The 57,671-nt window shown below is 71.8% G+C and carries 42 protein-coding genes (1 of these 42 running past the window's edge); 27 read left to right on the top strand and 15 right to left on the bottom strand.

Features of this window, described 5'->3' with window-relative positions; translation table 11 throughout:
- Together ACGFYY_RS00690 and ACGFYY_RS00685 are read left to right on the top strand one after the other, a co-directional pair.
- A protein-coding gene (locus ACGFYY_RS00690) for a DUF6114 domain-containing protein (RefSeq protein ID WP_365266090.1) crosses the window boundary here: on the top strand, window positions 1-99 show its end. It extends 504 nt beyond the left edge of the window; only the last 99 of its 603 coding nucleotides appear in the window; its start codon lies beyond the left edge, outside the window; its stop codon occupies window positions 97-99.
- Window positions 89-1,420, top strand: a complete 1,332-nt coding sequence (locus tag ACGFYY_RS00685; protein WP_365266092.1) for a hypothetical protein — start codon at window positions 89-91, stop codon at window positions 1,418-1,420. The genes ACGFYY_RS00690 and ACGFYY_RS00685 overlap by 11 nt, the downstream gene beginning before the upstream one ends.
- A gap of 137 nt (window positions 1,421-1,557) precedes the next feature.
- Here the strand turns inward: ACGFYY_RS00685 and pyk are convergent, their stop codons facing one another.
- The 3 genes from pyk to pta all read right to left on the bottom strand — a co-directional run bounded on the left by pyk (window position 1,558) and on the right by pta (window position 6,422).
- Window positions 1,558-2,985, bottom strand: a complete 1,428-nt coding sequence (gene pyk / locus ACGFYY_RS00680; RefSeq protein WP_030720761.1) for a pyruvate kinase — start codon at window positions 2,983-2,985, stop codon at window positions 1,558-1,560.
- A 61-nt stretch (window positions 2,986-3,046) separates the two neighbouring features.
- Window positions 3,047-4,261, bottom strand: coding sequence for an acetate/propionate family kinase (locus ACGFYY_RS00675; protein WP_393706448.1), 1,215 nt, complete (start codon window positions 4,259-4,261; stop codon window positions 3,047-3,049).
- Window positions 4,262-4,325: 64 nt separating this feature from the next.
- Window positions 4,326-6,422, bottom strand: a complete 2,097-nt coding sequence (gene pta / locus ACGFYY_RS00670; protein WP_393706447.1) for a phosphate acetyltransferase — start codon at window positions 6,420-6,422, stop codon at window positions 4,326-4,328.
- Window positions 6,423-6,661: 239 nt separating this feature from the next.
- On the opposite strand from pta, the gene ACGFYY_RS00665 reads away from it, so the two are divergent.
- Entirely contained in the window at window positions 6,662-7,687 is a 1,026-nt protein-coding gene (locus ACGFYY_RS00665) for an ATP-dependent 6-phosphofructokinase (protein ID WP_365266098.1), read from the top strand.
- 25 nt (window positions 7,688-7,712) lie between these two features.
- On the opposite strand, the gene ACGFYY_RS00660 is transcribed toward ACGFYY_RS00665, so the two are convergent.
- Window positions 7,713-8,336, bottom strand: coding sequence for a helix-turn-helix domain-containing protein (locus ACGFYY_RS00660; RefSeq protein ID WP_393706817.1), 624 nt, complete (start codon window positions 8,334-8,336; stop codon window positions 7,713-7,715).
- A 396-nt stretch (window positions 8,337-8,732) separates the two neighbouring features.
- On the opposite strand from ACGFYY_RS00660, the gene ACGFYY_RS00655 reads away from it, so the two are divergent.
- Both ACGFYY_RS00655 and ACGFYY_RS00650 read left to right on the top strand, forming a co-directional pair.
- Window positions 8,733-9,125, top strand: coding sequence for a MerR family transcriptional regulator (locus tag ACGFYY_RS00655; RefSeq protein ID WP_365266102.1), 393 nt, complete (start codon window positions 8,733-8,735; stop codon window positions 9,123-9,125).
- 26 nt (window positions 9,126-9,151) lie between these two features.
- Entirely contained in the window at window positions 9,152-9,493 is a 342-nt protein-coding gene (locus ACGFYY_RS00650) for a thioredoxin family protein (protein WP_393706446.1), read from the top strand.
- A 30-nt stretch (window positions 9,494-9,523) separates the two neighbouring features.
- On the opposite strand, the gene glgB is transcribed toward ACGFYY_RS00650, so the two are convergent.
- The 4 genes from glgB to ACGFYY_RS00630 all read right to left on the bottom strand — a co-directional run bounded on the left by glgB (window position 9,524) and on the right by ACGFYY_RS00630 (window position 17,125).
- Complete coding sequence (glgB, locus tag ACGFYY_RS00645) at window positions 9,524-11,818, bottom strand: 1,4-alpha-glucan branching enzyme (RefSeq protein WP_365266105.1); 2,295 nt, start codon at window positions 11,816-11,818, stop codon at window positions 9,524-9,526.
- Window positions 11,815-13,260: a phosphotransferase gene (locus ACGFYY_RS00640; protein WP_393706445.1), complete on the bottom strand. Its 1,446-nt coding sequence runs from the start codon at window positions 13,258-13,260 to the stop codon at window positions 11,815-11,817. Before ACGFYY_RS00640 ends, glgB begins: the two co-directional genes overlap by 4 nt.
- A gap of 155 nt (window positions 13,261-13,415) precedes the next feature.
- Entirely contained in the window at window positions 13,416-15,134 is a 1,719-nt protein-coding gene (treS, locus tag ACGFYY_RS00635) for a maltose alpha-D-glucosyltransferase (protein WP_365266109.1), read from the bottom strand.
- Window positions 15,131-17,125: a maltotransferase domain-containing protein gene (locus tag ACGFYY_RS00630; protein WP_393706444.1), complete on the bottom strand. Its 1,995-nt coding sequence runs from the start codon at window positions 17,123-17,125 to the stop codon at window positions 15,131-15,133. The genes treS and ACGFYY_RS00630 overlap by 4 nt, the downstream gene beginning before the upstream one ends.
- A gap of 770 nt (window positions 17,126-17,895) precedes the next feature.
- On the opposite strand from ACGFYY_RS00630, the gene glgP reads away from it, so the two are divergent.
- Window positions 17,896-20,532, top strand: a complete 2,637-nt coding sequence (gene glgP, locus ACGFYY_RS00625) for an alpha-glucan family phosphorylase (RefSeq protein ID WP_393706443.1) — start codon at window positions 17,896-17,898, stop codon at window positions 20,530-20,532.
- A gap of 175 nt (window positions 20,533-20,707) precedes the next feature.
- Window positions 20,708-21,370, top strand: a complete 663-nt coding sequence (locus ACGFYY_RS00620) for a hypothetical protein (protein ID WP_393706442.1) — start codon at window positions 20,708-20,710, stop codon at window positions 21,368-21,370.
- A gap of 105 nt (window positions 21,371-21,475) precedes the next feature.
- Here the strand turns inward: ACGFYY_RS00620 and ACGFYY_RS00615 are convergent, their stop codons facing one another.
- Window positions 21,476-23,746: a M4 family metallopeptidase gene (locus tag ACGFYY_RS00615; RefSeq protein WP_365266117.1), complete on the bottom strand. Its 2,271-nt coding sequence runs from the start codon at window positions 23,744-23,746 to the stop codon at window positions 21,476-21,478.
- Window positions 23,747-24,128: 382 nt separating this feature from the next.
- Here ACGFYY_RS00615 and ACGFYY_RS00610 point away from each other — a divergent pair, with 382 nt between their 5' ends.
- Window positions 24,129-25,604, top strand: coding sequence for a sugar transferase (locus tag ACGFYY_RS00610; RefSeq protein ID WP_393706441.1), 1,476 nt, complete (start codon window positions 24,129-24,131; stop codon window positions 25,602-25,604).
- A gap of 22 nt (window positions 25,605-25,626) precedes the next feature.
- Here ACGFYY_RS00610 and ACGFYY_RS00605 read toward each other — a convergent pair whose 3' ends face one another.
- The gene (locus ACGFYY_RS00605) at window positions 25,627-26,571 is read right to left on the bottom strand and encodes a GDP-L-fucose synthase (protein WP_365266121.1); all 945 of its coding nucleotides are present in this window, start codon (window positions 26,569-26,571) and stop codon (window positions 25,627-25,629) included.
- A 310-nt stretch (window positions 26,572-26,881) separates the two neighbouring features.
- Here ACGFYY_RS00605 and gmd point away from each other — a divergent pair, with 310 nt between their 5' ends.
- The 4 genes from gmd (at window position 26,882) to ACGFYY_RS00585 (ending at window position 32,017) form a co-directional block, all read left to right on the top strand.
- Window positions 26,882-27,895 (top strand): GDP-mannose 4,6-dehydratase, encoded by a 1,014-nt coding sequence (gene gmd, locus ACGFYY_RS00600; protein WP_365266123.1) that lies wholly within the window; start codon window positions 26,882-26,884, stop codon window positions 27,893-27,895.
- Window positions 27,896-28,141: 246 nt separating this feature from the next.
- Window positions 28,142-30,925 (top strand): LamG-like jellyroll fold domain-containing protein, encoded by a 2,784-nt coding sequence (locus ACGFYY_RS00595; protein WP_393706440.1) that lies wholly within the window; start codon window positions 28,142-28,144, stop codon window positions 30,923-30,925.
- 96 nt (window positions 30,926-31,021) lie between these two features.
- On the top strand, window positions 31,022-31,693 hold the full coding sequence (locus tag ACGFYY_RS00590) for a hypothetical protein (protein ID WP_365266127.1): 672 nt from the start codon (window positions 31,022-31,024) through the stop codon (window positions 31,691-31,693).
- Window positions 31,694-31,801: 108 nt separating this feature from the next.
- Window positions 31,802-32,017: a hypothetical protein gene (locus tag ACGFYY_RS00585; protein WP_030720705.1), complete on the top strand. Its 216-nt coding sequence runs from the start codon at window positions 31,802-31,804 to the stop codon at window positions 32,015-32,017.
- Window positions 32,018-32,033: 16 nt separating this feature from the next.
- Here ACGFYY_RS00585 and ACGFYY_RS00580 read toward each other — a convergent pair whose 3' ends face one another.
- Both ACGFYY_RS00580 and ACGFYY_RS00575 read right to left on the bottom strand, forming a co-directional pair.
- Window positions 32,034-33,152: a glycosyltransferase gene (locus ACGFYY_RS00580; protein ID WP_393706439.1), complete on the bottom strand. Its 1,119-nt coding sequence runs from the start codon at window positions 33,150-33,152 to the stop codon at window positions 32,034-32,036.
- On the bottom strand, window positions 33,149-33,688 hold the full coding sequence (locus ACGFYY_RS00575; protein WP_393706438.1) for a WcaF family extracellular polysaccharide biosynthesis acetyltransferase: 540 nt from the start codon (window positions 33,686-33,688) through the stop codon (window positions 33,149-33,151). The genes ACGFYY_RS00580 and ACGFYY_RS00575 overlap by 4 nt, the downstream gene beginning before the upstream one ends.
- 96 nt (window positions 33,689-33,784) lie before the next feature.
- Between ACGFYY_RS00575 and ACGFYY_RS00570 the strand changes: the two genes are divergently transcribed.
- Complete coding sequence (locus ACGFYY_RS00570) at window positions 33,785-35,308, top strand: hypothetical protein (RefSeq protein WP_393706437.1); 1,524 nt, start codon at window positions 33,785-33,787, stop codon at window positions 35,306-35,308.
- A 351-nt stretch (window positions 35,309-35,659) separates the two neighbouring features.
- Window positions 35,660-36,811 carry a transposase gene (locus tag ACGFYY_RS00565; RefSeq protein WP_365266133.1) on the top strand — a complete coding sequence of 384 codons (1,152 nt, stop codon included), beginning with the start codon at window positions 35,660-35,662 and terminating at the stop codon, window positions 36,809-36,811.
- On the opposite strand, the gene ACGFYY_RS00560 is transcribed toward ACGFYY_RS00565, so the two are convergent.
- The gene (locus tag ACGFYY_RS00560; RefSeq protein ID WP_393706816.1) at window positions 36,768-38,699 is read right to left on the bottom strand and encodes a helix-turn-helix domain-containing protein; all 1,932 of its coding nucleotides are present in this window, start codon (window positions 38,697-38,699) and stop codon (window positions 36,768-36,770) included. The two genes, ACGFYY_RS00565 and ACGFYY_RS00560, sit on opposite strands and share 44 nt — an antisense overlap.
- Window positions 38,700-38,947: 248 nt before the next feature.
- Here ACGFYY_RS00560 and ACGFYY_RS00555 point away from each other — a divergent pair, with 248 nt between their 5' ends.
- Together ACGFYY_RS00555 and pabB are read left to right on the top strand one after the other, a co-directional pair.
- Window positions 38,948-39,685 carry a methyltransferase domain-containing protein gene (locus ACGFYY_RS00555; protein ID WP_393706436.1) on the top strand — a complete coding sequence of 246 codons (738 nt, stop codon included), beginning with the start codon at window positions 38,948-38,950 and terminating at the stop codon, window positions 39,683-39,685.
- Between the two features lie 18 nt (window positions 39,686-39,703).
- Window positions 39,704-41,860 (top strand): aminodeoxychorismate synthase component I, encoded by a 2,157-nt coding sequence (pabB, locus tag ACGFYY_RS00550; protein ID WP_393706435.1) that lies wholly within the window; start codon window positions 39,704-39,706, stop codon window positions 41,858-41,860.
- Here pabB and ACGFYY_RS00545 read toward each other — a convergent pair.
- Window positions 41,850-42,821, bottom strand: a complete 972-nt coding sequence (locus ACGFYY_RS00545; protein ID WP_393706434.1) for a transaldolase family protein — start codon at window positions 42,819-42,821, stop codon at window positions 41,850-41,852. The genes pabB and ACGFYY_RS00545 overlap by 11 nt on opposite strands.
- 270 nt (window positions 42,822-43,091) lie before the next feature.
- On the opposite strand from ACGFYY_RS00545, the gene ACGFYY_RS00540 reads away from it, so the two are divergent.
- The 10 genes from ACGFYY_RS00540 (at window position 43,092) to ACGFYY_RS00495 (ending at window position 54,629) form a co-directional block, all read left to right on the top strand.
- Window positions 43,092-44,261, top strand: coding sequence for a 3-deoxy-7-phosphoheptulonate synthase (locus ACGFYY_RS00540; protein WP_393706433.1), 1,170 nt, complete (start codon window positions 43,092-43,094; stop codon window positions 44,259-44,261).
- A gap of 19 nt (window positions 44,262-44,280) precedes the next feature.
- Window positions 44,281-45,051: a 2,3-dihydro-2,3-dihydroxybenzoate dehydrogenase gene (locus ACGFYY_RS00535; protein WP_365279169.1), complete on the top strand. Its 771-nt coding sequence runs from the start codon at window positions 44,281-44,283 to the stop codon at window positions 45,049-45,051.
- A gap of 46 nt (window positions 45,052-45,097) precedes the next feature.
- Complete coding sequence (locus ACGFYY_RS00530) at window positions 45,098-45,739, top strand: isochorismatase family protein (RefSeq protein WP_393706814.1); 642 nt, start codon at window positions 45,098-45,100, stop codon at window positions 45,737-45,739.
- Complete coding sequence (locus ACGFYY_RS00525) at window positions 45,736-47,616, top strand: anthranilate synthase family protein (RefSeq protein ID WP_393706432.1); 1,881 nt, start codon at window positions 45,736-45,738, stop codon at window positions 47,614-47,616. Before ACGFYY_RS00530 ends, ACGFYY_RS00525 begins: the two co-directional genes overlap by 4 nt.
- Window positions 47,613-47,954: a hypothetical protein gene (locus tag ACGFYY_RS00520; protein WP_365279175.1), complete on the top strand. Its 342-nt coding sequence runs from the start codon at window positions 47,613-47,615 to the stop codon at window positions 47,952-47,954. The genes ACGFYY_RS00525 and ACGFYY_RS00520 overlap by 4 nt, the downstream gene beginning before the upstream one ends.
- 123 nt (window positions 47,955-48,077) lie before the next feature.
- Window positions 48,078-50,195: a transketolase gene (gene tkt, locus ACGFYY_RS00515; RefSeq protein ID WP_393706431.1), complete on the top strand. Its 2,118-nt coding sequence runs from the start codon at window positions 48,078-48,080 to the stop codon at window positions 50,193-50,195.
- Window positions 50,192-51,469 (top strand): 3-phosphoshikimate 1-carboxyvinyltransferase, encoded by a 1,278-nt coding sequence (gene aroA, locus ACGFYY_RS00510; protein WP_393706430.1) that lies wholly within the window; start codon window positions 50,192-50,194, stop codon window positions 51,467-51,469. The genes tkt and aroA overlap by 4 nt, the downstream gene beginning before the upstream one ends.
- A 7-nt stretch (window positions 51,470-51,476) precedes the next feature.
- Window positions 51,477-52,661 carry a 3-hydroxybenzoate 6-monooxygenase gene (locus ACGFYY_RS00505; protein ID WP_393706429.1) on the top strand — a complete coding sequence of 395 codons (1,185 nt, stop codon included), beginning with the start codon at window positions 51,477-51,479 and terminating at the stop codon, window positions 52,659-52,661.
- 138 nt (window positions 52,662-52,799) lie between these two features.
- On the top strand, window positions 52,800-53,420 hold the full coding sequence (gene wrbA / locus ACGFYY_RS00500; RefSeq protein WP_365279186.1) for an NAD(P)H:quinone oxidoreductase: 621 nt from the start codon (window positions 52,800-52,802) through the stop codon (window positions 53,418-53,420).
- Window positions 53,421-53,567: 147 nt separating this feature from the next.
- Window positions 53,568-54,629 (top strand): DUF6081 family protein, encoded by a 1,062-nt coding sequence (locus tag ACGFYY_RS00495; protein ID WP_393706428.1) that lies wholly within the window; start codon window positions 53,568-53,570, stop codon window positions 54,627-54,629.
- A gap of 101 nt (window positions 54,630-54,730) precedes the next feature.
- Here the strand turns inward: ACGFYY_RS00495 and ACGFYY_RS00490 are convergent, their stop codons facing one another.
- Window positions 54,731-55,504, bottom strand: a complete 774-nt coding sequence (locus tag ACGFYY_RS00490) for an aquaporin (RefSeq protein ID WP_393706427.1) — start codon at window positions 55,502-55,504, stop codon at window positions 54,731-54,733.
- A 204-nt stretch (window positions 55,505-55,708) separates the two neighbouring features.
- On the opposite strand from ACGFYY_RS00490, the gene asnB reads away from it, so the two are divergent.
- On the top strand, window positions 55,709-57,562 hold the full coding sequence (asnB, locus tag ACGFYY_RS00485; RefSeq protein ID WP_393706426.1) for an asparagine synthase (glutamine-hydrolyzing): 1,854 nt from the start codon (window positions 55,709-55,711) through the stop codon (window positions 57,560-57,562).
- The last annotated feature ends 109 nt before the right edge of the window (window positions 57,563-57,671 follow it).

Here is a 57,671-nt window from a genome sequence, read left to right as displayed (position 1 = left end):
ATGGGCACCCAGGGCATTCCGGGTCCCCGTGGGACGGAAACGGCACACGCGAGCGAGACGACTGCCCACGCCGATGGCGGGAGGAACAGTGCGGGGTGACGAGACGCAGCGGGCAGTGGCCCCAGGCGCAGAGTCCCGTGTAGTGAAGGGGCCGCGCCACGCGGCGCCCAGGAAGTCGCTGCTGAACAAGATCCAGATACCCGTCGGCAAGACGATGGCGCTCGCGGCGATGCCGACGGCCGTGTTCGTCGGGATGGGTATGGCGCCGAAGCTTGCGGTGGCCGACGACAAGGAGATCCCCTTCGCGCCCGGCCCGTGTGTGACGCGGTCCGACGAACCCGCGGAGACCGAGTCGAAGTCCCCGTCCCCCACGCCCTCGACGACGCCTTCGCCGAGTACGTCGCCCAGCGCGACGCCCTCTCCGTCCGCGTCGGCGTCGGGGTCCGCGAAGGTGAAGCCGAGCACCTCGCCGTCGGCGGCCAAGCCCCCGGTGACGAACGAGAAGGCCGCGCCCGCGGCCCCGGCCCCGGCCACGACGCCGGCTCCGGAGCCGACCAAGTCCACGAACCCGCTGGACCCGCTGGGCGTCGGCGACGCGCTCAAGAACCTCGTCGACGAGCTCGGCAGGCCCCTCAAGGACGCGACGGCGAAGGCGACCCCGACGCCCGCGCCCACCCCGTCGGGCGCTGCCACGCCGACCCCGGACCCGGCCGCGGACGCGATCCGCGACGCGGCGAAGAAGGCCGGTGTCGACGTCAAGGAGCTGTCCGAGGAGGTCAAGAAGACCGAGAAGGACCCCAAGAACGAGACGGGCGAGGCCAAGGACAAGGCCGAGGACGAAGCCGCGGACGACAAGTCCGAGGCGGACGACAAGGCCAAGGACGAGGACAAGGCCAAGGACGAGGAGACGAAGGACCCGGACGGGAAGCAGCCCTTCCCGTGCCCGACCTACGACGCCAAGGCCCTGGCCGACGCCGAGCTGGAGCAGGGTGTCCCGCTCCTGCCGGACGAGCCCTGGTACCTCGACAGCTCGCTGCTGACCCTCTACGGCCTGGACTACCACGGCATCGTCGAGGTGAAGACGGCCGGCGGCAAGACCAAGAAGGTCCTGAAGTTCACCGCGGACTCGCTGGACATCAAGGACCTGTACCAGACGGTCGGGAAGTCGGGGAGCGTCGCCCACCTGAAGTCGCGCCCGGGCTCCACGTCCAAGATCCGCGGCGGCACGGTGACGATGTACACCGAGAGCCTCAAGGGGAACCTGTTCGGTCTGATCCCGATCGAGTTCACCCCGAACAGCCCGCCGCCCCTGAACGTCCCGTTCGCGTTCTTCACGAACGTCAAGGTCGTCCAGGCCGGCCAGTTCGGCGGCACGCTCACCGTTCCGGGCCTGAAGAACTACATGGGCCCGCCGGAGTAGCGGTCCCGCACCGACGAGAGGCCCGCTCCCCACAGGGAGCGGGCCTTCCGCGCTCCAGGACGCCCGAGGGCGGCACCCCGGGTCCCTGAAAGGCTCCGGAGTGCCGCCCTCGGTCTCTGTGCGGCAGAGGTGGTGCGTCAGGCCTGGGTGTCGCCCAGGTGGTGGACGCGGACCATGTTGGTGGTGCCGGGGACGCCGGGGGGCGAGCCGGCGGTGATGACCATGGTGTCGCCCTGGTTGTAGCGGTTCAGCTTGAGCAGCTCCCCGTCCACCAGGTCGACCATCGCGTCGGTGGTGTCCACGTGCGGGACGATGTAGGACTCGACGCCCCAGCTCAGCGTGAGCTGGTTGCGGGTGTTCACGTCCGTGGTGAAGGCCAGGATCGGCTGGGTCACGCGGTAGCGGGACAGGCGGCGGGCGGTGTCGCCCGACTGGGTGAAGGCGATGAGCGACTGGGCGTCGAGGAAGTCCGCGATCTCGCACGCCGCGCGGGCGACGGAGCCGCCCTGGGTACGGGGCTTCTTGCCCTGCACCAGCGGCTGGAGGCCCTTGGAGAGGAGCTCCTCCTCGGCCGCCGTGACGATCTTCGACATCGTCTTGACGGTCTCGATCGGGTAGGCACCGACCGAGGACTCGGCCGACAGCATGACCGCGTCCGCGCCGTCGAGGATCGCGTTGGCGACGTCGGACGCCTCCGCGCGCGTCGGGCGGGAGTTGGTGATCATCGACTCCATCATCTGGGTCGCGACGATCACCGGCTTGGCGTTGCGGCGGCACATCTCGATGAGCCGCTTCTGGACCATCGGGACCTTTTCGAGCGGATACTCGACGGCCAGGTCACCACGGGCCACCATGACCGCGTCGAAGGCGTCCACCACGGCCGCCATGTTCTCGACGGCCTGCGGCTTCTCCACCTTGGCGATGACGGGGACCCGGCGGCCCTCCTCGTCCATCACCTTGTGGACGTCCTTGACGTCGTTGGCGTCGCGGACGAAGGACAGGGCGACCATGTCGCAGCCCATCCGCAGGGCGAAGCGGAGGTCGTCGACGTCCTTCTCCGACAGGGCGGGGACGTTCACGGCGGCACCCGGCAGGTTGATGCCCTTGTGGTCCGAGATGACACCGCCCTCGATGACGATGGTCCGCACCCGGGGGCCCTCGACCTCGGTCACCCGGAGCTCGACGTTCCCGTCGTTGATCAGGATCTGGTCACCCTTGGCGACGTCGCCCGGGAGACCCTTGTAGGTGGTGCCGCAGATGGACTTGTCACCCGGGACGTCCTCGGTGGTGATGGTGAACTCGTCACCGCGCACCAACTCGACGGGACCCTCGGCGAAGGTCTCCAGACGGATCTTCGGGCCCTGGAGGTCGGCGAGGACGCCGACCGCGCGCCCGGTGTCCTCGGAGACCTGCCGGACGCGGTCGTACCGCTCCTGGTGTTCTGCCTGGGACCCGTGGCTGAAGTTGAATCGGGCCACGTTCATACCTGCCTCGATGAGCGCTTTCAGCTGCTCATACGAGTCGACGGCGGGGCCCAGCGTGCAGACAATTTTGGAACGGCGCATGACTGGATCCTATCCGTTTGTTTCGTAGCGGAATATTCCGTCTGGCGGAAACTCCAAGTGACTACCGAGTAACCAGCTCGTACGCCTGGGTGGCGATCTCCAGTTCCTCATCCGTGGGGACCACCGCCACCGCCACCCGGGCACCCTCCGCCGAGATCAGCCGGGCCTCGGCTGAGCGCACGGCGTTGGCCGCCGGATCCAGCTCCAGGCCCAGCGCGGCCAGCCCGTCGATCGCGGCCTCGCGGACCTGGTGGGCGTTCTCGCCGACCCCGGCCGTGAAGGTCACCGCGTCCACCCGCCCGAGCACCGCCGCGTAGGCCCCGATGTACTTCTTCAGCCGGTGCACGTACGTGGCGAAGGCGAGGCTCGCCGCCTCGTCGCCCTCGCCCGCGCGCCGCAGCACCTCGCGCATGTCGTTGTCGCCGCACATGCCCAGCAGACCGCTCTTCTTGTTCAGGAGCGAATCGATCTCATCCACCGAGAAGCCGCCCACCCGCGCCAGGTGGAAGACGACCGCCGGATCGACATCGCCCGAACGGGTTCCCATGACCAGCCCCTCCAGCGGGGTCAGGCCCATGGACGTCTCCACGCACACCCCGCCCCGCACGGCCGAGGCGGAGGCGCCGTTGCCCAGGTGCAGCACGATCACGTTCACGTCCTCCACCGGCCTGCCGAGCAGCCGGGCCGTCGCCCGCGAGACGTAGGCGTGGGAGGTGCCGTGGAAGCCGTACCGCCGGACGGAGTACGCGTCGGCGACCTGGGCGTCGATCGCGTACCGCGCCACGTGCTCCGGCATCGTCGAGTGGAAGGCCGTGTCGAAGACGGCGACCTGCGGGACGTCCGCGCGCAGCGAGCGCGCCACCTCGATGCCCGTCACGTTCGCCGGGTTGTGCAGCGGGGCCAGCGGGATCAGGCTCCGGATCTCCGCCAGCACCTCGTCGTCGATCACGGTCGGCCGGGTGAAGCGCGTCCCGCCGTGCACCACCCGGTGCCCCACCGCCGCCAGCTCGGGTGAGTCCAGCCCCATCCCGTCCGCGGCGAGTTCCGCGGCCACGGCCTTCAGCGCGGCCCCGTGGTCCGTGATCGGGGCCACCTGCTCGCGCTTGCCGCCGGCCGCGCCCGGACCCGCGAGCGGCTCGTGCACCAGCCGGGAGGTCTCCTCGCCGATGCGCTCCACCAGGCCGGCGGCGAGCCGGGACCGGTCCGCCATGTCGAGGAGCTGGTACTTGACCGACGAGGAGCCGGAGTTGAGGACGAGTACGCGCGATGCGGTCACGATGAGGGTCTTTCCTGGTCGCGGGCGGTGGGCAAGAGGGGGCGGGGCGGGCGGATCGGGCGGATCAGGCGGTGGGCGTGGGTACGGCCGTCGGCGCGCCCTGCGCCTGGATCGCGGTGATGGCCACGGTGGTCACGATGTCCTGGACGAGCGCACCGCGCGAGAGGTCGTTGACCGGCTTGCGCAGACCCTGCAGGACCGGGCCGACCGCCACCGCACCCGCCGAACGCTGCACGGCCTTGTACGTGTTGTTGCCCGTGTTCAGGTCCGGGAAGATCAGCACCGTCGCCCGCCCGGCCACCTGGGACCCGGGCAGCTTGGTCGCCGCTACCGAGGGCTCCACGGCCGCGTCGTACTGGATCGGCCCCTCGATCTGCAGGTCCGGGCGGTGCGCGCGGACGAGCTCGGTGGCCTTGCGGACCTTGTCGACGTCCGCGCCGCTGCCGGAGGTGCCGGTCGAGTACGAGAGCATCGCGATCCGCGGCTCGACACCGAAGGCGGCCGCGGTGGTGGCCGACTGGACGGCGATGTCGGCGAGCTGCTCGGCGTTCGGGTCCGGGTTGACCGCGCAGTCGCCGTAGACGAGGACCCGGTCGGCCAGGCACATGAAGAAGACCGAGGAGACGATGGACGCCTCCGCCTTCGTCTTGATGATCTCGAAGGCCGGGCGGATGGTCGCCGCGGTCGAGTGCACGGAACCCGAGACCATGCCGTCGGCCAGGCCCCGCTGGACCATCAGGGTGCCGAAGTAGTTCACGTCCGTGACCACGTCGGCCGCCAGCTCGACGGTCATCCCCTTGTGGGCGCGGACCTGCGCGTAGTACTCGGAAAAACCTTCCCGCAGCGGGGAGGTCGCCGGGTCGATCAACTGCGCGCCCGAGATGTCGACGCCGAGGTCGGCGGCCTTCTTCAGGATCGCCTGCTCGTCACCCAGCAGGGTCAGGTCGCAGACTCCCCGGCGCAGCACCACGTCCGCGGCCCGCAGCACCCGCTCCTCGGTGCCCTCGGGCAGGACCACGCGGCGGCGGTCCGAGCGGGCCCGCTCCAGCAGCTCGTGCTCGAACATCATCGGGGTGACGCGCTCCGAGCGGGCCACCGACAGCAGACCACGCAGCTCACCGGTGTCCACGTGCCGCTCGAACAGGCCGAGCGCGGTCTCCAGCTTGCGCGGGGTCGCGGAGTTCAACCGGCTCTGCAGGGAGAAGAGTTCGGCGGCGGTCGGGAAGCTGTTGCCGGCCACCGACACCACGGGCGTGCCCGGTGCCAGCTTCGAGGCCAGGGTCAGGACCGCTTCGGTCGGGCGCTCGTTCAGGGTCAGCAGTACGCCCGCGATCGGCGGGGTCCCGGAGGTGTGCGCGGCCAGCGCCCCCACGAGCAGGTCGGAGCGGTCCCCGGGGGTGACGACCAGGCAGCCGGGGGTCAGCGCGTTGAGGAAGTTCGGCAGCATGGCGCCGCCGAAGACGAAGTCCAGCGCGTCGCGGGCCAGCCCGGCCTCGTCGCCGAGGAGCACCTCGCCGCCGAGCGCCCGGGTGATCTGGGCGACGGTCGGGGCGGAGAGCGACTTGTCGTCCGGCAGCACGTAGCAGGGCACGGGCAGCCGGGCGGCCAGCCGCTCGGCTATGACGTCGCGGTCCTCCGCGGCCACCCGGTTCACGACCATCGCGACGACGTGGCAGCCCAGGGTCTCGTAGGCGCGGTAGGCATTGCGGGCCTCGGCGCGCACCGCCTCGGCCTGGTGCTTGGTGCCGCCCACCACGGGGACGACGACCGCGCCCAGCTCGTTGGCGAGGCGGGCGTTGAGCGCCAGCTCGTCGGGGAGGTTGGTCTCCGCGTAGTCGGTGCCGAGGACGAGCATGACCTCGTAGTCGCGGGCCACCCGGTGGTAGCGGTCGACCAGCCGCGAGACCAGCTCGTCGGTGCCCTTCTCGGCCAGGATCGCCGAGGCCTCCTGGTAGGACATGCCGTAGGCCACGGCGGCGTCCTGATCGATCCGGTAGCGGGCCTTGAGGAGGTCGAAGAGCCGGTCCGGCGCGTCGTGCAGCAGCGGACGGTAGACCCCGACCCGGCCCGTCTGCCGGGTCAGCAGCTCCATGATGCCCAGCTCGACGACCTGCCGGCCGTCCCCCCGCTCGATACCGGTCACGTACACGCTGCGCGTCACGCCCGCTCTCCGTCCCATGCTGTGAAGGTCATGCTTCTGGATGTCACTTTGCTCTGGCTCGACCCCTTGACAATACCTCTGCCAATGGATAGGGCGCCCTCTGGAAAAGGGCCTGGCCGCGACGGCCGAAAGACCCCCGGGGCCGGGCCGCCGAACACGCGCGGCCCCCCGGGCCCGTGGAACAATCGGACAGGCTTCACCATGACGCCCTTCATAGGTACGGCAGGAGACACAGCACGATGCGTATCGGAGTTCTCACCGCAGGCGGCGACTGTCCGGGCCTCAACGCTGTCATCCGGTCGGTCGTACACCGTGCCCTGGTCGGGCACGGAGATGAGGTCATCGGTTTCGAGGACGGTTTCAAGGGCCTCCTCGACGGCCACTTCCGCCCCCTCGACATCAATGCCGTCAGTGGCATCCTCGCCCGCGGCGGCACGATCCTGGGTTCGGCGCGCATGGAACGCGCCCGTCTCCACGAAGCCGCCGAGAACGCCCAGGAGCTGGCGACGCGCTACGGCATCGACGCCCTCATCCCGATCGGCGGCGAGGGCACCCTGACCGCCTCCCGGATGCTGTCGGACGCCGGGATGCCGGTCGTCGGCGTACCGAAGACCATCGACAACGACATCTCCTCCACCGACCGCACCTTCGGCTTCGACACGGCCGTCATGGTCGCCACCGAGGCCATCGACCGTCTCAAGACCACCGCCGAATCGCATCAGCGCGTGATGGTCGTCGAGGTCATGGGTCGCCACGCGGGCTGGATCGCCCTGGAGTCCGGCATGGCCGGCGGCGCGCACGGGATCTGTCTGCCGGAGCGCCCCTTCGAGGTGGAGGCCTTGGTGAAGATGGTGGAGGAACGCTTCTCCCGCGGCAAGAAGTTCGCCGTGATCTGCGTCGCCGAGGGCGCGCATCCGGCGGAGGGCTCCATGCCGTACGAGAAGGGCGCGATCGACGCCTACGGCCACGAGCGCTTCGCCGGCATCGGCAACCGTCTCGCGATCGAACTGGAGCACCGCCTCGGCAAGGAGGCCCGCCCGGTCATCCTCGGCCACGTCCAGCGCGGCGGCACCCCCACCGCCTACGACCGCGTCCTCGCGACCCGCTTCGGCTGGCACGCCGTGGAGGCGGTCCACCGCGGTGAATTCGGCAACATGACCGCCCTGCGCGGCACCGACATCGTGATGGCCCCGCTCGCCGACGCGGTCACCGCGCTGAAGACCGTGCCCGAGGAGCGCATGTACGAGGCCGAGTCGGTCTTCTGATCCCGGCCCCGCCGGCGCCGTCGCCCTAAGCCGCACCGCCCGCGAGCTGCCAGAACCGGTCCACGATCTCGGCGAGGAACTCCCGCCCCGAGTCCCCGCTGCCCGCCTCGCCCTGGCCGCCGCCCCAGCTGAGCGTCGCCACCATCCGCGACTGGTAGTCGCCGTGCAGCCGCTCCAGCACCGTCTCCAGGTGGTGCTTGGGGATCGGCAGCAGCTTGCCCAGCGGCTTCACGTACGCCTGCCAGCGCGTGGTCACCGCACTGCGCAGCAGCTCGGCGAGTTCCTCGTGCTTGCCGGTCGCCGTCACGAACTGGGCCAGCGTCAGACTCAGCACGGTGGCCAGGGCGGCGGACTGCCGTTCGTTGCCCCGCCAGCGCCCGGTGTCCTCCATCTTCTGGTACGAGCTCGTGTCCAGGCCGATCCGCCGGGCCAGTTCGTCCGCCGCCAGCCCCCGCGCGATCCGGTGCTCCCGCAGGGTGACCGCTTCGGCGAGCAGTTCCGCGGGAGAGCACCACAGGACGCCCGCGAGTGCCGTGAGCTCGGCGGAGGAGGGTGATATCTCGCCACGCTCCCAGGCCATCACGGTCTCGGGCGCGACGACGAGTCCGTACTGGGCGCGCAGGCCGTAGGCGACATGTCCGGGAGCCATGCCCAGGGCCGCGCGCAGACGACGCGCGGCGGGGGCATTGAAAGGTGGGCTGGAGTGCACACCGCACACGGTAGAAGTGGCCAGGCTGCGGCGCCTACAGACCAAACAAACAAGCCCATACCTCGTAGGAACGTCCTATGAAGTCATGGGCTTTTGCCGGTTTTCCGGGCGACTGTCCGGTAATCGGTGAGCCGGAAGATCCTTTCACCCGTACGGTTCCAGCCAACGTCCGCCGACGCAATAGCCCTCACACTCTTCGCACAATGTGAACCGAACGGCCGTTTTCTGCGTGATCCTTTCCGGGCCCTCGCCGACGGGGGTGGCGAGGGCCCCGCTCCGCTCTCCCGCGCCTTCCTCCCTTGCCTTGACGTCGGCGTCAAGGAATACGGTCGTCCCATGCGCATCGGCGAACTGGCGGAGCGGGCCGGGACCAGCACCCGGACGCTCAGGTACTACGAGTCGCGCGGGCTGCTCCCCGCGCGGCGGTCCGACAACGGCTACCGGACCTACGACGAGGACGACCTGCGGCTGCTGCGTCAGATCCGCATCCTCCAGGACTTCGGCTTCGAGCTGGAGGAGACCCGGCCCTTCGTCGACTGCCTGCGGGCCGGCCACCCGGCCGGGGACTCCTGCCCCGCCTCGCTCGCCGTCTACCGCCGCAAGCTCGCCGAGCTGGACGGCCTGATCGGCCGGCTGGCCGACGTACGCGAGCAGCTCGGGCGGCAGTTGGCCGACGCGGAACAGGCGGCCGGCGAAGCGGCCGTGCCGAAGTGCGAGATGACCGGATGACCGGACGGACGAGAGGGGATGGCGACATGAGGGCCCATGGTGTGGCGCAGGTGACCGACGCCGATTTCGAGACCGAGGTGCTCGGGGAGCGGGGACGGCCCGTCCTCGTGGAGTTCACGGCGGACTGGTGCGGCCCCTGCCGCCAACTCGCCCCCGTCCTCTCCTCGATCGCCGCCGAGGAGGCCGACCGGCTCAAGGTCGTGCAGATCGACGCGGACAGCAACCCCGGGGCCGTCACCCGGTACGGGGTGCTCTCCATGCCGACCCTGCTCGTCTTCCGGGACGGCGAACCCGTCCGACAGCTGGTCGGGGCCCGGGCCAAGCGCAAGCTGCTCCAGGAACTGGAGGAGCAGCTCGCGATGGCCTGAGCCCCGGCGCCGGGGCCCCGGGCCCCGACGTCAGCTCTGCGGCCGGAACCAGACCGTCGCCAACGGCGGCAGCGTCATCCGCAGGCTCGCCGGGCGGCCCTGCGCCGGCACCGGCTCCGGCCGCAGCGGCTGCGTGTGGTGGATGCCGCTGCCGCCGTAGACCTCCAGGTCGGTGTTGAGCACCTCCCGCCACAGCGGCACCTCCTCGGGCACCCCGATCCGGTAGCCGTGCCGGACCACGGGCGAGAAGTTCGACACCGCCAGCAGCTGCGAGCCGTCCTGCGCGTACCGCAGGAACGCGAAGACGTTGTCGTCCGCGGCGTCCGCCTCCACCCAGGCGAAGCCCTCCGGCACCGTGTCCCGCTCCCACAGGGCGGGCGCCGCCGTGTACGTGCGGTTCAGGTCGCGCACGAGGTCCCGTACGCCGCGGTGGTCACCGGCCGCCGAGTAGGAGGAGTCCAGCAGCCACCAGTCCGGCCCGTACACCTCCGACCACTCCGACCCCTGGGCGAACTCCTGTCCCATGAAGAGCAGTTGCTTGCCCGGGTGGGCCCACATGAAGCCCAGGTACGCCCGGTGCGCGGCCCGCCGCTGCCACCAGTCCTCCCCGGGCATCCGCGACACCAGCGAACCCTTGCCGTGCACCACCTCGTCGTGCGAGATCGGCAGCACGTAGTTCTCGCTGAAGGCGTAGATCATCCCGAAGGTCATGTCGTGGTGGTGGTACTTGCGGTGCACCGGCTCCTTCGACATGTAGCGCAGGGTGTCGTGCATCCAGCCCATGTTCCACTTCAGGCCGAAGCCGAGCCCGCCCGAGTCCGTCGGCCGGGTCACGCCCGTCCACGCCGTGGACTCCTCCGCGATGGTCACCACCCCCGGGCAGCGCCGGTACACGGTCGCGTTCATCTCCTGGAGGAACGCCACCGCGTCCAGGTTCTCCCGCCCACCGTGCTCGTTGGGCGACCACTCGCCCTCCTTGCGCGAGTAGTCGAGGTAGAGCATCGAGGCCACCGCGTCCACGCGCAGGCCGTCCACGTGGAATTCCTCGCACCAGTACACGGCGTTCGCGACGAGGAAGTTACGGACCTCCTTGCGGCCGTAGTCGAACTCCAGGGTCCCCCAGTCCGGGTGCGAGGCCCGCCGCGGGTCCTGGTGCTCGTACAGCGGCCGCCCGTCGAACTCCGCGAGGGCCCAGTCGTCACGCGGGAAGTGCGCGGGCACCCAGTCGACGATCACCCCGATCCCGGCCCGATGCAGCGCGTCCACGAGGAAGCGGAAGTCGTCCGGGGTGCCCATCCGCGAGGTCGGCGCGTAGAAACCGGTGACCTGGTAGCCCCACGAACCGCCGAACGGGTGCTCGGCGACCGGCATCAGCTCCACGTGCGTGAAGCCCAGCTCCTTGACGTACGCGGGGAGCTGCTCGGCGAGCTGCCGGTAGGAGAGCCCGGGCCGCCAGGACGCCAGGTGCAGCTCGTACACCGAGAAGGGCGCCTGGTGCGGGGGCCGGGTGCCGCGCTCGGCCATCCACGCCGCGTCCTGCCACTCGTACCGCGAGGCTGTGACCACCGAGGCGTTCGCCGGAGGGACCTCCGCGGAGCGGGCCATCGGGTCGGCGCGCAGGGTGTGGCTGCCGTCCGGGCGGGTGATGTCGTACTTGTAGAGCGTGCCGGCGCCCACCCCGGGCAGGAACAGCTCCCACACGCCCGTGGAGCCGAGCGAACGCATCGGGTAGGCGACGGAGTCCCAGTACGAGAAGTCCCCGGTGACCCGGACCCCCTGGGCGTTCGGCGCCCACACCGTGAAGCGGGTCCCGGCCACGCCCTGGTGCTCCATCGGCTGGGCGCCCAGCGCCGTCCACAGCTCCTCGTGGCGGCCCTCGCCGATCAGGTGCAGGTCCAGCTCGCCGAGGGCGGGCAGGAACCGGTACGGGTCGTGGATCTCGATCTCGTCGCTGTCGTAGGTGACCAGCAGCCGGTACTCCGGCACCTCGGCCAGCGGCAGCAGTCCCGAGAACAGACCGTCCCCGTCGTCGAGGAGCTCGGCCCGCAGCCCCTTGGCGACGACCGTGACCGCCGTGGCGTACGGGCGCAGCACCCGGAAGGCCACCCCGCCCCGCTGGGCCCGCGCCCCCAGCACCGCGTGCGGATCGTGGTGGCGGCCCTCCAGCAGCCGGGCCCGTTCGTCGGCCCCGAGTACGGGAGCCGGCCGGACGCCGCGCGGCGGGGTGGCGCGGCGGGCCCGGGGAGCGCGGGCCTTCTTCACCGGCGCCGGGGCGGGTGCGGCTTCGTCGCTGACGGTCGGTGACGGCTGTCGTGCGGCGCTCACGCGAGCGGCCTCCTCGGGGGCTTCGGGTGGGGGTGCGGAGAGATGGATCCGGGGGCGGACGGGGTCGGCGGCACGCGGTGGGCGGGCCGTACGGGCTCCGACAGCCGCCGGATCGCGGCCATCGGGACGTGCAGCCAGTCGGGACGGTGCCGGGACTCGTAACGGGCCTCGTACACCGCCTTGTCGGTCTCGTACGCCCGCAGCAGCACGGGGTCCTCGCGGGGGTCCCGGCCGGTGGTGCGGGCGTAGCCCTCGCAGAACGCGGCCCGGCAGTCGTCCGCCCAGGCGGGGGCGAACGGCCGGTGCGAGCGGGCGGCGTAGTCGAAGGAACGCAGTATCCCGGCGATGTCGCGCACCGCCGGTTCGGGACGGCGCCGGTCGGCCAGGGGCCGGGCCGGCTCGCCCTCGAAATCGATCAACGACCAGCTGCCGTCGAGGGTGCGCAGGGTCTGACCCAGATGGAGGTCCCCGTGGATCCGCTGGGCGGGCACCCCCGCCCCCCGGGAGGCGGCCAGCGCGTCGAAGGCGCCCCGCAGCCCCGCCTCGTACGGCCGCAGCGCCGCGACCTCCCGGGCGGTGGCGGCCAGCCGGGCCGTCATCCCCGCCGCGAGCCGGGCCGTCTGCTCCGGACCGAGCGCGACCGTGGGAAGCGCCGAGGCCAGCGCGCTGTGCACCTCGGCGGTGGCCCGGCCGAGCGCGTGCGCCTCGGCGGTGAAATCGGCCCCGGCGCCGAGCCGGCGCAGCGCGAGCTGCCAGCCGTCGTCGGAGCCGCGCAGGTACGGCTGGAGCACGCCCAGGGTCAGCGGTTCGCTGCCGGGCAGCTCGGCCTCGTACCAGGCGACGGGGGCCGGGACCCGGGTGCAGCCGGCGGCGGCCAGCGCCCTGGGCAGTTCCAGGTCCGGGTTGACGCCGGGGCCGACCCGGCGGAAGACCTTCAGGATGAACGAATCTCCGTAGATGAGGGAGGAGTTCGTCTGCTCCCCGGAGATCGGCCGCGGGGTGAGCCCGGCCGGGATCGGTGTGGCCGGATCCCGGTCGAAGCGCAGCGGGCCGAGCGTCCCGGGGGAGCGCAGCCGTTCGAGCAGCATGGCCGCGAGCCGGGGATCGCCCAGCGCCTCGTAGACCGCCCGGCCCGCGTACGGCCCGTCCTCGGCATGGCCGATCAGGGTGGGCGCGAGGGCGGGCGGCAGGGACGGGCGGATGCCCAGCAGCAGCTGGTAGCAGTCCCCGTCGACGTCGAGGAGCAGGTGCAGCAGTCCGGGGGTGGATCCCGGCGGCAGCAACTCGGCCGCCGAGACGGTCCTGAGCCTGCTGATGGTGCGGCCCTTGCCCGCGAACCAGCGCTGTGCGGGCAGCCAGGCCTTCAGCATCGGCTCCAGTGGAGCGATCCCGGCGGCCCGGTCGGCCGTCAGCCGGCTCCGGGCGGATGCAGCCTCCGACATGGCGTCGCGTCCTTTCCCCGGGCGGTCACAGAATGCGCAGAGTGTCCCGGATGCGCGGCAGTTGCTTCTCCGGCATGTGCGAGTGTCGGGTCAGGATGGTCCGTACAGGGGCGGGCGATTGACCCGTTCGAGCTGCCCGCCCCGTCCTCGGCCCGCTACTTCGCGCGTTTGTCGACGCGCTGTTCGGCCCGCAGCCGGAACCAGTAGAAGCCGTGGCCCGCCAGGGTCAGCAGGTACGGCCACTCGCCGATCGGCGGGAAGCGCACATCACCCGTGAGCTCCAGCGGGACCCGTCCGTTGAACGACCGCAGATCGAGCTCGGTGGGCTGCGCGAAGCGCGAGAAGTTGTGCACGCACAGCACCAGGTCGTCCCCGTGCTCGCGCAGGAACGCGAGCACCGCCGGGTTCGACGACGGCAGTTCGGTGTACGAGCCGAGTCCGAAGGCCGGGTTCGCCTTGCGGACCTCGATCAGTCTGCGGGTCCAGTGCAACAGCGAGGAGGGCGAGGACATCGCGGCCTCGACGTTGGTGACGCGGTACCCGTAGACGGGATCCATGATGACCGGCAGGTTGAGCCTGCCCGGATCGCACGAGGAGAAACCGGCGTTGCGGTCCGGGGTCCACTGCATCGGCGTGCGGACGCCGTCGCGGTCGCCCAGCCAGATGTTGTCGCCCATGCCGATCTCGTCGCCGTAGTAGAGCACCGGCGAGCCGGGCAGCGACAGCAGCAGGGCCGTGAACAGCTCCATCTGCTTGCGGTCGTTGTCCAGGAGCGGGGCGAGCCGGCGCCGGATGCCGATGTTGGCCCGCATCCGCGGGTCCTTGGCGTACTCGGCGTACATGTAGTCACGCTCTTCGTCCGTGACCATCTCGAGGGTGAGCTCGTCGTGGTTGCGCAGGAAGATGCCCCACTGGCAGCGGTCCGGGATCGCCGGGGTCTTGGCCAGGATCTCGGAGACCGGGTACCGGGACTCTCTTCGCACGGCCATGAAGATGCGCGGCATGACGGGGAAGTGGAACGCCATGTGGCACTCGTCCCCGCCCTTCGCGTAGTCGCCGAAGTAGTCGACGACGTCCTCGGGCCACTGGTTGGCCTCCGCGAGCAGCACGGTGTCCGGGTAGTGCGCGTCGATCTCGGCCCGGACCCGCTTGAGCAGCTGGTGGGTGCGGGGCAGGTTCTCGCAGTTGGTGCCCTCCTCGGCGTACAGGTAGGGCACGGCGTCGAGGCGGAAGCCGTCGATGCCGAGATCGAGCCAGAAGCGCAGCGCGGAGACGATCTCCTCCACCACGGCCGGGTTCTCGTAGTTGAGGTCCGGCTGGTGGGAGAAGAATCTGTGCCAGTAGTACTGCTTGCGTACCGGGTCGTACGTCCAGTTGGAGGTCTCGGTGTCGACGAAGATGATGCGGGCGTCCTGGTACTGCTTGTCGTTGTCGGCCCACATGTAGTAGTCGCCGTACGGACCGTCCGGGTCCTTGCGCGACTGCTGGAACCACTCGTGCTGATCGCTGGTGTGGTTCATGACGAAGTCGATGATCACCCGCATGCCGCGGGTGTGCGCGGCGTCCACGAACTCCACGAAGTCGGCGAGGTCGCCGAACTCGGGGAGCACGGAGGTGTAGTCGGCGACGTCGTATCCCCCGTCGCGCAGGGGTGAGGCGAAGAACGGCGGCAGCCAGAGGCAGTCGACACCGAGCCACTGGAGGTAGTCCAGTTTGCCGGTGAGCCCCTTGAGGTCTCCGACGCCGTCGCCGTTGCTGTCGTGGAAGGAGCGGACGAGGACCTCGTAGAAGACCGCCCGCTTGAACCAGTCGGGATCGCGGTCCTTGGCGGGGGTGTCCTCGAAGGTGTCGTGGACGGGATCGTTGATCATCATGTGGTGGGTGACCCTCCGGTGGGCGGGGACGGTCGCAGGGCGGCCAGTACGTGCGCGGGCGTGCGGCCCGGTTCCAGGCGCACGTAGTTCGCCCTGCCCCAGTGATAGGTCTCGCCGGTGAGCTCGTCGCGCACCGCGAGGGACCCGTGCCAGTCGAGGCCGAGTACCGGCATGTCCAACGACACCGTCGCCTCCTGGGTGTGGTGCGGATCGAGGTTGACGACCACCAGTACGGAATTGGCTCCGGCGTGCTTCGAATAGGCGATCACCTGTTCGTTGTCGGTCGAGTGGAAGTGGATGTCGCGCAGCTGCTGGAGCGCCGGGTTGCGGCGGCGCAGCCGGTTCAGCGAGGTGATCAGCGGGGCGATGGTCTCGCCGGAGCGGTCGGCGGCGGCCCAGTCGCGCGGCCGGAACTCGTACTTCTCGGAGTTCAGGTACTCCTCGCTGCCCTCGCGCACGGGGGTGTTCTCGCAGAGCTCGTAGCCCGCGTAGACCCCCCAGGCGGGGGAGAGGGTGGCGGCCAGGACGGCCCGGACCTCGAAGGCGGGACGGCCGCCGTGCTGGAGGTACTCGTGCAGGATGTCCGGGGTGTTGACGAAGAAGTTCGGCCGCATGACCGAGGCGGACGGGGTGTCCGCCAGCTCGGTCAGGTACTCGGTCAGCTCCGCCTTGGTGTTGCGCCAGGTGAAGTAGGTGTACGACTGCTGGAAGCCGACGGCGGCCAGCGCCCGCATCATCGCGGGCCGGGTGAACGCCTCCGCCAGGAAGATCACGTCCGGGTCCGACTTGTTGATGTCCGCGATCACCTTCTGCCAGAAGACGACCGGCTTGGTGTGCGGATTGTCGACCCGGAAGATCCGGACGCCGTGCTCCATCCAGTGCCGCAGGATCCGGCAGGTCTCCTTGACGATGCCGGCCATGTCGGTGTCGAAGTGGATCGGGTAGATGTCCTGGTACTTCTTCGGCGGGTTCTCGGCGTACGCGATCGTCCCGTCGGCCCGGTGGCGGAACCACTCCGGGTGCTTCTCCACCCACGGGTGGTCGGGGGAGCACTGCAGGGCGAAGTCCAGGGCGATCTCCATGCCCAGCTCGCGGGCGCGCCCGACGAAGGCGTCGAAGTCCTCGATGGTGCCGAGCTCCGGGTGGACCGCGTCGTGCCCGCCCTCGGTGGAACCGATGGCCCACGGCACACCCGGGTCCCAACTACCGGCGGAAAGAGTGTTGTTCGGACCCTTGCGGTAGGTGGACCCGATCGGGTGGACGGGCGGCAGGTAGACCACGTCGAAACCCATCGCGGCGATCGCGGGCAGCCGCTCGGCGGCCGTCCGGAAGGTCCCGCTGATCGGGGCCTCGTCGGGCTCCAGCACCGCTCCCTCGGAGCGCGGGAACATCTCGTACCAGGAGCCGAAGAGGGCCCGCTTGCGCTCCACCAGGAGCGGCAGGGGCTTGGAGGCGGTGACCAGCTCCCGGTACGGGCGCCGGGCGAACGCGGCGTCCACGGCAGGATCGAGGGCGGCCACGTACCGTTCGGAGGCGGGCCGGTCCTCGTCGCGCATGGTGGCGGCGGCCGTCAGGACGGCCTCGCGCCCGTCGCGCTTGGGGATCCGGGCCCCGGCCCGCTCGTAGAGCTCCGCGCCCTCCAGCAGCATGAGGCCGGTGTCGATCCCGGCGGGAATCTTGATCGCGGCATGGGCCCGCCAGGTGGCCACCGGATCGCTCCACGCCTCGACGGTGTACGTCCACCTCCCCTCGACCTCGACGGAGACCTTCGTCCCCCACCGGTCGGTGCCGGGGGCGAGTTCGCTCAGCGGCACGGGGGCCCGCAGCCGCCCGCCCGGATCACGCAGGACGAGGTGGGCGGCGACGGCGTCGTGTCCTTCGCGGAACACGGTGGCGGAGATCTCGAAGACCTCGTCCACGACCGCCTTTGCGGGTCTGGCGCCGCAGTCGACGGCGGGGCGGACGTCCAGCACGGGAATGCGACCGATCATGATGGGATCACCTGGGGGCAGTTCGCAGGGCTCGGTGACAACAGGCCAGCCGGAATCACGACTGGTAGTGCACGCTCTGTTCGCTCTGTTTCTAGCCGCTCAGTGGACGGCTGGGCTGCGGGCATGGCCGCTCCTGTCCGCGTTCACTCGGGTGGCGGGGAGAGGGTTTGTGGGCGGAGGCGCCGTGCGTGTACGCGTGTACCCGGGGAGCCCTTCCCACTATCACCCCGCCCAACCCGGGTGCTGGGTTAACTACTCGTACGTAGTGGCACGGTCGATACCAAGCACCGGCTCGACATCCGCCGGGGCTCCGTCAAGTCGGCCGGGACTAGGTGACGTACGGGCACACGCGCCGTGCGGCCCGGGCGTGGACGGGGCGGGAACCACCCGTCCCACGGGCCCCGCGCGCCCCTTTTCGAGGCCCGGTCACCGCCTGCCCGGCCGGGCGGCACGACGCGCCGGGCTGCGGCGCCGCGGCCACGTCCGCCGGATCCCTACGGATCGGCGCCGGCCGAAAGGCATCCCCGCGCGCCGGCGCCTGCGGGCCGGCCTCGGGTCGGGGCCACCGACTCGTTCATACGGACGATCGGACGACAGATGTTCCCGAACGGCGAACGGATCGATCGACGGCCGGCCGCGCGGGAGGTGGCGGCCGAACCGGGGTGACCTGTCGGAGGAGGACCGTCCTCGCTAGCCTTCCGGGGGTGATGCGCGGGTGCACAGCGTGGTGAGCCCGCTCCGATCCGCAATCCCCTGCGAAGGTGGAACGTGTGAAGGCTATCCGTCGATTCACCGTGCGCCCCGTCCTCCCGGAACCCCTGCTGCCGCTCACCGACCTCGCGCGTAATCTGCGCTGGTCGTGGCATTCCGAGACCCGTGAACTCTTCCAATCCGTCGACCCCGAGGGCTGGCAGGCCGCCGGCGGCGATCCCGTCCGGCTGCTCGGCGCCGTCTCCGCGGCCCGGCTCGCCGAACTTGCCGCCGACCGCCGGTTCCTGCGCCGGCTCGCCGTCGTCGCCGCCGACCTCGATGACTACGTGAACGGCGGGAGGTGGTACCAGAGCCAGGAGAACGGCGCGGAACTACCTGCCGCCATCGCCTATTTCTCCCCCGAGTTCGGCATCACCGCCGCCCTGCCGCAATACTCCGGCGGCCTCGGCATCCTCGCCGGCGACCACCTCAAGGCCGCCAGCGACCTCGGCGTCCCGCTCATCGGAGTGGGCCTGCTCTACCGCCACGGCTACTTCCGCCAGTCGCTCTCCCGCGACGGCTGGCAGCAGGAGCACTATCCCGTCCTCGACCCCAACGAACTCCCGCTCGGCCTGCTCCGCCAGGACGACGGCGCCCCCGCCCGCGTCTCGCTGACCATGCCCGGCGGACGCACCCTGCACGCCCACATCTGGCAGGCCCGCGTCGGCCGGGTGCCGCTGCTCCTCCTGGACTCCGACGTCGAGGACAACGACGCCGCGGCCCGCGAGGTGACCGACCGGCTCTACGGCGGCGGCAGCGACCACCGCCTGCTCCAGGAGATGCTGCTCGGCATCGGCGGGGTGCGCGCGGTGCGCGCGTACTGCCGGATCACCGGCCACCCCGACCCCGAGGTCTTCCACACCAACGAGGGACATGCCGGCTTCCTCGGGCTCGAACGCATAAGGGAACTGGAGCGGGAGCAGGGCCTCGGCTTCGACGCCGCCGTCGAGGCGGTGCGCGCCGGGACCGTGTTCACCACGCACACCCCCGTGCCGGCCGGGATCGACCGCTTCGAGCGGGCCCTGGTCGCCCGGCACTTCGGGGAGGGCGGGGAACTGGCCGGCGTGCCGGTCGAGCGGATCCTGGAGCTCGGCGCGGAGACCTACCCCGGCGGCGACCCCGGCGTGTTCAACATGGCCGTGATGGGCCTGCGCCTGGCCCAGCGGGCCAACGGGGTGTCCACCCTGCACGGCGCGGTCAGCCGGGAGATGTTCGCCGGGCTGTGGCCCGGCTTCGACCCGACCGACGTGCCCATCACCTCCGTGACCAACGGGGTGCACGCCCCCACCTGGGTGGCCCCCGAGGTGGTCCGGCTCGGCGCCCGCCAGATCGGCGCGGGCCGCACCGAGGACGCCCTGTCGGTCGGCGGCTCCCCGCGCTGGGACGCGGTCGCCGAGATCCCGGACCAGGACGTGTGGGACCTGCGGCGGGTGCTGCGCGAGCAACTGGTGCAGGAGGTACGGGACCGGCTGCGGGCCTCGTGGCGCCAGCGCGGGGCCGCCGCGGCCGAGCTGGGCTGGGTGGACTCCGTACTCGACCCCGACGTGCTGACCATCGGCTTCGCCCGGCGCGTGCCCTCGTACAAGCGGCTGACGTTGATGCTGCGCGACCCGGAGCGGCTGCGCAGGCTGCTGCTGGACCCGGAGCGGCCGGTGCAGATCGTGGTCGCGGGCAAGGCGCATCCGGCCGACGACGGCGGGAAGCGGCTCGTGCAGGAACTGGTGCGCTTCGCGGACGACCCGCGGGTACGGCACCGGATCGTCTTCCTGCCCGACTACGGCATGGCCATGGCGCAGAAGCTCTACCCGGGCTGCGACGTCTGGCTGAACAACCCGCTGCGGCCGCTGGAGGCCTGCGGTACGAGCGGGATGAAGGCCGCGCTGAACGGCTGCCTCAACCTGTCCGTGCTCGACGGCTGGTGGGACGAGTGGTTCGAGCCGGACTTCGGCTGGGCCATCCCGACCGCCGACGGGCTCGGCGCGGACGAGGACCGGCGCGACCACCTGGAGGCGAGCGCCCTCTACGAGCTGATCGAGAACCGGGTCGCCCCCCGCTTCTACGACCGGGTCGGGCGCACGGGGCTCCCGGTGCGGTGGATCGAGATGGTCCGGCGCACGCTCGTCTCGCTGGGGCCGAAGGTGCTCGCAGGGCGGATGGTGCGGGAGTACGTGGAGCGGCTGTACACGCCGGCCGCGCTCGCCCACCGGGCCCTGGACGCCGGCGCGGCGCGTGACCTGGCGTGGTGGAAGGGTCGGGTCCGGGCGGCCTGGCCGAGGGTCTCCGTCGAGCACGTGGAGACGCTGGCCGCGGCTCCGGTCAACGGCACCGCCGAACTGGGCGCCACCCTCACCCTGCGCGTGCAGGTGGCGCTGGACGCGCTCACCCCCGAGGACGTGGAGGTGCAGGCCTTCGGGGGCCGGGTGGATCCGCAGGACGTGATCCGGGACGGGCGGAGCTTCCCGCTCAAGCCGGCCGCGGGGCCCGACCTGGAGGGCCGGTGGGTCTACGAGGGACCGCTCGCCCTCGACCGTACGGGGCCCTTCGGCTACACCGTGCGCATCCTGCCCTCGCACCCGCTGCTGGCGACCCCGGCGGAACTGGGCCTGGTCGCGGCTCCGGTGGAGACGGACGCGGGGGGCGGGGTACTCCTGCGCTGACCTCGTGGGGTCGGGTGGTGCGCCATGGGCGCGCGCCGCCCGGCCTCATGGGTGAACCCTGCTCGCGCCGGGTCTGCCGAAACGTATCTGCGGAGTGTCGTGCTCCTACGCTGCCCGAGGATGCCACCGGACCGGTATCCGCGGAACCCGAGCAACCCGAGGAACGGACTCCCCCATGCGTCTTCGCTCGACCGCCGCCGTGTTCGTGGGCGCTCTCGCGCTCGCCCTGCCCACCGCCGGGCCGTCGATGGCCGACGACCACGGCGAACGCGCCCTCGGCACGCTGCACTACCGGTACCTCGACGCGGCCGGCATCGAGAGAAGAGCCCAGATCCGGCCGGCGGACAACGACACCTGCTACCTGCTGACGCGCACCTCCCGCGACGAGCCCGCCATCGAGGTGCGCAACGACACGCGGTCGCTGGCGGTCCTGTTCGACAACCGCAGCTGCGACGGCGAGGCCGAGAAGGTGCTGAAGCCGGGGGAGAAGGCGCAGCGGGTGGAGGTCGTCTCGGTCTTCTTCAAGCCGGTGGACGGGGCGGACGCGGGCCGGGGTGACAACGGCGGCAACGGCGGCAACGGCGGGAACGGCACCTGGCCGGGCCGGGACGACCAGTCGCGCGACGACGAGGCCGGAGAGGACCAGACCGACGGCGGCAACAGCGGCAACGGCGGCAACGGCGGGAACGGCGGGAACGGCACCTGGCCGGGCCGACCCGACCAGAACCAGAACCAGAACCAGAACCAGAACGAGAACCAGAACCGTGACGACGAGGAAGAGGAGACGGCGGACCTTCTCACCGCCCTCTTCCGCGCCCTGGGCCGACCCGGGGCCTGAGGCCCCGGCGCGGCGGCGCCCATGGAACAGGGCCGCCCGGGGAGGATTCCTCCCGGGCGGCCCCGTGATCTATCTGCTCAGCCGACGTTCACCCTGCCCGAGAGGTCAGAAGGTGAGCTTCCAGCTGTTGATGTAGCCGGTGTCCAGGCTGGCGGCGTCCCGGACGCGGAGCTTCCAGGTGCCGTTCGCGACCTCGGAGGAGGCGTTCACGGTGAACTGCTGGACGATGTTGTCCGCGCTGCCGCCGGTGCGGTTGCGCAGGTTGTAGACGCTGCCGTCGGGGGCGATCAGGTCGACGACCAGGTCACCGACGTAGGTGTGGACGATGTTCACGTCCACCTTGAGGGCGCTGGAGGCGTTGCCCGAGCGCGTCACGTTGATCGGGGACTCGACGGTCGCGTTGTCCTTGATCTGGTAGTCCGTGGTGTTCTCGAAGACGTTCGGCTGCGAGGTGCCGACCGTCCAGGTGAACGCCGCGGTGCCGGTCTGGTTCTGCGAGTCGGTCACCGTGACGGTCACGTTGGACGTGCCCGCGGTGGTGGCGGTGCCCGAGATCAGGCCGTTGGAGGCGTTGATCGACAGGCCGGCCGGCAGGCCGGTCGCCGCGTAGCTCAGCGCACCCGGGTTGGTGCTGGTGGCCTGGACCTGCAGGCTGACGGCACCGCCCGTGGCCGTGTTCTGGTTGGCGATCGGGGTGACCGAGACGCCGTTGGAGATGCGGGATCCGACGGCGATGCCGGCCCACGCGTTGGCGACGTTGTTGTAGATCGTCGAGCCCTGACCGTAGAGGTCGGCGGCGGCCTTCAGCGTCTGGACGCGGGCGTCGGCGTAGTTGGTGTTCGACTTGAAGTAGCCGACCGTCAGCGCACGGAACCAGATCTTCGAGGCGGCGTCACGGCCGATCGCGGTGACGGGCAGGCCGTCCGCGGTCGGCGAGTTGTAGCTCACGCCGTTGATGACCTTGGCGCCGGAGCCCTCGGAGGCCAGGTAGTACCAGTGGTTGGCCGGGCCCGAGGAGTAGTGGACGTCGATGCCACCGAGGCCCGAGTACCAGCTGTCCTTGGACGAGCCGTCCTTGCTGGGCTTGTCCATGTAGCGCAGCGGGGTGCCGTCGCCGTTGATGTCGATCTTCTCGCCGACCAGGTAGTCGCCGACGTCCTGCGGGTTGTTGGCGTAGAACTCGACGGCCGCGGCCATGATGTCCGAGGTCGCCTCGTTCAGACCGCCGGGCTCACCGCTGTAGGTCATGTTGCCGGTGACCGAGGTCAGACCGTGGGTCATCTCGTGCGCCGCCACGTCGGTGGAGGTGAGCGGCTTGTTGTTGCCCTCACCGTCGCCGTACGTCATGCAGAAGCAGGAGTCGCTCCAGAACGCGTTGACGTAGGCGTTGCCGTAGTGGACCCGGGTGTACGGGGCCACGCCGTCGTTGCGCAGGCCGTTGCGGCCGTGCACGTTCTTGTAGTAGTCCCACGTGGCGGCGGCGCCGTAGTGCGCGTCCGCGGCGGCGGTCTCCAGGTTGGCGGCGGTGCCGTTGCCCCAGACGTCGTCCGGGCCGGAGAACAGGGTGCCGGTACCGGAGCCGGAGCCGCGGTTGAGGTTGTACGTCTTGTGGTTGCCGCGCGCGGCGTCGGTCAGGTTCCAGGTGCTGCCCGACTGGGTGGTACCGAGGGTGACCTGGCCGCTGTACATCGTGTTGCCGGTGCCGGTCTCGATGGCCTGCCACTCGGTGATCTTGGCGCCGGTCTTGGCGTCGGTCACCACGTGGAGCTCGTTCGGCGTGCCGTCGTGCTGGAGGCCACCGACGACGGTCTCGAACGCCAGGACCGGAGCGCCCTCGGCCGCCCAGATCACCTTGCGGGCGTTCTTGGAGGGCTTGGCCTCCTTGGAACCCTCGGCGCTCGCCGCGGAGACGGCCTGGCTCTCGGCCGCCGCCGGCGTGACGGTGGCGCTGGTGTCGGCGACCTTGATCTCGTGGTTGGTCGCCTTCGTCACACTCTTGGTGACGCCGCCCTTGGCGTGGACGGTGAGGTCACCACCGAGGACGGGGAGTCCGTCGTAGGTGCGCTCGTAGGTGGTGTGCGTGGTGCCGTCCGCATCCTGGACGACATCGCGGACGACGAGCTTCTCGCCACTGCCGAGGCCGAGCGCCTTGGCGGCCTGCACGGTGGTCGAGTTGGCATCGGCCAGGAGCGTCGCACGCTCCGAGGCACTGAGTGCGCGGTTGGCCGCGCCCGGGTTGGGCTGGGCGGCCTTGGAGGCCTGCGACGCGGTGGCGTCGGCGGTCGCGGTGCCGGTCTGTATACCTACGGCGAGCAGGGCAGCCGCGGCAACGAGCGCGCCGGCAGCGGTGGCACGCCTCTGGGGGGTGGACCTCAACGCAGACTCCTTCTGCAAGGGGGGTTCCGGATGGCTGGGTGGGCCTCCGGGCAGAACAGGGCTGGTGCGATGAACGGTCGAAGATTGCCACTCACGGCGGCAGATGTCAGGGCCGCGTCAAAAGGTTGGCCGGAAACGGTCCGTTGTCCGAAGATACGTATCCGCTATCCGGACCATTCACCTCCGCGGGCTTCCTGGGCCTTTCGTCATGCGGAACGCCTGGTACCGGTTGCTAACACTTGCGCAACAAGAGGCTACGTTGACCCAAACGGCATTTACCGTACGGGTGTTTGTCGTACTGTTTCCCGGTGCGGCAGATGTTCGTTGCCAGGGGAAGCCATGGACACCTGCCACTGTCATAGACCACGTGCCAGGGGGGCCCATGAGGCATGTCCATATTCCTGCGCAAAGAGTGGCCCGAGCGGCCCGGGAGTCCCTTGCGCCCGCACGGCGCCTCGGGGACAAGGCCCGTTGGTACCGCCCGGCCGCAATCGCCGCCGACTTCCTCGGCGCCGCGATCCCGGTAGCACTCGTCTTCGACGCCGCGCAGCAGGTCCGGCCCGTCTACTGCGCCCTGGCCGCCGCCGTGGCGTGGACCGGGGTGCAGGCGCTGCGCCGGCGTTACGCGAACCGGACGCTCGGGGAGTCCCGCGGCGTCCTGCCGGTCGTCCATGACTGGCTGATTCTGATCGGCGTACTGGCCGTGGCGCGCGTGGTGACCGAGGAGGCCACCCCGCGACTGTCCGCGCTCGGAGCCCTGCTGCCCGCTCTGCTCATCACCATCGCCGTCCACAAGCTGACCTACCGCCACCTCTCCGCCGCCCGCCGCGAGGCCCAGGCCGTCAGCCGGGTCCTCGTCGTCGGCGAGCCCGACGCGGCCGAGGACGTCATCGCGCACCTCGCCGCCCGCACCGACCACCCGTACGTCGTCGTCGGCGTGGTCCCGGTCGGCGCCGGGCCGCTCGCCAGCGGGGTGCCCGTGGCGGCGCGGCTCGACGGATCGGCCCCCGAGGCCCCGAACGGCGACTCCGCCGCCGTGCTCGGCGCCGTCGCGAGCCACCACGCCGACCTGGTGCTGGTGGCCCCCGGCGTGCGGATCACGGGCGAGCGGCTGCGCCGCATCGCCTGGGCCCTGCACGACACGGGTCTGGAACTCGCGGTCTTCCCCGGACTGGTGGAGGTCTCCGTCAAGCGGCTGGAGACCCTGTCCGCCGGCGGGCTCGCCGTGCTGCGGGTGGCGCCGCCCGTCAGCCGCGGGGTGCAGACCCTGCTCAAGTCGGCCCTGGACCGGGTCGGGGCCGCGGCCGGACTGCTGCTGCTCTCCCCGATCCTCCTGGGGATCGTCCTGGCCATACGGCTGGGCTCGCGCGGGCCGGCCTTCTACCGGCAGCGGCGGATCGGCCGCGACGGAGTCCCGTTCGTCATGTGGAAGTTCCGCACGATGGTCGTGGACGCCGACGCCCTCAAGGCCGAGCTGTCCGGGTCCAACGAGAACGACGGTCTGATGTTCAAGATGCGCCGCGACCCCCGGGTGACCCGGGTGGGCCGACTGCTGCGCCGTACCTCGCTGGACGAGCTCCCGCAGCTGATCAACGTACTGATCGGCAACATGTCGCTGGTCGGCCCGCGCCCGCCGCTTCCGGAGGAGGTGGCGAAGTACGACGAGGTCGAGCTGCGCCGGCTCACCGTACGACCCGGGATGACGGGCTTGTGGCAGATCAGTGGAAGGTCCGACCTGTCCTGGGATGAAACGATCCAGCTCGACCTGCAGTACGTCGACAACTGGTCCTTCACCAGTGATGTCGACGTCATGGGCCGCACGCTCCGCGCCGTCGTAGACGGTCGCGGAGCGTACTGAGGGGCCTGGGCCGCCTGTGCGATCAGCTCTGCTCGCGCCACCACGCGTACGTGGCGGCGATGCCGTCCCGCAGCGGGACGGCGGGCTTCCAACCGAGCGACGTCAGGCGGCTCACGTCCAGGAGCTTGCGCGGGGTCCCGTCCGGCTTGGACGTGTCCCAGGCGAGCCGGCCCTGGAAGCCGGTCACCTCGGCGACCGTCTCGGCCAGTTCCTTGATGGTCAGGTCCTCGCCGCAGCCGATGTTGACGGGCTCGTCACCGTCGTAGGAGTTCAGCAGCACGGCGCAGGCCGCGGCCAGGTCGTCCACGTGCAGGAACTCCCGGCGCGGGGTGCCCGATCCCCACAACGTGACCTCGTCGCGGCCCTCGGCGGCGGCCTCGTGGAAGCGCCGGACGAGCGCCGGCAGGACGTGCGAGGTCTCCAGGTCGAAGTTGTCGCCCGGACCGTAGAGGTTCGTCGGCATCGCCGAGATGTACGAGGCCCCGTACTGCTTGCGGTACGACTGGACCTGGACGATGCCGGCGATCTTCGCGAGGGCGTAGGCCTCGTTGGTCGGCTCCAGCGGCCCGGTCAGCAGGGCGTCCTCGCGGATCGGCTGCGGGGCCAGCTTCGGGTAGATGCAGGACGACCCCAGGAACAGCAGCCGGCCCACGCCGGCGGCGTGGGCGCCGCCGATCACGCTGAGCTGGATCTGGAGGTTCTCCTCCAGGAACTGCACCGGGTACGTGCTGTTGGCCATGATCCCGCCGACCTTGGCGGCGGCCAGCACCACGGCGTCCGGGCGGACGTCCTTCAGGTACGCCGCGGTCGCGGCGGCGTCGCGCAGATCGAGGTCGGCGCGACCCCGGGTCAGCACCTCGTGGCCGTCGGCGGTGAGCCGCCGGGCGACCGCGGATCCCACGAGGCCGCGGTGGCCCGCGACGAAGACGCGGGCGTTCGGGGGCAGGAGCGGCAGCGAACTTGTCATACCGCCGATGATGCCAGTCCGCCGGCGCGCGGGTCGCAGTGGTCCACGGCCCGAGCCCGGGCCGCCGGCGCGGCTCCGGCCGCGGCGGACCCCACGCTCCGGAACCGGGGGCGTGCCGGACCGCGTCAGGACCACGGGAGGGCGGGCGCCCCGCAGAGGGCGTCCGGGGGCGGCCGTGTACGGTAACGCAATCCGGCCCCCTGGCCGCGACCCCGACCCTTCGGCGCGCCGACCCGCAGGGCCCGGCTCCGCACCCACTCCGAGGCACCGCCTCACCACGACCGACAGAAACCACCAACAAGGGGACCCCATGGGCAAGACCGCACTGATCACCGGAGTCACCGGACAGGACGGCTCGTACCTCGCCGAGCTCCTGCTCTCCAAGGGCTACACGGTGCACGGGCTCGTGCGGCGGTCCTCCAGCTTCAACACGGAGCGGGTCGACCACATCTACCAGGACCCGCAGACCGCCAACCGGTCCTTCGTCCTGCACCACGCCGACCTCTCCGACGGCGTCGCGCTCGTGAACCTGCTCCGCGACATACGCCCCGACGAGGTCTACAACCTCGGCGCGCAGTCCCACGTCCGCGTCTCCTTCGACGCCCCGCTCTACACGGGCGACGTGACCGGCCTCGGCGCGCTGCGGCTGCTGGAGGCGATCCGGGCCAGCGGTGTCGACACCCGCATCTACCAGGCCTCGTCCTCCGAGATGTTCGGGTCCACCCCGCCGCCGCAGAACGAGCGGACGCCGTTCCACCCGCGCAGCCCGTACGGCGCCGCGAAGGTGTTCGCGTACTGGACGACGGTGAACTACCGCGAGGCGTACGACATGTTCGCCGTCAACGGGATCCTCTTCAACCACGAGTCCCCGCGCCGCGGTGAGACCTTCGTGACCCGCAAGATCACCCGCGCGGTGGCCCGTATCAAGGCCGGTCTCCAGGACCACCTCTACCTCGGCAACCTCGACGCGGTGCGCGACTGGGGCTACGCCCCCGAGTACGTGGACGCCATGTGGCGGATGCTCCAGCAGGACGAGCCCACCGACTACGTCGTCGCCACCGGAGTGGCCGCGACCGTCCGCGAGTTCGTCGAGTCCTCCTTCTCGCACGCCGGCCTCGACTGGAACGACCACGTTCGCTACGACGCCAAGTACGAGCGCCCGAGCGAGGTCGACGCCCTCATCGGCGACGCGTCCAAGGCGCATGAGCTGCTTGGCTGGAAGCCGACGGTCCTGGTGGCGGAGCTCGCGCAGATCATGGTCGACGCCGACATCCGCCAGGTCGAGGACCAACTGGCGGGCGTGACGGTCCGCATCGACCGCTGAGGCCTTATATTTCCCCTACGGTTTGCCGTGTTCCGGCCATACTCCGCAGCTCTGCGAGGGTGTGGCCGGGGTAAACCTGCCGTATGTCCCTTGTGCGCCCTCCATGCTGAACCTGTTGATTCCAAGTTGGTATGCAATGGGTCAAGAGAGGTGACCAGGCCTTCACATGAGCCCTAGTCTGCGCCAGTACATATGGCTGTTCGGATAGTTCCAGCCATCAAACCGGGCAATTGCCCTGGGGGGCTCATGCGTAGATCCAGAGGGCTGACTGCCGCCCTCGTCCTGTCACTGGCCGGTGCGGGCACCGGCATAGGCCTGGTGCTGATGCCTGAGGCGTCCGCCATCACGGCGCCGGTGGCATTCACCGCCGACGAACTGCCGACCTGGCAGACGAACGGCGTCGTCTGGGCGATGGCCCAGGCCAACGGCACCGTCTTCGCCGGCGGTACCTTCTCGGCCGTCCGCCCGCCCGAGGGCGCGGCAGGCGCGGAGCAGAACGCCGTGAACTTCGTGGCGCTCGACGCCGCGACCGGCAATCCCACCTCCTGCAAGCTGGCCTTCACCATCGGCGAAGGCACGGCGACCGTGCGTACGCTGGTCGTCTCGAAGGACAAGAAGACCCTCTACGCGGGCGGGTCCTTCGGCGCCGTCAACGGCACCCCGGTGTCCAGCCTCGCCGCGATCGACATCGCGAGCTGCACCCCCAAGGCATCGTTCCACCCGAGCTTCCCCGCCACCGTGCGCGCGCTCGCCGTCACCGACGACACCCTGTACGCGGGTGGCGACTTCGGCACCGTCGAGGGCCAGACCCGCGAGCGGTTCGCCGCCGTGGACGCCACCTCCGGCGCGCTGAAGCCCTTCGTCGCCAACGTCGACGAGCCGGGCCGCGCGGTCGAGGTCACCCCCGACGGCAAGAACGTGCTCCTCGGCGGCGACTTCTTCACCGTCAACGGCTCCAACAGCCACGCCCTCGCGGTGGTCAACGCCACCACGGGCGCGGTCACCAAGACGTACGGCAACATCCCGTCGAACTCGGTCGTCAAGGACATCGCCACCGACGACACCGGCTTCTACACCGGGCACGAGGGCTCCGGCGGCGGCGTCTTCGACGGCCGCATCGGCCTGCGCCTGAGCGACTTCACCGAGAAGTGGCGCGACCGCTGCCTCGGCGCCACCCAGTACGTCCTGCCGTACGAGGGAGTGCTCTACAGTTCCTCGCACGGGCACGACTGCTCCACGGAGCTGGAGTTCCCCGACGGCAAGCGGAACTTCCTGCTGGCGCAGCCGACCAACCACGAAGGCGCCGCCCCCGCGCCCGTGGACGGCTTCGTGCGCGGCCCGGGCAAGCTCGGCTGGCACCCCACGGCCAACGACGGCATGGACGGCACCGAGGGCATCGGCCCGCGCGTCATGGCCGTGGCCGAGAAGAACGACACCAAGTACATGTGGGTCGGCGGTGAGTTCACCCTCATCAACGGCAAGCCGCAGTGGGGCCTGACCCGCTTCGCCTCGAAGGGTGACGTCGGCGCCCCGACCACTCCGGTCGCCAGCGCCTCCAGCGTCAAGCCCGGCGAGGTCCAGGTCCGCTGGCGCACCAGCTACGACGCGGACGACAGCAAGCTGACGTACCGCATCTACCGCAACGGCTCGGCCACCCCGGCCGCCACCGTCACGGCGAGCTCGCTGGAGTGGGAGCGTCCCCAGGCCTCCTGGAACGACGCCACCGTCAAGGCCGGTCAGACGTACACCTACCGGGTGACCGCGACCGACGCCGCCGGTAACACCAGCGCCCTGTCGGCCACCACCTCGGTGACCGTCCCGACCTCGGTCCAGGCCTACCCGAACCAGGTCCGCACCGACGGCGCCGACCTGTACTGGCGCTACGACGACGCGGTCAGCCCCTACGTCGCCGACTCCTCGGTGTCCGGCAACCGCAGCGGCATCCAGCTCAACGCCCCCGCCCTGAAGCAGACCCCCGGCGCCGTCTCCGGCAGCACGGCGATGGGCTTCAACGGGACCAGCCAGCAGGTGTACAGCGACCGCCGTCAGACGGTCGGCAACGCCTTCACCGTCGAGACCTGGTTCAAGACGAACACCACGCGCGGCGGCAAGCTCATCGGCTTCGGCAACAACCAGGCCCGCAACAGCGGCACGTACGACCGACAGATCTACATGACCAACACCGGTCGCCTGGTCTTCGGCGTCTACAACGGCTCGACCCGCACCGTCTCCACGGGCCTGTTCGAGACGTACAACGACAACAAGTGGCACCACGTGGTCGGCACCCAGGGCCCCGGCGGCATCACGCTGTACGTCGACGGCCAGAACAAGGGCTCCCTGAACGCCACGAGCAACAGCAACATCGCGGGCTACTGGCACGTCGGCGGCGACAACCTCGCCAACTGGCCGACCCGTCCGACGAGCAACTTCTTCGCGGGTCAGCTCGACGAGACGGCCGTCTACCCGTCGGCGCTCACCCAGGCCCAGGTCAAGAGCCACTTCGACCTGGCCAAGGCGCCCACCGACACGGTCTCCGCGGTCAAGACGACCGAGGACACCTACATCAACCAGGGCGCCCCGAGCGCCGCCAACGGCGCGTCGACCTCGCTCGCGGTGCGTGGCAGCGGCTCGCTGTACGAGACGTACATGCGCTTCAACCTGCCGGCCGCACCGGCCGGCCAGGTCCTGAAGTCCGCCTCGCTGCAGATCAAGACCAGCACGCAGGCGAACGCCGGCACCACGGACACCGTGAAGGTGGTCCCGGTCACCGGTAACTGGACGGGCGCGGGTACGACCTTCAACACCAAGCCCACCCTCGGCACCACCCCGCTCGGCACCATCGCGGGCGTGCCGGAGGGCTCCGCGGTGCACAACGTGGAGCTGGACACCGCCGCGGTCACCGCCGCGCTGGGCACCAGCTACAGCCTGGGCCTGACGAGCACGGGCACCGACCCGCTGTGGATCTGGTCCTCCGAGGCCACGGCGGCGGAGGGTACTCCGCAGCTGGTCCTCACCTTCGGCGCGAAGTAAGCGACGAAGTCCGAAACAACCGCCTGACGGCGTGCGGGGTCCGGCTCTCTGTGGCCGGGCCCCGCTGCACACCCCCTTGAGTACGGGAGCCATCCGATGTACCGACGCTCCGCAGCGGCTGCTGTCCTGCTGGCCGCCGCCCTGACGCTGACCGCCTGCAGTTCGGGCGGGGACAAGGCCGAATCCGGCGCCTCGCCGAAGCCCCCGGCCTCGTCGTCGGCCCCCGACCCGGCGGACGCACCGCAGCCGTCGACCGACCCCGACGCGAAGCCGACCGGCCCCACGGTGCCGGACGCGAAGCTGACCCCGAAGACGGGCACCTTCACGGCGGAGGAGAAGAAGTACCTGAGCGGGCGGGTCCCCGACAAGGTGGACCCGGCGTCCGTGCTGCAGGGCGGCCAGGACGCCTGCCAGCGCGTGCAGCGCACCGCGAAGCACGACAAGGACGCGGCGACCGGAGCCGTCATCACCGGCGAGATCCCGGGCGCCAAGGACGCGATCACCATCCTGTGCCCGGACCAGAAGCCGATCCTCGCGGCGGCGGAGAAGGGCTTCCCCGAAGGCCCCCGGACCTCGCCCGCGGCGGGCACCTACCGGGCGCTCACCCAGGCGACCAACTGCACCTGGGAGGCCAAGGGCAAGGACGGCGGCACTCTCGCCTCGGGCCCCGAGACCCCGCCCAAGGCGGGCGACAAGATCACGGCCACGATCCCGGCCGGCACGGCGGAGTTCAACTCCTCGGGCTGCTACGCCTGGATCCCGGCCTGACAGACGAACAACGCCCCCGCCGACCGGACTTCCGGCCCGCGGGGGCGTTTTCGTATCCGGAACCCGGGTACCCGCGCCGTCACAGTCCCGACAGCGGAAGGCGGATCCATGGGCATCGGCGGATGCATCGTCCTGATCGTGGTGGGTGCGATCCTCACCTTCGCCAGCGACTGGGAGATGGAGAGCGTCAACCTCGACCTGGTCGGTCTGATCATGATGGCGGTGGGCGGGATCGGTCTCGCCGTCTACACCAGCATCTACAAGCGCCGCCGGACCGCGGCCGGCGCGATCCCGGTGGTCGAGGAGCGCCGGGACGTCATCTGACCCTCCGCCGCCGGCCTCAGCGGTGCATCGCGCGTTCGTAGACCGGGAGCAGGGTGTCCAGGACCGCGTCCATGGAGAAGGACGCCGCGGCCAGTTCGCGGGCCGACAGTGAGGCTTCGCGGTTGGCCGCCGGGTCCAGGAGATCCAGGACGGCGGCCGACACGCCCGCCGGGCCCGGGTCGACGGCACGGCCTGCGCCGGCGCGGGCGATGTCGCGGGCCAGACCGTTGGAGTGGGTCACCACCGACGGGACGCCCACCGCGAGCGCCTCCAGCACCGACATGGGGAACGGCTCGTCCACGGACGGCAGCACGTAGACGTGGGCACGGCGCAGCTCCGCCAGGACCTCCGCTCCGGACAGGGCCCCCGGGACCGTGAACCGGTCGGTGAGGCCCAGCGTCCCGATCCGGGCCCGTACGGAGGCCAGCTCGCCCTCGTCCGGCCCCGCGACCACGAAGTGCGCGTCCGGGTGCGCCGCGAGGACCGCCGGGGCCGCGTCCACGAAGTCCACCGGCCGCTTACGGGCCTGCAGGCGCGCCGAGTACAGGACGCGCGGCGGGCCCTCGGGCGCCGGCCGCTCCTCCTGCGCCGGGGTCCCGTTGACGAGCCGGACCGCCTGCGCCAAGGGCGGCGCGCCGACCACCGCGTCCAGCCCCTCCCGCTCGTGCGGGGTCAGGTACAGCACCGCGTCCGCGCCGCGCAGCAGCCGGCGTACCGCCACCGCGTCCAGCACCTTCGCCAGCAGCTTCTCGCTCGGGTCCACCATGCCGTGGGTCTGCAGGACCAGCGGCTTGCCCGCCCGCAGCGCCGCCAGGGCCACCGGCAGCGTCACCAGATCACGGGCCAGGTGGACGTGTACGACGTCGGCGTCCCGCACGAGGCGGCCGGCCGAGGCCAGCAGCGCCGGCGAGGTCATCCCGCTGAAGCCGAGGGGCAGGAGGCGACGGGCCGGGAAGAGCTTCGCCGGAACGCCCTCCACGACGGTCGGCCACGGGTCGAAGCCCTCGCCGAGCGCGAGCAGCCGCGCCTCGTGGCCACGGGCCCGCAGCCCCTTCGTCAGGTTCAGCGCGACCCGGACCGGTCCGCCGAAGGCGTGCGAGGGGGAGTGCAGGGTGACGGCGTGCAGGACTCTCACTTGGGCTCCTCCACCGGGCGGCGGTGCCCGTCCTGGGTCTGCAGGGTCAGCGCGGGAAGGTCCTTGTGGACCACCGAACCCGCGCCCGCGACCGCGCAGCGGCCCACCGTGACCCCGGCGAGCACGGTCGCCCGTACGGCCACCCACGCACCGTCCTCGACCACGATCGGGGCGTTGCGGTAGCGGAAGTCGGCGGCCCGGTGGTCGTGGGAGCCGGTGCACAGCATGGCTTCCTGCGAGACGCACACCTGCGAACCGATGGTCACCGGCTCCAGGTTCAGCAGCCAGGCGCCCTCGCCTATCCAGGTGTGGTCGCCGACGGTGAGCTTCCACGGCCACAGCACGCGGACCTTGTGCCGGATCAGCACGCCCTCGCCGATCTTCGCCCCGAAGGCCCGCAGCAGCGAGACCCGCAGCCGGGCCGGACAGAACCAGGCCATGAAGACCGTGTTCATCACGGCGAACCAGAGCGCCTGCGTCAGCAGCCCGCGTCCCTTGTCGTATCCGGCCAGCGTGAAGGAAGGAAGATCACGCAACAGAAGCCCCCATCGTGCTCTCGGCCACGGCCTCCCCGGGCGTGGCCCGCTCAGACTAGACTGCGCGCGGACCAGGCACATCGGGTGGGGGCGGCAGTGACGACGGACATACGCAAGCCTTCCGCGACGCCCGCGAAGCCGGCCGTTCCCTCGCCCTTCGAGGACGAGAGCCTGTGGGGCCGGGCCACCCTCCCGCGCACCCTGCTCTCGCGCGCGCTGTCCGTCCCGCTCGCGCTCGGATTCACCGTCTTCCTGCCGCTGTTCGTCGCCCTGCAGTCCGGCGCCGGCGCCCGCGACGCGGCCTTCTGGCTCCAGCTGCTGCTCACCATGTACGCGGGCGCCCGGCTCTCCGCGATGGTGCTCACCAGCCGCCGCAAGCTGCTCCAGGGCTCCTTCTGGCTCTTCGTCTACATGGCCATGGGGGTGGCCCCGCTCGCCCAGGCCGTCCTCGGCCAGGTCCCGACCCCGGTCGTCGGTCCGCGCTCCGACCTGACCGTCGCCATCGGGCTCGTCCTGCTCGGCTGCACGGCCTTCGACGTCGGTGTACTGCTGGCCCGCCACCGGCCGGCCGGGCGCGCGGGCGGCTCGCAGAAGGAGTCCCGGCCCGTCATGGCGCACCGGCGCCGCCTCCAGCTGCTGACGGTCCTGTCGTTCCTGTGCAGCGCCGTCTTCATCATGAAGCTCGGCGGCCCGGCGGTCTTCTTCTCCAGCCGCCAGGAGATCATCGCGGGCATCGAGGAGGCGGGTGTCTCCAACGGCGACGGCCAGGCCGGGCAGGCCCTGCTGCGCGGTTTCGGCACCGTACCGGCGCTGCTCGCGCTGCTGCTGTACACGCGCTGGCTGATCACCTCGAAGTTCGCCCGCCGCAAGGTGTCGATCATCGTCACGTGGGGGGCGCTCGCCGGGCTCAACCTGATCGTCAACAACCCGATCTCGAACCCGCGGTACTGGTTCCTGACGGTGATGTTCGCGCTGCTGTTCACCGTCTTCCCGGTGAGCGCGGCGATGTACCGGGTCGCGCTGTCCATGGCGGTGGTCGTCGCGCTCCTGATCTTCCCCTTCGCGGACCGCTTCCGCTACGACGAGAAGAACTACCGGCCGGTCGAGACCACGTCCTTCCTGGAGCCGATGGCCCTCAAGGACTACGACCAGATCGGCATGTTCGCGAACACCATCACCTTCTCGAACTCCGGCCCCGGCCACTACTACGGCCGCCAGCTCGCGGGATCGATCTTCTTCGCGGTGCCCCGCGCGGTGTGGCCGGGCAAGCCGAGGGACACCGGCGTGATGGTCGGCCAGTGGATGGGCACGGTCAACACCAACCTCTCCTCCCCGATCTGGGCGGAGCTGTGGCTCGACTTCGGACCGCTGGGCATGGGCGCGGGGCTGTTGGGCATGGGTTATGCCTCCGCCCGCGTGGACCGGCGGTACGCGAAGCGGGCCACGCGACGCAGTCCACCGGGCAGCCTGATCTCGGTGGTGGTCCCGCTGGTCGCGGGGTACTCGTTCATCCTGCTGCGCGGGCCGCTGCTCCAGGCCTCCGGCCGGGTGGCGATCGCCGCCCTCTGTCTGGCGCTGGTCGCGACCTACCGCTCGGACAAGGCCACCACCCTGCGCTGAGCGCACGGCACCCGCCTCCCACGGCTCCGGCCCCGGTGAGGCACTCCACCGGTGCCGGGGTCACCGGTGGGAGTCCCGCACGCGGTGGTGCGGGCACCGGGGGAGCGCCGAGGCGGCCCCGGAGGTCCCTCTTCCGGGCGCCGGGCGTCCCGCGCGGCCCGGATCCGGGCCGCTTCACGGGTCCTGTTCCCGGTTCCGTCCGGGCGCGGCCGAGCCGGTCGGGTGGCCGGTCGCGCATCCGGTGACGCAGGTGTGTGGCGGGCGCACCTGGGCACGGACCGGCCCCGGCGCGCACGGTGGAGGTGGCCCGCGGAAGGCAGCGGGCTCGCCGACGCAGGGGGAGACGCGCAGATGCACCTCGTTCACGACCGACCGTTCACGCACCGGGTGCCGGACAGCATGCTCAGTGAGTTGTGCGCGGAGATCTTCGCCCAGCTGCCGCGCAGCGACCAGCGGCGCAAGGGCGAGATGTACCTCCGCGGGCTGCTGTCGGTCGGCGGCCGCAAGTCCGTGCGCAACATCGCGACGCACGTCGGGGACCGTGCGGCCGAGCAGAGCCTGCACCACTTCATCTCCGCCTCCACCTGGGACTGGAACACGGTGCGCGCGGCCCTCGGCCGCTACCTGGAGCGGTCGGTGCGGCCCCGTGCCTGGGTGGTCCATCCGGTGGTCATTCCCAAGGCGGGCCGGCACTCCGTCGGGGTCGGCCCGCGGTTCGTGCCCAGCCTGGGGCAGGTGGTCAACAGTCAGCACGCCGTCGGTGTCTGGGCCGCGAACGAGGAGCGCAGCGGCCCGGTCAACTGGCGCCTCTCGCTCGGCGACGACTGGCGCGACGCCCCCCTGCCGGGGTCCCCGCGGGTGCCGGAGCCGGAGCTGGCGGCGACGGACCTGGAGTGCGCGGCCGGCGCCGCGGTCGAGTCGCAGGGCTGGGTGGGCGGCCCTCCGAGGCCCGTCGTGCTCGACCTCCCGCAGGTCGATCCGGCCGCCCTGGCCCGGCGCTTCGCCGCCGCGGGCCTGCCGTTCGTGGCGGCCGTCCCCGGCTCCACCCCCGTCACCCCGGTGGGGCCGGCCCTGGTGGGACACGACGGCCGCGGCACCTCGGCGCATCAGCTCCTGCGGATGGTACGGACCCTCCGGCGTGCGGTGACCTGGACCGACCCGGTGACCCTCACGCCCCGCACGAGCCTGGTGGCCGCGATCCCGGTCCAGCTGCCCGGCACCCGCCGGCCCTTGACGCTGCTCGGCGAATGGACGGGCAAGGACAGCTGGCCGCGGCGCTGCTGGCTCAGCGACCTGGCCGACACCCCCTGGGGTCCGCTGCTGCGGCTGGCCAAGTTGAGCCTGCGGGTCGACGCCGACTTCGCGGCCGTCTCCACGGAGGTCGGCATGGTCGACTTCGAGGGCCGGTCGTTCGGGGGCTGGCACCGGCACACGACGCTGGCCTCGGCCGCGCACGCGCTCACCGTCGAGTACCGGCCTCGGACGCTGGCGCGGCCCGCCTGATCGCGGCGGCGCCGCGCAGGACCCGGCGCGTGCGCTGCATCTGGACGGCCAACTGGACCTCCAACGCCCGGGCGGGTTCCAGCCAGTCGGGCCCGAGCAGTTCACCGATGCGTTCGAGTCGGCGGGAGACGGTGTTGGGGTGGACGTGCAGCGTCTCGGCGGCCCGCGTCGGGCTGCCGGCGGAGGCGAAGTAGGCCTCCAGGGTGCTCGTGAGTTCGGTGCGCTGCTGGGCGTCGTAGTCGAGGACCGGACCGATGGTGCGGTGGATGAACTCGATCGTGTCGGGGCTGCGGGAGAGCAGCAGACCGAGGAAGCCGAGATCGTGGGAGGAGGCGGTGCCGCCGGCGCCGCCGAGCGCGGTCAGCGCGTCCAGGCAGCAGCGCGCCTCCTGGTAGGCGGCGCCCACGGACGACAGGTCCGTGACCGGGCCGGCCGTCCCCATGCTCACCGGGTGGTCGAGGGCCGAGGACAGCGCCGCGGACGCGGCCCGTGCCACGGCCGCGGCGTCGGTGCCCGGCAGCATGAGGATGATCGAATCGCCTTCGACGCTCTTGAACCCGGAGTGCCGGCCGGCGTACGAGGACGCCAGGACGACGGCACGGGCCAGGGAGCCGCCCTCGGGGCGGGCGACCAGGACGACGTGCGAGGTGTTCGGGTCCATACCGATGCGGTGCGCGCGTTCGGCGAGCCTGGCCGCCGGGGCCTTCCCCTTGAGGAGGTCGTCGAACAGCTCGTCGCGGACCAGGCCCTCGGCCGCCGCCGCGCTGCGCTGCATCAGCAGCACCACGGCGGTGGTCTGCGCCACCAGGGCCAGGAGTTGGACCGTGTACGAGGTGTCCGACTCCGCGTCGGAGCCCGCCGCCGGGGCCAACAGGAGCGTGCCGAGCATCTCCTGGCCCGCGACGACCGGGGCCACCCAGACGCCTTCGCGGGTGCGGACCGGCCGGCGCTCGGTGTGCGCGTCGAGGTGGACCGAGCCCATCTCGCTCTCGTCCAGCTCGGGGAAGCGGGCGGGGGAGACGAGGTCGCGTCCGGCCTGGTCGCGCACGAGCAGGTCTCCGTCGAGCAGGGCCGTGGCCTCCTCGACCAGGGTGTGCAGGCCGCCGCCGGCCAGCACCACGTCGATCAGCTCGCCGTGGACCTGGCGCAGTTGGCGGGCGGCGGCGGAGGAGCTCATGGCGCGGGAGGTGTTCAGCTCCAGACCGACGACCTCGTTGCGGACCTGGTCCAGCAGCCGGGTCTTCTCGATCGCCACGGCCGCGAGGTCGGCGAGCGAACTCATCAGCGACAGCTCGTCCGGGTCGAAGTACCGGATGCCGCGGCCCGCGATGTAGAGGTTCCCCAGCTCGGTGTCCTCGTGCCGCAGGGGCACCGCCATGAGCGCGTGCAACCCCTCGGCACGCACCACGTCGTCGATCAGTTCGGAGTGCGCGAAGCTGTCGTCGCGGAGGTAGTCGGCCGTCCAGAAGGGTGCGGAGCGCTGCCGGGCCTGCTGGCCGACGCCCCGGCCCATCGGGACGGCGAATCCGACGGTGATGGCCGAGGTGTGGCCGTCGGCGGCCCGGACGATCGAGCGGCCGGCCTCGAACGAGTGGAAGGTCACCCAGGACATGTCGAGCCCCAGCAGCAGTCGGGCCCGCCGGGTGATGACCTTGAGCAGGGTGTCCAGGTTGTACGGGAGGGTCAGGTCCCGTGCGGTGTCGACCAGCGCGCTCAGGCCCGCCTCGCGCTGCTGGCGGCGGGCGAAGAGCGCCCGGATGCTCAGGGACAGGTTCTTCGCCCGCTCCAGCCGGGCGAGTTCGGCCTCGTCCGCGCCCGCCTCGCGTGCCGTCCGTACGACGCGTTCGAACTCCTCGGTCCGTGCCTCCCTGGCCAGCAGCACCAGCATCTCGGACACGTCCGTATCGGACCGCCGGTCCTCCGACTTCACAGTCGCCCCCTCAGGTTCCGCGCATGCGGTTCAACATTTTGTTGATTCTAGAGTGCCAGGTCAGGTGGGGTGTGCTGTGCTCGGGTCACCACTCTGTGTGAATGACGCTGTCGCCGGGCCACCTTCTGGACGGGGCCGGCCGGCGGATAGACCTGTCCGCGGGGCCTCGACCGGGCGCCGTTCACATCGCTTGTACGAGGGGTCCGATGTCGCAGGTCCAGAGTTACGAACGCTCCATCCACCGCAGCCGCATGTCGCTGACCAGACCCGACCGGCCGAGGACGTTCACGATGCACGGACGGGAGTGGGACCTGCTGGACGCGGTCTTCGCCCCCGTGTTCTCCCCCTCGACCGGGGTCGCCCTGGAGTTCCTCGAACTGGCCGAGGCGCGCGACCGCCCGGCGACCGGCCGTTCCGCCTTCCTGGAGATCGGCTGCGGCACCGGCGTGATCGCGGTGACGGCCGCCCTCGCCGGATACGGACGGGTCGTCGCCGCGGACATCAGCCCCCAGGCGGTGGAGAACGCGGCGGTCAACGCCGAGCGCCACGGGGTGGGGGACCGGCTGAGCGCCGTGCACAGCGACCTGTTCTCCGGCCTGCCCGAGAACGAGCGCTTCGACACCGTCTTCTGGAGCTCCAACTACGTGCTGGCTCCCGAGTCCTACGAGTACAAGTCCGTGCACGAGCGCGCCTACGTGGACACCGGTTACCGGGCCCACCGACGCTACCTGGAGCAGGCACCGCGCTGGCTGGCCCCGGGCGGGGTCGTCCTGCTGCACTTCAGCGACCGCGGCGATCTGCCCGCACTGCACCGGATCGCCGAGGAGTGCGGCCGGGAACTGCGCGTCCTGCGCAGCCTCCAGGTGCGCGAAGGCGAGTACGGCGAGGACACGGTCGAGCACATGCTGCTCCAGGTCCTACCGGTCCTGCCGGTCCTGGCGTAGGCGCGGGACGGGGGAGACATGCGCACGCTTCTGATCGACAACTACGACTCGTTCACCTACAACCTCTTCCACCAGATCACCGAGGCGGGCGGCCGCGAACCCGAGGTCGTCCGCAACGACGATCCGCGCTGGAGCGCCCGACGACTGGCCGACTTCGACAACGTGGTCGTCTCACCCGGCCCGGGGACCCCCCTCGAAGCACGCGACCTCGGCATCTCCCGCGAGATCCTCGCGACGACACGGCTCCCGGTGCTCGGTATCTGCCTGGGCCACCAGGCGATCGGCGCGCTGCACGGTGCCACCGTGGGGCGGGCGCCCGCTCCCCGGCACGGGCGGATCTCCCGCGTACGGCACGACGGTACGGGCCTGTTCGCCGGGCTGCCGTCACCCATGGAGGTCGTGCGCTACCACTCGCTGGCGGTGACCGACCTGCCGCCCGAGCTGGAGGCCACGGCCTGGTCGCCGGACGGGGTCCTGATGGGATTGCGGCACCGCACCCGGCCGATGTGGGGCGTGCAGTTCCACCCCGAGTCGATCTGCGCCGAGCACGGGGTGGAACTCCTGCGCAACTTCATGGACCTGAGCGAGCACGCGGCTCCCCGGCCGACCCGGACACCTCGGCCGCCCCGCCGGACCGCCGAGGCCCGGTCCACGGCCCGGCCGGCCGTCGCCGCCGGACCCGCGCCGGCCTCCCGCGCCGGAACGCGTCGCCTGCGCGTGCTCACCCACGAGCTGCCCACCGACTGGGACGCGGAGCGGGCCTACGACCTGCTCTTCCGGGGGAACCCCTACTCCTTCTGGCTCGACAGCAGCCGACCGGACGCCACCGACGGGCGATTCTCGATCATGGGTGACGCCTCGGGCCCGCTGGCACGGGTGGCCCGCGCCGACGTGTGGAGCGGCACGGTCCGGGTGGACTCCGCCTCGGACACGGAGATCGTCTCGGGCCCGTTCCTGGACTGGCTCGACCAGGACCTGCGCGCGATCGAGACCCATGTCCCCGCCTTACCCTTCGACTTCGCCCTCGGGTGGACCGGGTACCTCGGCTACGAGCTGAAGTCCGAGTGCGGCGGTGAACTCGTCCACCGGTCCGAGGACCCCGACGCCGTGATGGTCTTCACCGACCGGGCTCTCGTCCTCGACCACCACACCGGTACCACCCACCTGCTGGCGCTCGCGGACGACGGCGTCGAGGGATCCGAGGACACCGCCCGCCGCCGGCTCGCCGCCCTGGCGGACCGGCTCGCGCACCTGCCGCGGGGCGCGGCGCCCGCCCCGGACGGTTCGGTCCCGCTGACCGGCGAGATCCGGCTGCGCCACGACCGCGCCGGCTATCTCGGCCTCATCGCCGCCGCCCACGAGGAGATAGCGGCCGGTGAGACCTACGAGGTCTGCCTCACCAACACGGCCGAGGTCCGCGGCCGGCTCGACCCGTGGGCCGGATACCTGCACCTGCGCCGCAGCCACCCGGCCCCGTTCGGCGCGCTGCTCCAGTTCGGCGGCCTGTCCGTGCTGAGCACCTCGCCCGAGCGGTTCCTACGGGTGGACGGGGACGGTCTGGTCGAGTCCAGGCCGATCAAGGGCACCCGCCCCCGAGGAGCCACGCCCGCCGAGGACGCCGCCCTGGTGGCGGACCTGCTGACCTGCGAGAAGGACCGCGCCGAGAACCTGATGATCGTGGACCTGGTCCGCAACGACCTCGGGCGCTGCGCCGAACCCGGAACGGTGGAGGCCACCGACATCTTCCGCGTCGAGAGCTTCGCCGGAGCCCACCAACTCGTCAGCACCGTACGGGCGCGCCTGCGCCGGGACAGCAGCGCGGTGCGGTGCGTACGGGCCGCCTTCCCCGGGGGCTCGATGACCGGTGCCCCCAAGGTGCGGACCATGCGGATCATCGACCGGCTGGAGGCCGGACCGCGCGGGGTGTACTCCGGCGCCCTCGGGTACTTCTCGCTCTCCGGCGCCGCCGATCTGAGCATCGTCATCCGCACGGCCCTGGTCACCGAGGACAAGGTCCGCTACGGCACCGGAGGAGCGATCATCGCCCTCTCGGACGCGGCGGCCGAGTTCGAGGAGACCGCGGTCAAGGCGGGACCGCTGCTCTCGCTGACCACGGCCCCGTTCCCGGGACGGTCCGCCGCGCGCGACCGCCGCATGGAGGACGTCAGGACGTGAACGGCCAGGCCCGGCGCAGGCGGGACAGCTCCGCCGCCTCCAGGTCCCGGGCGACGTCCCGCATCCGGACGCCCAGTGCTTCGAGGGCCTCCAGCGCGCGCCGGGCCTCCTCGTGGGCGTTCAGCAAGGTGTCGCCCCGCAGCCCGCCGCGCGCGCCGGCCGCCTCCAGCACCTCCAGGGAGGCGGCCTGCGCGGTGTTCCAGCCGATCAACTCACCGACGTGCCAAGGCGCGACCCCCGTCCACACGAGGGAGGGGGGCTCGGCCCCGGCGGCGCGCAGCACCCGCCACCAGTCAGTGCCCAGCCGCTCCTCCCGCAGCCGGTGGAGCTGCCGGGCCAGCGCCACCGCGGCCGTGCCGCGGACGCCCGCCGCCGCTCCCGCGGGTGTCGCCGGCTCCGGCAGCCGGCTGTCCACCTCCGCGTCGAGGACGCCCACCGGCACCGAGGCCGCCGCGGTGATCCGGCCGAGCGGCCGGCCGGCCGCCAGGGCCCGCTCCATCCCGGTGAGGTACGCGTCGAGGAACTCCTCGTACCGCTCCGCGGAGAAGACGAGGTCCGCGTCCACGCTGATGGACATCGCCAGACAGTCCGACATCGCGGTGAGTCCGGCCGCCGTCGCCGGCACCCGGATCAGCAGATTGGGCCGCCCCACCGCGCCGCCCGCGGTACGGGCCGCCGCCACCAGGGCCGACGCGTCGTGCGCCGCGCGCGGATCCACCGGCACGGACACCCGGCCCTGTTGTCCCCCGCTCGCCGCGAAGGCGCCCCGCAGGGCGTCGCAGGCCCGGCGGACGGCGGCCGGATCGGCGGCCGGCGCGACCGCGCCCCGTAACAGCGCGGCATCGGCGGCCGCGGACGGCGAGGCGGGCAGGATCTCCCGCGCACCCGCGGCGACCAGCCAGGGTGACACGCCCTCGGCCGCCAGCTGCTTCAACAACCGGGCGGCGGGTTGGCTCAACATGCGCAGAGAGTAGGGCGCTCGGCGTCGCCCCCGGCAGCTCGGAGCCGAGTCCTTGTCAGGTCGGCGGTCGCCCGACGCGCGAGCCGGCCATTTCTCGCCGCTTTCACCCCTTTGCAGCCACGAACTCCGAGACTTGACCAAGTACGTGCCACCTGACCAAGTGACGGGCCACCTGACGAAGTGGCAGGGCCCTCCTGGTGACCCAGGCACAGCGCTTCACAGACTCCTCGGCATCGCCATGTCGGCAGGTCCATCACTGGGAGAGACCACGTGCAAGAGATTGCAGTCTGGAAATCGCTAGCCGCAGGACAACAGCCGCAGTGGCCTGATCGGGCCGCCCTGCGGAAGGTCCGCGAAGAACTGGCGGACGCCCCCGCCCTGGTGAACGGCGCGGACGTACGAGCCCTGCGCGCCCTGCTCGCCGAAGCCGCCGCCGGCACCGTCCAGGTCGTCCAGATCGGGGACTGCGCCGAGGACCCGGCCGAGGCCACACCCGGGCACGTGGCGCGCAAGGCGGCGCTGCTGGACGTCCTGGCCGGCGTCATGAAGACCCGCTCGCACAAGCCCGTGCTGCGCGTGGGCCGCCTCGCCGGACAGTTCGGCAAGCCGCGCTCCAGCGACACCGAGATCGTGGGCGGTCTCGAACTGCCCTCGTACCGCGGCCACATGGTCAACAGCCCCGAACCGGACCCGGTCCTGCGCCGCCCCGACCCCCAGCGGCTGCTCCTGGGCTACCGGGCGGCCGCCGACGTCATGGAGCTGCTCGGCCGACACGGCGAGCGGCGCCCCAGCGCGGCCGAGGCCCCGGTGTGGACCAGTCACGAGGCCCTGCTCCTCGACTACGAAGGCCCCCTGGTCCGTACCGAGCCTGACGGCTCGCTCCTGCTGACCTCGACGCACTGGCCGTGGATCGGCGAGCGCACCCGCGAGCTCGACGGGGCGCACGTCGCCTTCTTCGCCTCGCTCGCCAACCCGGTCGCCACGAAGGTCGGCCCGAGGACGACCCCCGAGCAGCTGCTCGCGCTGTGCGAGCGGCTCGACCCGGCCCGGGACCCCGGCCGCCTCACCCTCATCTCCCGGATGGGCGCCGGTACGGCCGCCGAACGGCTGCCCGCCCTGGTGCGCGCCGTACGGGACGCCGGATTCCCGGTCCTGTGGATGTGCGACCCGATGCACGGCAACACGGTCAACGCGCCGGGCGGCTACAAGACCCGCTACATCGAGACCGTCGTCCGCGAGGTCGAGGAATTCCAGAACGCGGTCTGCGACAACGGTGGCGTCGCCGCCGGACTGCACCTGGAGACGACCCCGGACGCCGTCCGCGAATGCGTCGCGGACGCCTCCCGCGTCGGGGAGCTGGGCGAGAAGTACACCAGCTTCTGCGACCCCCGGCTCAACCCCGAGCAGGCGATCCAGGTCGCCTCCGCCTGGCGCGTCTGAAGAAGGGAGTTCAACGATCATGGAAGGAAAGACCGCTCTGGTCACCGGCGCGGCCGGCGGCATCGGAGAGGCCGTCGTCCGGGCGCTGGCGTCCAAGGGCGTGCGGGTCGCGGCCGTCGATCGTGACGCCGAGCGGCTGCGTACGTCGGTGAAGGCGGCGGCCGAGGCGGGGCACGAGGTCACGGCCTTCCCCGCGGACGTCACCGTGAGCTCCGACGTCGACGCGGTGGTGGCCGAGGTCGAATCGGTCCTGGGGCCGCTCGACTTCCTCGTCAACGCCGCCGGTGTGCTGCGCCTGGGCCAGGCGCGCGCCCTGACCGACGAGGAGTGGGCCACCACGTTCGCCGTCAACACCACCGGCGTCTTCTTCATGTCCCGCGCCGTCGTGAACCACATGGTGGCGCGCCGTAGCGGTGCCATCGTCACCGTGGCCTCCAACGCGGCGGGAACCGCCCGCGCGGAGATGTCCGCGTACGCCGCCTCCAAGGCGGCCGCGACCATGTTCACCAAGTGCCTCGGCCTGGAGGTGGCCCGGTTCAACATCCGGGCCAACCTCGTCGCGCCGGGCTCCACTGACACCCCGATGCTGACGTCGATGTGGCAGGACAGTTCGAGCGCACAGGCCTCGATCGAGGGCGCGCCCGAGAAGTACCGGGTCGGCATCCCGCTGGGCAAGCTGGCCCAGCCGCAGGACGTCGCCGACGCCGTGTGCTTCCTGCTCTCGGACCAGGCGTCCCACATCACCATGCACGACCTGACGGTGGACGGGGGTGCGGCGCTCGGTGTCTAGTTCCGACGCACAGCCCCGGTTCATCCCCGAGGTCGACGCCTACCCGATGCCGGCGGCGGGCGACCTGCCCACCGGCCCCGCGCGGTGGACCGTCGACCCGCACCGCGCGGTCCTGCTCCTGCACGACATGCAGAAGTTCTTCCTGTCCCCCTTCCCGGCGGGCGAACAGCCCGTCACCGACCTCGTGGCGAACTCCACGCGGCTGCGGGACCGCTGCGCGGCGCTCGGCATACCCGTCGCGTACACCGCGCAGCCCGGTGGCATGACCCCGCGGCAGCGGGGACTGCTGAAGGACTTCTGGGGCCCGGGCATGCGGCCGAGCCCGGAGCACCGGCAGGTCGTGGAGCCCCTGGCGCCGGCCGACGGCGACTGGGTGTTCACCAAGTGGCGCTACAGCGCCTTCCACCACACCGACCTGCTGGAACGCATGCGCTCCGCCGGGCGCGACCAGCTGATCATCTGCGGCGTGTACGCACACGTCGGGGTGCTGATGACGGCCGTCGATGCCTTCAGCCACGACATCCAGCCCTTCCTGGTCGGCGACGCCGTCGCCGACTTCACCCCGCAGGACCAGCGGATGGCCTTGGAGTACGCGGCCGCCCGGTGCGCCACGGTCGTCGCCACCAAGGGGCTCCTCGCGGACCTCGACGGGCCCGACGCGGCCACCGGCGGACGGGAGGAGCGATGAGCACGGACCCGCTGGGCCGGGTACTGGGGGACCGGCCCCCCGCCTTCCTGCTCGTGCACCGCCCCGAAACGACCGGACCCGATCACGCCGAGCTGTTCCTCGGCGACCTGACCGAGGTCGCGGACCTGGCCGGCGTGGCGCTCGCCGACCTCACGGCCGACGGCACGGCGCGGCAGGACACCGTCGTCCTGATCCCGTACCGGCAGCTCGCCGAGCGGGGCTACGAGGCGCCCGACGACGGTACGCCGCTGCTCGCGATGACCATCGCCGAACGGTGCGAGCCGCCGTTGGCCGAGGTGCTGACCCGCATCCCGGACGCCCCCGTGCACCTTGCGGAAGGCGGCGCCTTCGACACCGACGACGAGGCCTACGCGGCGATCGTCCGCCAGGTCGTCACGGACGAGATCGGCACCGGCGAGGGCGCGAACTTCGTCATCAAGCGCACCTTCGTCGCCGACATCACGGATTACGGCGTCGGCTCCGCGCTGCGCTTCTTCCGCCGCCTGCTGGAGCGGGAGAAGGGCGCGTACTGGACGTTCGTCGTGCACACCGGCGACCGGACGCTGGTCGGGGCCTCGCCCGAACGGCACGTGAGCGTCGCCGACGGCCGGGCCGTCATGAACCCGATCAGCGGCACCTACCGCTACCCCGCCTCGGGTCCGACCCTCTCGGGCGTCCTGGACTTCCTCGCCGACGCCAAGGAGTCCGACGAGCTGTACATGGTCGTCGACGAGGAACTGAAGATGATGGCCCGGGTGTGCGAGACGGGCGGCCGGGTCACCGGCCCCCACCTCAAGGAGATGGCCCGGCTCGCGCACACCGAGTACTTCATCGAGGGCCGCACCCACCTCGACCCGCGCGAGATCCTCCACGAGACGCTCTTCGCGCCGACCGTCACCGGCTCGCCGCTGGAGAGCGCCGGCAAGGTCGTGGCCCGCTACGAACCCCAGGGCCGCGGCTACTACAGCGGAGTCCTCGCCCTCGTCGGACAGGACGGACGCGGCGCGCGCACCCTGGACTCGGCGATCCTCATCCGCACCGCCGACATCGACGCCGGCGGCCGCATGCGGATCGGCGTGGGGGCCACCCTCGTACGGCACTCCGACCCGCTCTCCGAGGTCGCCGAGACCCGCGCCAAGGCCGCCGGCCTGCTGGCCGTGCTCGGCGACGCCGGTCCCGCCCGGTTCGGCGACCACCCGGCGGTACGCCGGGCCCTGGCCCGGCGCAACGAGAACATCTCCGGATTCTGGCTCGCGGACGAGGCGGCACGGCGACGCGCGGTGGCGGCGCTGGCGGGCCGCAAAGTGCTGGTGGTCGACGCCGAGGACACCTTCACGGCGATGATCGAGCACCAACTGCGGTCCTTCGACGCCGAGGTGACGGTCCGCCGGTTCGACGAGCCGTACACCTTCGACCCCTACGACCTCGTCGTCATGGGCCCGGGCCCCGGAGACCCGCAGGAGACCGACCACCCCAAGATCGCGCATCTGCGCGGGGCCATCGGGACCCTGCTGGCCGAGGGGCGGCCCTTCCTGGCCGTCTGCCTCAGCCACCAGGTGCTCAGCAGGCGGCTCGGCCTCGACCTGGTCCGCCGGGAGCACCCCAACCAGGGCGTGCAACGTCGGATCGACCTGTTCGGGCGGGCCGAGCGGGTGGGCTTCTACAACACCTTCGCCGCGCACAGCTCCGAGGACAAGGGCGAGAGCGACCTCGGGATGTTCGAGATCAGCCGGGACCCGGAGAACGGCGAGGTCCACGCCCTGCGCGGGCCGGGCTTCCACTCCCTGCAGTTCCACCCGGAATCGGTGCTGACCGAGGACGGGCCCCGGATCGTCGGCGAGGCACTCGCCGGCCTGCTCGGGGAGGGGACGTCGTGAAGGCCGCCGTCGTGTGGTGGGACCTGGCCGGTACCGGGCGGACCGTCGAGTCGATGCGCGGATTCCTCCGAGACGAGGCCGTCGACCTGTTCGCCGGGGTCGAGGGCCTGCGCCTGAAGTTCTGGATCTCCGACGCGGCGACCGAGCGGTGGGGCGCCGTCCTCCTGTGGGAGTCCGCGCGGGCCGCCGCGGCGCCGCTGCCGGCCCGCGCGGCCGAACTCATCGGGCGCCCTCCGGTGCAGCGCACGTTGTTCGACGTGGAGGCCACCGTGGAGGGCGTCTTCGCCCTCGCCGAACTCTCCGGCCACGGCCTCGCGCTGGAACCCTCCGGCACCTGACGAAGTACCGCGGCGCGACTGCCCCGCGAAGGGCCGCGCGTTGCAGGGTGTGGTGCGGCCCGCGCGGCCCCACCACACCCCCTCACTCCCTTTCCCGATCCCACCGAGGAGCCCTGAACAGCCGTGAGTACCCCACCGCAGAGCGAGACCGGACGCTTCGAATGGAGTGAGCTGGACCGCCGGACCGTGGACGTGGCGCGCGCACTGGCCGTCGACGCCGTCGAGGCCGCCGGGCACGGCCACCCGGGCACCGCGATGAGCCTCGCCCCGGCCGCGTACCTGCTCTTCCAGCGGCTGCTGCGGCACGACCCCGCCGACCCGCGGTGGGCCGGGCGCGACCGGTTCGTCCTGTCCTGCGGCCACTCCAGCCTGACCCTCTACAACCAGCTCTACCTCAGCGGCTACGGCCTCGAACTCGACGACATCAAGGCCCTGCGCACCGCCGACAGCCTGACCCCCGCGCACCCCGAGCACGGGCACACGCCCGGTGTGGAGACCACGACCGGGCCGCTCGGCCAAGGGCTCGCCAACGGCGTCGGCATGGCCATGGCCGCCCGCCGCGAACGCGGCCTGTTCGACCCCGACGCCGCCCCGGGGACGAGCCCCTTCGACCACACCGTGTGGGTCTTCGCCTCCGACGGCGACCTGGAGGAGGGCATCAGCCACGAGGCCAGCTCGCTGGCCGGCCACCAGAAGCTCGGCAACCTCGTCGTCCTCCACGACGACAACCACATCTCCATCGAGGACGACACGCAGATCGCCCAGTCCGAGGACATCGCCGCCCGTTACCGCGCGTACGGCTGGCACGTGCAGCAGGTCGACTGGACCGTGACCGGCTCCTACGTGGAGGACGTCGAAGCCCTCCACAGCGCCCTGGTCGCCGCCCGCGCCGAGAGCGACCGCCCCTCGCTCGTCGCCCTGCGCACCGTCATCGGCTGGCCCTCGCCCGGCAAGCAGAACACCGGCAAGATCCACGGAGCGGCGCTCGGCGCCGCCGAGACGGCCGCCACCAAGGTCGCGCTGGGCCTGGACCCGGAGCTGAGCTTCCAGGTCCCGGCCGACGTGCTCGCGCACGCCCGCCGGGTCGGCGAGCGCGCCCGCGCGGCCCGCGCCGAGTGGGACAAGCGGGAGCGGGACTGGCGCGCCGCCCACCCCGAGCGCGCCGCCGAGTTCGACCGTCTGTCCGCACGCGAACTGCCGCCCGGCTGGGAGGAGTCGCTGCCCGTCTTCGCCCCCGGCACCTCCGTCGCCACCCGCAAGGCCTCGGGCGAGGTCCTCTCCGCCCTGGCCGGGGTGCTGCCCGAGCTGTGGGGCGGCTCCGCCGACCTGGCGGAGAGCAACAACACCACGATGGCGGGCGAGCCCTCCTTCATCCCCGAAGAGCTGTCCACCGAGGCCTTCACCGGCCACCGCTACGGCCGCACCCTGCACTTCGGCATCCGCGAGCACGCCATGGGCGCGATCCTCAACGGCATCGCCCTGCACGGCGGCACCCGCCCCTACGGCGGCACCTTCCTGGTCTTCTCCGACTACATGCGCCCGGCCGTACGGCTCGCCGCCATGATGAAGCTGCCCGTCACCTACGTCTGGACGCACGACTCGATCGGCCTCGGCGAGGACGGCCCCACCCACCAGCCCGTGGAACACCTCTGGGCGCTGCGCCTGATCCCCGGGCTGGACGTCGTACGCCCGGCCGACGCCAACGAGACCGCGGCCGTCTGGGCCTCGCTGCTACGGCGCACCGACCGGCCCGCCGGCCTGTGCCTGTCCCGGCAGAACCTGCCCGTCCTGGACCGCTCCCCGGACTCGGACATCGAGTCCGCGGCGGGCGCCGAACGCGGTGGCTACATCCTCGCGGAGGCCACCGGCGGCGAGCCCGAGGTCCTCCTGCTGGCCACCGGCAGCGAGGTGCACATCGCCCTCGACGCCCGCCGCATCCTGCAGCGCGACGGCATCCCCACCCGGGTGGTGTCCCTGCCCTGCCTGGAGTGGTTCGCCGAGCAGAGCCAGGAGTACCGCGACCGGGTGCTGCCGCCGCGGACACGGGCCCGGGTCTCGGTGGAGGCCGGGTCGGTCCTCGGCTGGTACGCCCTCGTCGGCGAGGCGGGCCACACGGTCGGACTCGACCACTTCGGCGCCTCGGCCTCCGGCGCCGTCCTCTACGAGCGCTACGGACTGACCGCCGAGCGGGTGGCGGCCGCCGCCCGCGTCAGCGCGGCCCGGGCCGCCCGGCGCTCATGACCTCGCCCACCGCCCCGCTGATCGCCCGCATCCCCGGATCCAAGAGCATCACCAACCGGGCACTGCTGCTGGCCGCCGCCTCCGCCGGGGACACCCGGCTGAGCGCGCCTCTGATCAGCGAGGACACCCTCGCCTTCCGCACCGCGCTGACCGACCTCGGCATCCGGATCACCGGCGCCGACACGGGCTGGGACATCCGGGGCGGCGGCCGCGGCCCCACCGCCGGCGCCGTCACCTCGGTGGCGTGCGCCGACGCGGGCACCGCCGCACGGTTCCTGCCGCCCTTCGCGGCCACCGGCCGAGGCGAGTTCGTCTTCGACGGCAGCGACCAACTGCGGGCGCGCCCCCTGCGCCCACTGGTCGACGCCCTCGGCGCGCTCGGCGCCCGGGTGGCCTGCGGCCCGGCGGGCACCCTGCCCCTGACGGTCACCGCCGACGGCCTGGACGGCGGCGAACTCGTCCTCGACTCCTCCTTCAGCAGCCAGTACCTCACCGGGCTGCTGATGGCGGCCCCGCTGATGCGCCGGGCGCTGACCGTACGGGCCGAGGACCTGGTCAGCCGCCCGTACATCGATATGACCCTGGCGCTGATGCGGCACTTCGGCGCCACCGCCGAGGACCACGGGGACGGCACGATCACCGTGCGTCCCGGCGGCTACCGCGCGGCCGACCTGGCCGTCGAACCGGACGCCTCCACCGCCTCGTACGTCTTCGCGGCCGCGGCCGTGACGGGGCGCCGCGTGACCGTACCGGGCCTCGGCGCCGGCAGCCTCCAAGGAGACCTCGGCTTCGCCCACGTGCTGCGGCGGATGGGCGCGCACGTGGCGGTCACCGACGCGGGAACCACCGTCACCGGCCGCCCGGACGGGGCCCTGACCGGCGGCTTCGCCGTCGACATGGGTGACATCTCGGACACCTTCATGACGCTGGCGGCCATCGCTCCGCTCGCCGACGCCCCGATCACCGTCCACGGCATCGCCCACGCCCGGTTCAAGGAGTCCGACCGGATCGAGGCCGTCGCCCGCAACCTGGGTGCCCTCGGCATCCGTACCGAGCAGGGCCCGGACCGGATCACCGTCCACCCCGGCGCCACCGGGCCCGCCGAGATCGCCTGCTACCGCGACCACCGGATCGCCATGGCCTTCTCCGTACTGGGGCTGCGCGCGGGCGGCATCACCCTCGACGACCCGTCCTGCGTCGGCAAGACCTTCCCCGGGTTCCACGCCGAACTACGCCGGCTCTTCCCCGACCACACGACACCACAAGGAATCTGAAGCACAGATGGCGCACATACTCATCGCCGGCGGCGGCATCGGCGGACTCGCCGCCGCACTCGGCATCGCCGGCCGCGGGCACCGGGTGACGGTCCTGGAGCGCCGGGACTCCTTCACCGAACTCGGCGCGGGCATCCAGCTCGGCCCCAACGCCTTCCACGCCCTCGACCTGCTCGGCGTGGGCTCCCCGGTCCGCTCCCGGGCCGTCTACATCGACGAACTGCGGTTCATGGACGGCACCACCGGCGAGCGGGTCGCCTCCATGCCGCTGACCGGCGACTACCGCACCCGCTTCGGCAACCCGTACGCCGTCGTGCAGCGCTCCGACCTGTACGAGCCGCTGCTGGAGAGCTGCCGCGCCCACCCGCTGATCGAACTGCGCGGCAACAGCCAGGTCGTCTCCTACGAGTCGGGCGCCCCGGGCTCGGCCGAGGTCACCGCCGTCCTCGCCACCGGCGAGCGGCTCACCGGGGCCGCCCTGATCGGCGCCGACGGCATCCGGTCCGCGGTACGCCGCCGGCTGGTCGGCGACGGGGACCCGCGGGTCTCCGGGCACACCATCTACCGCTCGGTGATCCCCATGGACCAGGTCGCCGAGGAGCTGCGGTGGAACACCGTGACCCTGTGGGCCGGCCCCAAGTGGCACTTCGTCCACTACCCGATCGGCGGCGGCGCGTACCTGAACCTGGCCGCGACCCGCGACGACGACGCGCGGGAGGTCGTCGTCGGCCGGCCGGCCGAGCGCGAGCACGTCCTGAACGAGTTCCCCGAACTCGGCGAGACCGCGCGCCGTCTCCTCGAACTCGGCCGGGACTGGAAGTCCTGGGTCCTGTGCGACCGCGACCCCGTCGACGTGTGGACGGACGGGCGCGTGGCGCTCCTCGGCGACGCCGCGCACCCGATGCTCCAGTACGCGGCCCAGGGCGCCTGCCAGGCGTTGGAGGACGCGGTGGTCATCGCGCAGTCGCTGGAGGACTGCTCCGAGGACGACATCGTCCAGCGCCTGGAGAAGTACAGCGCGACGCGCCGCGCGCGCACGGCCGAGATCCAGCTGGTGGCGCGGGAGATGGGCCACCGGCTCTACCACCCGGCCGGCCGGGACGCCGTCGAGCGCAACGCCATGCTGTCGGGCCTGTCCGCCGAGGACATGCACGACAAGGTCGCCTGGCTGCACGGTGAGCGGCTCGCGTGACCAGGCTGCGACTGCTGTCCGCACGAGCACGACGCGGTGTGCTCGTGCGTCTGGACCCGTTCCCCCGGCGCACCACCGGCCGCCAGGCCCGTGGCGCCGAATCCATCTGAAGTACCCAACAAGGGAGTTGTACCCGTCATGACCAATGTCGCCGTCATCTACTATTCCTCGACCGGCAACGTCCACACGATGGCGCGGGCCGCCGCCGAATCCGCCGCCAAGGCCGGCGCCGCGGAGGTCCGCCTGCTGAAGGTCGCCGAGCTCGCGCCCGCCGCGGTCGTCGAGAGCAACCCGGCGTGGGCCGCCCACGCCGCCGCCACGGCGGACGTTCCCGAGGCGACCCTCGCCGACCTGGAATGGGCCGATGTCGTCCTCTTCGGCACCCCGACCCGTTACGGCCTGCCCGCGGCGCAGCTCAAGCAGTTCATCGACACCACCGGAGGCCTGTGGTTCCAGGGCAAGCTCGTGAACAAGGTCGTCTCCTCGTTCACCTCCACCTCGACCGCCCACGGCGGCCAGGAGAGCACGCTGCTGGCGCTGAACAACACCTTCTACCACTGGGGCTCGATCATCGTCGCGCCCGGTTTCGCCGACCCGGTGCAGTTCGACCCGGCCAACGGCAACCCGTACGGCGCGAGCAGCGTTTCGGGCAACAACCCGAACAACGTGGCCGAGGTGAACGTCGCCTCCGTCGAGTTCCAGGCCCGCCGGGCCGTCGAGATCGCCGCCGCGCTGAAGCGCGGGTTCGCGACCGTCTGACCGAGTCCCAGCACGAACCGTCGGGGGGGCCGGGGGCCCCCCCCCCCCCCCCCCCCCCCCCCCCCCCCCCCCCGGGGGGGGGGCCCCCGCCCCCCCCCCCCCCCCCCCCCGACCCGTACCCCCACCCCACCTTCCGCGGAGACGGACATGAGAAAGAGACCCCTGCGGTACGCGATCGCATGCGTCGCGGCCCTCACGGCGGTGACCGTGCCGGCGAGCGCGGCCGAAGCACCGGCCGCCTCGGGCGGCTACGACATCGTCTGGGACGACTTCCGGGCGGGCTTCTCCCACACCGGCGAGAACGCCAAGTGGGCCCTGACCCCGACCGGCGGACTGCCCTACGGCGACGGCAGGCCGACGACCTCGGCGAGCGGCCTGACGGTCGTACCCACCGGCACCGACCCGGCCACCGGCAGACCCGCCTTCGCGTTCACCGGCGCCCAGGAGTCGGCCGGCGGCATCGGTGACGGGGACCACCTCAAGTGGTACGCCGTCGCCGATCACCGGGCCTCCACCGGCGTCACCGGCTTCGACGCGGTCCCCGGCCAGGTGCTGACCTGCCGCACCCGGCTCGCCTCGCGCACCACCGGCGCCGACCGCCACCCCTTCGGCACGGCGGTCGCCGACGCCCACGACGATCTGCGGCTCGGCGCCGGGGCCATGTCCGTCATCGACTTCGAGACGAACCTGGTCTTCGACTTCTTCCTCACCGACGAGCGCGTCTACGCCTTCTACGAGCGGCTCCCCAGCCCCGGCTCCACCTACGCGGCGTTCTCCTACGCGCTCCCGGTCGCCACCCGCCGGCCCGGCCGACGGCACGACCTGGCCATCTCCTTCGACAAGGCCGCCGGCAAGGCCGTCTGGAAGGTCGACGGCCGCGAGGTCCTCGCCGTCGACGACCTCGGTCACGTCCCCGCCGACCGGAGACACGTGATCCTCGACCACGGCGGGACCGAGGAGACCGTCTCGCCGCGCCAGCTGTCCTGCGGCATCGGCATGTTCACCCTGCTCGACGCGGCGGGCCCCGACGGCCGCGGCCTGGTGAAGCTCAGCGACCGACCCGACCACTACTACGACCCGGCCGCCGGCGCCCCACGCCCCGCGCGGTTCCTCGACGAGGCGAGCCGGCCGGACAACCGGCTCTGGGGGCAGGGCGTGCGGCTCGAGGTGGGCAAGGTCGCCATCGCCTCCCGGCCGGGAAGACTCTGACACCCCCGCCCGCCGGCCCCACGACGCCGCAGGGGCGGCATCCGGCCCCCTCGGGCCCGATGCCGCCCCTGCGGGCGTTCGGCGGATCCGCACGGCATCCGCTAGCGCGCCGGCGCCCGCCACTTCAGCAGTCCGGCCACCAGGGCCGCGAACAGCGATCCCGCGACCGGGGCCAGTACGTAGACCCACAACAGCCCGGTCGTGCCGGAGACCAGCGCGGGTCCGAACTGGCGCGCCGGGTTGGCGCCCCCGCCCGAGAGCGGCCCCAGGAAGACGATCACGGCGGCGACGCAGGCCCCCACCACCACGGGCAGGTACCTCAGCAGGCGCGGGCGCGACCCGACGAAGGCCGTGATCAGCATGATCACGGCCATGGCCGAGGCCTCTGCGGCGAACACCGCCCCGATGCTCCAGTCGGCGGCCGGCCGCAGCGCGGCGTCCCCGACCCGGGCGGCCGCCTCACCCCACACCAGGCGCGCCAGACCCGCGCCGGCCACCGAGCCGGCCAACTGCGCCACGACGAACGGCACCACCACCTCGGCGGGGAGGACCCGTAGCAGCCACAGCCCGATGCTGACGGCCGGGTTCAGGTGACCGGCGGTCTCCCGGCGCATGGACGGCCCGAGCACGAGCGCGACGATCACGCCCACCAGCAGCCCCATGGCCACGAGTTGACCGGTCAGGGTCGGGAAGAGAGCGGCGAAGGGCGTGCCGGGCCCCGCCATCCAGCGGACGGCCGTGACCACGGTGAACAGCATCGCGGTGGACAGCGCGAACTCGTAGAGGGTGATCTCCAGGAGGCGCGGCATCCGCCCGCGCGCGCGTACGGGGGGTCCATCGGTCCGTGGACCCGTATCGAGGGAAGTTCTGGTCATGATCGGAATGTGCGGCCCCGGCCCGGCCCCGGCAACGCCGGCCGCGCCACTTCGTCAGGTGCCACGGACCTGAAGAAGTCCTGGTCACCTGACGAAGTGGTGCGGCCCCGATGGACCGCCCCGCACGCCGGGCGGCACATTCGTCGAAGTCGGCCAAGGACACCTGGCCCGGCCTCCCCCCTTATCGAGAGGAACCGATCACCTATGTGCGGCCTTGCCGGATGGGTTGACTTCGAGCGCGATCTGACGGCGCACACCGAGACCGCGTCGGCCATGACGGGCACCATGGAGTGCCGCGGCCCGGACGCGGGTGGGCTGTGGACCTCGGCCCACGCGATCCTCGGCCACCGTCGCCTGGCGATCATCGACCTCGAGGGCGGCAAGCAGCCCATGCTCGCCGACCCGGACGACCACACCCAGCCGGTGATCACGTACACCGGCGAGGTGTACAACTTCCAGGAGCTGCGCGAGGAACTGCGGGGCCTGGGCCACACGTTCCGCACCACCAGCGACACCGAGGTCGTACTGCGCGCCTACGTCGAGTGGGGCGCCGGCTTCGCCGATCGCCTCAACGGCATCTACGCCTTCGCCGTCTGGGACCCGCGCACCGAGGAACTGCTCCTCGTCCGCGACCGGATGGGCGTCAAGCCGCTCTACTACTACCCCACCGCCGCCGGCGTGCTCTTCGGCTCCGAGCCCAAGGCGATCCTCGCCCACGACGAGGCCGAGGCGGTCGTCGACGTCGAGGGCCTCAAGGAGATCTTCAGCATCGTCAAGACCCCCGGGCACGCCGTCTACCAGGGCATGTACGAGGTCAAGCCGGCCACGATCGTCCGCTTCACCCGCGAGGGCCGCAGCGAGGAGAAGTACTGGGAGCTGACGGCCCAGCCGCACACCGACGACCTCGACACCACGATCGCCACCGTCCGCGAGCTGCTCGAGGACATCGTCGAGCGCCAGCTCGTCGCCGACGTCACCGTCGGCACCCTGCTCTCGGGCGGCCTGGACTCCAGCGCGGTCACCGCCCTCGCCGCCAAGGCCCTCACCAAGCAGGGCGTCGAGCAGCCCATCCGCGCCTTCTCCGTGGACTTCGTCGGCCACGACGAGCGCTTCGAGGCCAACGTCCAGTGGGCCGACCCGGACACCCCGTTCGCCGTCGAGGTCGCCGAGCGGGTCGGCGCGGAGCACATCATCGTCGAACTCGACAACGAGGACATCCTCGACCCGGAGGTGCGCGGCACCGTCCTGCGGGCGCAGGACCTGCCGGTCTCCACCGGCGACATGGAGTACTCGCTCCTCATCCTGTGCCGTGCCCTCAAGGAGCAGATGACCGTCGCGCTGTCCGGCGAGGCCGCGGACGAACTCTTCGGCGGCTACACCTGGTTCCACGACAAGGAGGCCGTCGAGTCCGACAGCTTCCCCTGGCACCACCCCTTCGAGAAGGCCGGCGGCATCGGCGCCCTGAAGACGGTCGGCCTGTGGGACAAGCTCGGCCTCACCGAGTACGTCAAGGGACGCTACGCCGAGGCGCTGGACGAGGTGCCCCGCCTGGCGGGCGAGAGCGGCCTCGAAGAGCGGATGCGCGAGGTCACGTACCTCAACCTGACCCGCTGGGAGAACTTCCTGCTGGACCGCAAGGACCGGATCAGCATGGCGGTCAGCCTGGAGGTACGCGTCCCGTTCACCGACCACCGCTTGGTCGAGTACGTCTACAACACCCCGTGGGCGATGAAGACCTTCGACGGCCGGGAGAAGAGCCTGCTGCGCGCCTCCATGCGCGGCCTGCTGCCGGACTCGGTCCTCGACCGCAAGAAGAACCCGTACCCCTCCACCCAGGACCGCAGGTACGAGATGGCCCTGCGCGAGCAGGTCGAGGCCCTGCTCGTCGAAGGCGCCCCGGTGCTGCGGCTCGTCTCGGAGGCGGACATCCGCAAGCTGCTCGACGTGCCCGAGGGCTCCTACGGCGTCGGCGGCCCGTGGAGTGCCCGCGCCGTCCTGGAGCGCCTGATCGAGTTCAACACCTGGGTCGGCGAGTACGACGTCCGCGTCGAGCTCTGACCGGCGTGGGCCCCGCCCCCCCCCCGCGGCCCGGCGGGCCGGGGCCCCCCCCCCCCCCCCCCCCCCCCCCCCCCCCCCCCCCCCCCCCCCCCCGGCCCCGCCCCCCCCC

The sequence above is a fragment of the Streptomyces sp. NPDC048331 genome, assembly GCF_043201215.1.
Classification (GTDB): Bacteria; Actinomycetota; Actinomycetes; order Streptomycetales; family Streptomycetaceae; genus Streptomyces.
Note: the sequence above shows the minus strand (reverse complement) of the source record. Positions and strands in the feature narration are given on the sequence as shown.

What these genes read in the sequence shown, in the direction of transcription:
- ACGFYY_RS00495 (WP_393706428.1), top strand. Translation starts at nt 53,568, where the DNA reads ATGAGAAAGAGACCCCTGCGGTACGCGATCGCATGCGTCGCGGCCCTC.
- ACGFYY_RS00605 (WP_365266121.1), bottom strand. Translation starts at nt 26,571, where the DNA reads ATGACAAGTTCGCTGCCGCTCCTGCCCCCGAACGCCCGCGTCTTCGTC.
- ACGFYY_RS00650 (WP_393706446.1), top strand. Translation starts at nt 9,152, where the DNA reads ATGAGGGCCCATGGTGTGGCGCAGGTGACCGACGCCGATTTCGAGACC.
- ACGFYY_RS00530 (WP_393706814.1), top strand. Translation starts at nt 45,098, where the DNA reads ATGCCGGCGGCGGGCGACCTGCCCACCGGCCCCGCGCGGTGGACCGTC.
- wrbA (WP_365279186.1), top strand. Translation starts at nt 52,800, where the DNA reads ATGACCAATGTCGCCGTCATCTACTATTCCTCGACCGGCAACGTCCAC.
- gmd (WP_365266123.1), top strand. Translation starts at nt 26,882, where the DNA reads ATGGGCAAGACCGCACTGATCACCGGAGTCACCGGACAGGACGGCTCG.
- ACGFYY_RS00545 (WP_393706434.1), bottom strand. Translation starts at nt 42,821, where the DNA reads ATGTTGAGCCAACCCGCCGCCCGGTTGTTGAAGCAGCTGGCGGCCGAG.
- ACGFYY_RS00590 (WP_365266127.1), top strand. Translation starts at nt 31,022, where the DNA reads ATGTACCGACGCTCCGCAGCGGCTGCTGTCCTGCTGGCCGCCGCCCTG.
- ACGFYY_RS00585 (WP_030720705.1), top strand. Translation starts at nt 31,802, where the DNA reads ATGGGCATCGGCGGATGCATCGTCCTGATCGTGGTGGGTGCGATCCTC.
- ACGFYY_RS00535 (WP_365279169.1), top strand. Translation starts at nt 44,281, where the DNA reads ATGGAAGGAAAGACCGCTCTGGTCACCGGCGCGGCCGGCGGCATCGGA.
- ACGFYY_RS00505 (WP_393706429.1), top strand. Translation starts at nt 51,477, where the DNA reads ATGGCGCACATACTCATCGCCGGCGGCGGCATCGGCGGACTCGCCGCC.
- ACGFYY_RS00595 (WP_393706440.1), top strand. Translation starts at nt 28,142, where the DNA reads ATGCGTAGATCCAGAGGGCTGACTGCCGCCCTCGTCCTGTCACTGGCC.
- pyk (WP_030720761.1), bottom strand. Translation starts at nt 2,985, where the DNA reads ATGCGCCGTTCCAAAATTGTCTGCACGCTGGGCCCCGCCGTCGACTCG.
- treS (WP_365266109.1), bottom strand. Translation starts at nt 15,134, where the DNA reads ATGATGATCAACGATCCCGTCCACGACACCTTCGAGGACACCCCCGCC.
- ACGFYY_RS00630 (WP_393706444.1), bottom strand. Translation starts at nt 17,125, where the DNA reads ATGATCGGTCGCATTCCCGTGCTGGACGTCCGCCCCGCCGTCGACTGC.
- ACGFYY_RS00555 (WP_393706436.1), top strand. Translation starts at nt 38,948, where the DNA reads ATGTCGCAGGTCCAGAGTTACGAACGCTCCATCCACCGCAGCCGCATG.
- pabB (WP_393706435.1), top strand. Translation starts at nt 39,704, where the DNA reads ATGCGCACGCTTCTGATCGACAACTACGACTCGTTCACCTACAACCTC.
- ACGFYY_RS00660 (WP_393706817.1), bottom strand. Translation starts at nt 8,336, where the DNA reads ATGGCTCCCGGACATGTCGCCTACGGCCTGCGCGCCCAGTACGGACTC.
- ACGFYY_RS00665 (WP_365266098.1), top strand. Translation starts at nt 6,662, where the DNA reads ATGCGTATCGGAGTTCTCACCGCAGGCGGCGACTGTCCGGGCCTCAAC.
- ACGFYY_RS00620 (WP_393706442.1), top strand. Translation starts at nt 20,708, where the DNA reads ATGCGTCTTCGCTCGACCGCCGCCGTGTTCGTGGGCGCTCTCGCGCTC.
- ACGFYY_RS00565 (WP_365266133.1), top strand. Translation starts at nt 35,660, where the DNA reads ATGCACCTCGTTCACGACCGACCGTTCACGCACCGGGTGCCGGACAGC.
- ACGFYY_RS00655 (WP_365266102.1), top strand. Translation starts at nt 8,733, where the DNA reads ATGCGCATCGGCGAACTGGCGGAGCGGGCCGGGACCAGCACCCGGACG.
- ACGFYY_RS00610 (WP_393706441.1), top strand. Translation starts at nt 24,129, where the DNA reads ATGAGGCATGTCCATATTCCTGCGCAAAGAGTGGCCCGAGCGGCCCGG.
- aroA (WP_393706430.1), top strand. Translation starts at nt 50,192, where the DNA reads ATGACCTCGCCCACCGCCCCGCTGATCGCCCGCATCCCCGGATCCAAG.
- asnB (WP_393706426.1), top strand. Translation starts at nt 55,709, where the DNA reads ATGTGCGGCCTTGCCGGATGGGTTGACTTCGAGCGCGATCTGACGGCG.
- ACGFYY_RS00560 (WP_393706816.1), bottom strand. Translation starts at nt 38,699, where the DNA reads ATGCTGGTGCTGCTGGCCAGGGAGGCACGGACCGAGGAGTTCGAACGC.
- ACGFYY_RS00490 (WP_393706427.1), bottom strand. Translation starts at nt 55,504, where the DNA reads ATGACCAGAACTTCCCTCGATACGGGTCCACGGACCGATGGACCCCCC.
- ACGFYY_RS00640 (WP_393706445.1), bottom strand. Translation starts at nt 13,260, where the DNA reads ATGTCGGAGGCTGCATCCGCCCGGAGCCGGCTGACGGCCGACCGGGCC.
- ACGFYY_RS00525 (WP_393706432.1), top strand. Translation starts at nt 45,736, where the DNA reads ATGAGCACGGACCCGCTGGGCCGGGTACTGGGGGACCGGCCCCCCGCC.